Origin of the sequence: Bacteroides sp. AF25-5LB (assembly GCF_003602965.1) — a bacterium.
In the GTDB taxonomy this organism is placed as follows: domain Bacteria; phylum Bacteroidota; class Bacteroidia; order Bacteroidales; family Bacteroidaceae; genus Bacteroides; species Bacteroides uniformis.
The window spans coordinates 288,356-346,026 of sequence record NZ_QTMC01000001.1 but is presented as its reverse complement, the minus strand read 5'-3'; the positions used below and the strand labels follow the sequence as shown (position 1 = coordinate 346,026).

At 47.7% G+C, this 57,671-nt stretch carries 41 protein-coding genes, 2 tRNA genes and 1 pseudogene (2 of these 44 running past the window's edge); 39 read left to right on the top strand and 5 right to left on the bottom strand.

Annotated features, from left to right (window positions below):
* A protein-coding gene (gene mutL / locus DWY57_RS01440; RefSeq protein ID WP_117600777.1) for a DNA mismatch repair endonuclease MutL crosses the window boundary here: on the top strand, nt 1-116 show its 3' portion. Its footprint begins 1,801 nt before the window's first position; 116 of the gene's 1,917 nt are visible here — the last part of the coding sequence; the start codon falls outside the window, past its left edge; its stop codon occupies nt 114-116.
* A 129-nt stretch (nt 117-245) separates the two neighbouring features.
* Nucleotides 246-1,439, top strand: coding sequence for an OmpA family protein (locus tag DWY57_RS01435; protein ID WP_119961231.1), 1,194 nt, complete (start codon nt 246-248; stop codon nt 1,437-1,439).
* Between the two features lie 106 nt (nt 1,440-1,545).
* On the opposite strand, the gene trpS is transcribed toward DWY57_RS01435, so the two are convergent.
* The gene (gene trpS, locus DWY57_RS01430) at nt 1,546-2,640 is read right to left on the bottom strand and encodes a tryptophan--tRNA ligase (RefSeq protein WP_119961230.1); all 1,095 of its coding nucleotides are present in this window, start codon (nt 2,638-2,640) and stop codon (nt 1,546-1,548) included.
* A 74-nt stretch (nt 2,641-2,714) separates the two neighbouring features.
* Complete coding sequence (locus tag DWY57_RS01425; protein WP_117600779.1) at nt 2,715-3,359, bottom strand: HU family DNA-binding protein; 645 nt, start codon at nt 3,357-3,359, stop codon at nt 2,715-2,717.
* 641 nt (nt 3,360-4,000) lie between these two features.
* Between DWY57_RS01425 and carB the strand changes: the two genes are divergently transcribed.
* From carB to tsf, 12 genes are all read left to right on the top strand, one after another.
* Nucleotides 4,001-7,228 carry a carbamoyl-phosphate synthase (glutamine-hydrolyzing) large subunit gene (gene carB / locus DWY57_RS01410; protein ID WP_117600781.1) on the top strand — a complete coding sequence of 1,076 codons (3,228 nt, stop codon included), beginning with the start codon at nt 4,001-4,003 and terminating at the stop codon, nt 7,226-7,228.
* A 128-nt stretch (nt 7,229-7,356) separates the two neighbouring features.
* On the top strand, nt 7,357-7,917 hold the full coding sequence (locus DWY57_RS01405; protein WP_117600782.1) for a sugar O-acetyltransferase: 561 nt from the start codon (nt 7,357-7,359) through the stop codon (nt 7,915-7,917).
* Between the two features lie 130 nt (nt 7,918-8,047).
* Nucleotides 8,048-8,122 (top strand) — tRNA-Val (locus tag DWY57_RS01400).
* A gap of 31 nt (nt 8,123-8,153) precedes the next feature.
* Nucleotides 8,154-8,228 (top strand) — tRNA-Val (locus DWY57_RS01395).
* Nucleotides 8,229-8,386: 158 nt separating this feature from the next.
* Nucleotides 8,387-9,733: an adenylosuccinate lyase gene (gene purB, locus DWY57_RS01390; protein ID WP_117600783.1), complete on the top strand. Its 1,347-nt coding sequence runs from the start codon at nt 8,387-8,389 to the stop codon at nt 9,731-9,733.
* A gap of 136 nt (nt 9,734-9,869) precedes the next feature.
* Complete coding sequence (locus DWY57_RS01385; RefSeq protein WP_117600784.1) at nt 9,870-11,336, top strand: pseudouridine synthase; 1,467 nt, start codon at nt 9,870-9,872, stop codon at nt 11,334-11,336.
* Between the two features lie 27 nt (nt 11,337-11,363).
* On the top strand, nt 11,364-12,767 hold the full coding sequence (asnS, locus tag DWY57_RS01380; protein ID WP_098032870.1) for an asparagine--tRNA ligase: 1,404 nt from the start codon (nt 11,364-11,366) through the stop codon (nt 12,765-12,767).
* A gap of 151 nt (nt 12,768-12,918) precedes the next feature.
* On the top strand, nt 12,919-13,410 hold the full coding sequence (locus DWY57_RS01375; RefSeq protein ID WP_035450126.1) for a DUF4488 domain-containing protein: 492 nt from the start codon (nt 12,919-12,921) through the stop codon (nt 13,408-13,410).
* A 336-nt stretch (nt 13,411-13,746) separates the two neighbouring features.
* On the top strand, nt 13,747-14,208 hold the full coding sequence (gene rplM / locus DWY57_RS01370) for a 50S ribosomal protein L13 (protein WP_117600785.1): 462 nt from the start codon (nt 13,747-13,749) through the stop codon (nt 14,206-14,208).
* Nucleotides 14,209-14,214: 6 nt separating this feature from the next.
* Complete coding sequence (gene rpsI, locus DWY57_RS01365) at nt 14,215-14,601, top strand: 30S ribosomal protein S9 (protein WP_005829603.1); 387 nt, start codon at nt 14,215-14,217, stop codon at nt 14,599-14,601.
* Between the two features lie 172 nt (nt 14,602-14,773).
* The gene (gene rpsB / locus DWY57_RS01360; protein WP_005829604.1) at nt 14,774-15,607 is read left to right on the top strand and encodes a 30S ribosomal protein S2; all 834 of its coding nucleotides are present in this window, start codon (nt 14,774-14,776) and stop codon (nt 15,605-15,607) included.
* Between the two features lie 122 nt (nt 15,608-15,729).
* Nucleotides 15,730-16,722 (top strand): translation elongation factor Ts, encoded by a 993-nt coding sequence (tsf, locus tag DWY57_RS01355; RefSeq protein WP_117600786.1) that lies wholly within the window; start codon nt 15,730-15,732, stop codon nt 16,720-16,722.
* A 112-nt stretch (nt 16,723-16,834) separates the two neighbouring features.
* Here the strand turns inward: tsf and DWY57_RS01350 are convergent, their stop codons facing one another.
* Entirely contained in the window at nt 16,835-17,182 is a 348-nt protein-coding gene (locus DWY57_RS01350; protein ID WP_061411216.1) for a translation initiation factor, read from the bottom strand.
* Between the two features lie 150 nt (nt 17,183-17,332).
* Between DWY57_RS01350 and DWY57_RS01345 the strand changes: the two genes are divergently transcribed.
* From DWY57_RS01345 to DWY57_RS01325, 5 genes are all read left to right on the top strand, one after another.
* On the top strand, nt 17,333-17,989 hold the full coding sequence (locus DWY57_RS01345; protein WP_061411218.1) for a redox-sensing transcriptional repressor Rex: 657 nt from the start codon (nt 17,333-17,335) through the stop codon (nt 17,987-17,989).
* Nucleotides 17,989-18,606 (top strand): fumarylacetoacetate hydrolase family protein, encoded by a 618-nt coding sequence (locus DWY57_RS01340; protein WP_061411220.1) that lies wholly within the window; start codon nt 17,989-17,991, stop codon nt 18,604-18,606. The genes DWY57_RS01345 and DWY57_RS01340 overlap by 1 nt, the downstream gene beginning before the upstream one ends.
* 74 nt (nt 18,607-18,680) lie before the next feature.
* Entirely contained in the window at nt 18,681-19,160 is a 480-nt protein-coding gene (ispF, locus tag DWY57_RS01335; protein WP_005829658.1) for a 2-C-methyl-D-erythritol 2,4-cyclodiphosphate synthase, read from the top strand.
* A 31-nt stretch (nt 19,161-19,191) separates the two neighbouring features.
* Complete coding sequence (locus DWY57_RS01330) at nt 19,192-20,208, top strand: metallophosphoesterase family protein (protein ID WP_098032195.1); 1,017 nt, start codon at nt 19,192-19,194, stop codon at nt 20,206-20,208.
* Between the two features lie 22 nt (nt 20,209-20,230).
* Complete coding sequence (locus tag DWY57_RS01325) at nt 20,231-21,286, top strand: Gfo/Idh/MocA family oxidoreductase (protein ID WP_057097605.1); 1,056 nt, start codon at nt 20,231-20,233, stop codon at nt 21,284-21,286.
* An 11-nt stretch (nt 21,287-21,297) separates the two neighbouring features.
* Here DWY57_RS01325 and DWY57_RS01320 read toward each other — a convergent pair whose 3' ends face one another.
* Together DWY57_RS01320 and DWY57_RS01315 are read right to left on the bottom strand one after the other, a co-directional pair.
* Nucleotides 21,298-22,158, bottom strand: a complete 861-nt coding sequence (locus DWY57_RS01320; RefSeq protein WP_061411225.1) for a hypothetical protein — start codon at nt 22,156-22,158, stop codon at nt 21,298-21,300.
* A 67-nt stretch (nt 22,159-22,225) separates the two neighbouring features.
* Nucleotides 22,226-23,281: a porin gene (locus DWY57_RS01315; protein ID WP_061411227.1), complete on the bottom strand. Its 1,056-nt coding sequence runs from the start codon at nt 23,279-23,281 to the stop codon at nt 22,226-22,228.
* Between the two features lie 285 nt (nt 23,282-23,566).
* Between DWY57_RS01315 and DWY57_RS01310 the strand changes: the two genes are divergently transcribed.
* The 20 genes and pseudogenes from DWY57_RS01310 to trmB form a co-directional block, all read left to right on the top strand.
* Nucleotides 23,567-25,846 (top strand): exo-alpha-sialidase, encoded by a 2,280-nt coding sequence (locus DWY57_RS01310; RefSeq protein WP_227203983.1) that lies wholly within the window; start codon nt 23,567-23,569, stop codon nt 25,844-25,846.
* 509 nt (nt 25,847-26,355) lie between these two features.
* Entirely contained in the window at nt 26,356-28,767 is a 2,412-nt protein-coding gene (locus tag DWY57_RS01305) for a hypothetical protein (RefSeq protein WP_232058988.1), read from the top strand.
* A gap of 524 nt (nt 28,768-29,291) precedes the next feature.
* Nucleotides 29,292-31,133: a carboxypeptidase regulatory-like domain-containing protein gene (locus tag DWY57_RS01300; RefSeq protein ID WP_098032192.1), complete on the top strand. Its 1,842-nt coding sequence runs from the start codon at nt 29,292-29,294 to the stop codon at nt 31,131-31,133.
* Between the two features lie 93 nt (nt 31,134-31,226).
* Nucleotides 31,227-32,681, top strand: coding sequence for a glycoside hydrolase family 76 protein (locus tag DWY57_RS01295; protein WP_098032191.1), 1,455 nt, complete (start codon nt 31,227-31,229; stop codon nt 32,679-32,681).
* A gap of 18 nt (nt 32,682-32,699) precedes the next feature.
* Nucleotides 32,700-35,870, top strand: coding sequence for a TonB-dependent receptor (locus tag DWY57_RS01290; protein WP_098032190.1), 3,171 nt, complete (start codon nt 32,700-32,702; stop codon nt 35,868-35,870).
* 30 nt (nt 35,871-35,900) lie between these two features.
* On the top strand, nt 35,901-37,967 hold the full coding sequence (locus DWY57_RS01285) for a RagB/SusD family nutrient uptake outer membrane protein (protein ID WP_098032189.1): 2,067 nt from the start codon (nt 35,901-35,903) through the stop codon (nt 37,965-37,967).
* 28 nt (nt 37,968-37,995) lie between these two features.
* Nucleotides 37,996-38,811, top strand: coding sequence for a DUF3823 domain-containing protein (locus DWY57_RS01280; RefSeq protein ID WP_098032188.1), 816 nt, complete (start codon nt 37,996-37,998; stop codon nt 38,809-38,811).
* Nucleotides 38,812-38,929: 118 nt separating this feature from the next.
* A pseudogene (locus DWY57_RS01275) lies at nt 38,930-41,110 on the top strand (hypothetical protein).
* 59 nt (nt 41,111-41,169) lie between these two features.
* On the top strand, nt 41,170-43,665 hold the full coding sequence (locus DWY57_RS01270) for a DUF4965 domain-containing protein (RefSeq protein WP_098032186.1): 2,496 nt from the start codon (nt 41,170-41,172) through the stop codon (nt 43,663-43,665).
* A gap of 17 nt (nt 43,666-43,682) precedes the next feature.
* Nucleotides 43,683-45,989, top strand: a complete 2,307-nt coding sequence (locus DWY57_RS01265) for a GH92 family glycosyl hydrolase (protein ID WP_119961229.1) — start codon at nt 43,683-43,685, stop codon at nt 45,987-45,989.
* Nucleotides 45,990-46,118: 129 nt separating this feature from the next.
* On the top strand, nt 46,119-47,123 hold the full coding sequence (locus DWY57_RS01260) for a glycoside hydrolase family 43 protein (RefSeq protein WP_098032184.1): 1,005 nt from the start codon (nt 46,119-46,121) through the stop codon (nt 47,121-47,123).
* Nucleotides 47,124-47,158: 35 nt separating this feature from the next.
* Nucleotides 47,159-48,643 (top strand): glycoside hydrolase family 125 protein, encoded by a 1,485-nt coding sequence (locus tag DWY57_RS01255; protein WP_117713799.1) that lies wholly within the window; start codon nt 47,159-47,161, stop codon nt 48,641-48,643.
* Between the two features lie 68 nt (nt 48,644-48,711).
* Nucleotides 48,712-50,709, top strand: coding sequence for a beta-L-arabinofuranosidase domain-containing protein (locus tag DWY57_RS01250; protein ID WP_229104717.1), 1,998 nt, complete (start codon nt 48,712-48,714; stop codon nt 50,707-50,709).
* 79 nt (nt 50,710-50,788) lie between these two features.
* Nucleotides 50,789-51,877, top strand: coding sequence for an acyltransferase (locus DWY57_RS01245; RefSeq protein WP_098032181.1), 1,089 nt, complete (start codon nt 50,789-50,791; stop codon nt 51,875-51,877).
* 381 nt (nt 51,878-52,258) lie between these two features.
* Nucleotides 52,259-53,326 carry a tRNA 2-thiouridine(34) synthase MnmA gene (mnmA, locus tag DWY57_RS01240; protein WP_098032197.1) on the top strand — a complete coding sequence of 356 codons (1,068 nt, stop codon included), beginning with the start codon at nt 52,259-52,261 and terminating at the stop codon, nt 53,324-53,326.
* 23 nt (nt 53,327-53,349) lie between these two features.
* Nucleotides 53,350-54,723 carry a S8 family serine peptidase gene (locus DWY57_RS01235; RefSeq protein WP_098032180.1) on the top strand — a complete coding sequence of 458 codons (1,374 nt, stop codon included), beginning with the start codon at nt 53,350-53,352 and terminating at the stop codon, nt 54,721-54,723.
* A gap of 111 nt (nt 54,724-54,834) precedes the next feature.
* Nucleotides 54,835-56,085, top strand: coding sequence for an exodeoxyribonuclease VII large subunit (xseA, locus tag DWY57_RS01230; protein WP_119961228.1), 1,251 nt, complete (start codon nt 54,835-54,837; stop codon nt 56,083-56,085).
* Between the two features lies 1 nt (nt 56,086).
* Nucleotides 56,087-56,299: an exodeoxyribonuclease VII small subunit gene (gene xseB / locus DWY57_RS01225; protein WP_117600805.1), complete on the top strand. Its 213-nt coding sequence runs from the start codon at nt 56,087-56,089 to the stop codon at nt 56,297-56,299.
* 53 nt (nt 56,300-56,352) lie between these two features.
* Nucleotides 56,353-57,372 (top strand): branched-chain amino acid aminotransferase, encoded by a 1,020-nt coding sequence (locus DWY57_RS01220; protein WP_016273137.1) that lies wholly within the window; start codon nt 56,353-56,355, stop codon nt 57,370-57,372.
* 155 nt (nt 57,373-57,527) lie between these two features.
* Nucleotides 57,528-57,671: the 5' end (the start) of a tRNA (guanosine(46)-N7)-methyltransferase TrmB gene (gene trmB / locus DWY57_RS01215; RefSeq protein WP_117600806.1), read on the top strand. The gene runs 615 nt beyond the window's last position; the window shows 144 of its 759 coding nt (coding positions 1-144); the start codon lies at nt 57,528-57,530; the stop codon falls past the right edge of the window.

Below are 57,671 nucleotides of genomic sequence, written 5' to 3'. Positions count from 1 at the left end.
TGTCCAATCTCGTGGACAATCTGTTTGCATGCCCATCCCCGAATTATACTCCGGACGGAAAGACGGTGCTGGCGACCATTAAAGAAGACGACATAGAAAAGCTTTTCTCCAAATAAGGAAGAGTGCTTTCTTTGGCATCAAGGCAAAAAAAGTACAAATATTCAGAACCTTTTAGTTCTGTTGGCGTTAATTAGACAGTTTGAATGATAAAGAGTTTAATTAACCACTTAACTATTTTAAGGTATATGAAAAAGATTCTAATGTTACTGGCTTTGGCCGGTGTGTCTTCTGTTGCCATGGCGCAGCAAAAGACTGAAGTTGTGGAAGAATTTGGTGTTATCCAGGTTCAGGATAAATATCAGGTAATCACTAATCCGTTCTGGAGTAATTGGTTTTTCTCTATAGGCGGTGGTGCCGAAGCAACTTTTGGAGATAATGATAAGGCAGGAAGTTTTGGCAAGCGTATCAGTCCGACGCTGAATTTTGCCATCGGCAAATGGTTCACCCCGGGACTGGGAGTACGTCTGCAATATAGCGGCCTTCAGGCAAGAGGATATACGTATGATGCAGGTGCTGACTACGTGAAAGGCACTCAGATGGATGACGGCTACTACAAACAGCGTTTCGACTATATGAATCTGCACGGAGATGTGATGTTCAATCTGAATGCGCTGTTTGGAGGATACAACCAGCACCGCGTATATGAGATCATTCCTTATGTAGGTGCGGGGTTCACTCACAACTACACAAAGCCTCATCGCGAAGCTTTGTCCGTAAACGCAGGTATCATCAATCGCTTCCGTATTTCGAATGCGATAGATATTAACCTGGAGCTGAGCTCAATGGGCGTTGAAGATAAGTTCGATGGCGAAGTTGGCGGCGATCATGGATATGATGGCGTGCTGAGTGCAACGGTGGGGTTGACATACCGTTTCCCCGCCCGTGGATTCCGTCGCCCGATGCCTCAGTTGATTTCTCAGGTAGAGCTGGCTGCCATGCAGGCACAGCTTGCAGAGATGGGAGCTGCCAACCAGCAGCTGCAGAATGCACTGGTTGCCGCACAGAACCAGCCGGTGGCCGAAGTTACGGAAACCGAAGTGATTGTTCCCGATCCGGACATTGCACCGCGTACCGTATTCTTCAAGATTGGCTCTGCAGAAGTTTCTCCGCGTGAAGCAATGAACTTGTCTTATCTGGCAGATCAGATGAAGCAATTCCCGAACGCCACTTACACCGTAAACGGATATGCAGACTCTGCAACCGGTACGCCGGCATTCAACAAAGAGTTGAGTTTGAAGCGTGCACAAGCCGTGGTCGATGTATTGGTAAAACAATACGGAATCCCTGCTGACCGCCTGAAGGTAGATGCCGGTGGTGGTGTCGACAAGTTCGGACAACCGATTCTGAACCGTGTAGTGTTGGTGAAATCAGCCAACTAGGAGACGGGATAAAAGAAATAAGCTACAAGTTACTAGCTACAAAAAAAGAGGGGCATGCGTTACCGTGACGCATGCCCCTTTTCTTATTAACTTATGTGCTCTTCCCTTATTCCCCTCCGAATTTCTTTATTTGTTCTGCAATCAGTTCCGCATCATCAAAGTAGTTTATTTTCATTGCCTTGCGTACATCATCCAAAGTTGCGGCGGCAGTTTCCCTGGCAGTTTCGCAACCTTTCTTCAGCATGTCGTAGATGGCAGGGATGTCTTTTTCAAACTCCTTGCGGCGGTTGCGGATAGGCTCCAGTGTCTCTTGCATAATTTCGTTGAGGAACTTCTTCACTTTCATATCGCCCAGACCGCCACGTTGGTAGTGGGCTTTCAGTTCGTCCAGATTCGGATATTCGGGCAGATAAAGGCCGAAGTGTTCCGGACGGCAGAAAGCATCCAGGTAAGTGAATACGGTGTTGCCTTCCAATTTTCCGGGGTCTTGCACACGCAGGTGGTCGGGGTCGGTATACATGCTCTTCACTTTCTTCTGCACTTCGTCGGCAGAGTCCGAAAGATAGATACAGTTGCCGAGGCTCTTGCTCATCTTGGCTTTGCCGTCCGTTCCCGGCAGGCGCAGGCAGGCTGCATTGTCAGGTAACAGGATTTCCGGTTCCACAAGGGTTTCACCATATATATAGTTGAAACGGCGTACGATTTCACGAGCTTGTTCAATCATCGGTTCCTGGTCTTCGCCCACGGGCACGGTGGTGGCGCGGAAAGCGGTGATGTCCGCTGCCTGGCTGATGGGGTAGGTGAAGAAGCCTACGGGGATGCTTGTCTCGAAGTTACGCATCTGGATTTCGGTCTTTACCGTCGGGTTGCGTTGCAGGCGGCTCACGGTCACCAGGTCCATGTAGTAGAAGGTCAGCTCGCAGAGTTCCGGTATCTGGGATTGGATGAAGATGGTGCTCTTCGTCGGGTCCAGTCCGCAAGCCAGGTAGTCCAGTGCCACCTCGATGACGTTCTGGCGCACCTTTTCTGGATTCTCCATATTGTCCGTCAGCGCTTGTGCGTCGGCGATGAAGACGAAGGTCTTGTCGTACAAGCCGGAGTTTTGCAGTTCCACTCTTCTTCTCAATGAGCCTACATAGTGTCCTATGTGCAGGCGTCCTGTGGGGCGGTCGCCCGTAAGGATGATTTTTTCTTTTGCCATATTATGTATTTTTTAGTTTCTTCATTGTATAAAAGCCATTAGGGCTGGCAAAGATACCTATAATTATCGAAACCTCAAGGGATGACGCTTTCTTTCCTTTTCACGTACACCTTATGGCTTCCGATGCCGCTTGTATCGATTCCGCTGCCGGGAGTGTGGGCCCATTTACGCAGTTCCACAGTGGCGGTGGAGCGGACGAGTCCGGTCAGTTGCCGGTAGATGCTGACAGTAAGGAAGGCGTGTTTGTCCAGATACTGATGCGCCAGAGCCAGACGTTGTTCGGGGGTGTATTTCTTCGACGAGTGTGCGGGTTTCCAGGAGGCACGTTCCAGTTCGCACCAATGGTTGGTTTCTCTAATCAAGGCTTTATCCGTGCGGAAGTTCACGCCACTTACGTAGATGCTCCGTGCGTTTCGCTTCGTGGTGCTTTCTTGGGGCTGTTCGCGTTCCTTGTCGGGGTAGATGGACAGTGCGGGGGTAAATACGCCCAATCCTTCTATCTTCACCGAGCGTCCCATTCCCATTTCGTGGGCCAGGGCTTCGCCCAACTCGCAGATGATTCCTTCGGTTACGCCTTTCGAGAATCCCGAGGTCATGGCGATGTATTCCGCCAGTTCGCGCGTGCTGGTCTGTCCGGTCATCACCATCTTGGGGTAGGTGATCGGTTCGCCCGTGCCTTGCAAGTCGGGCATTTCTTTCATTTGGTAGCGTGTGGTCATTGTTGCGTTCTCCTTTCTTTTCTTTCCTTCGTTGCAAAGTCCTTTTCCCTGCGGAGCAAAGTTCTTTTGGTGGCGGAGAAATCTTAGAATAAAGCCTTTATTCCAAGGAATAGAAATTTTATTTTTAAGAATAAAGGCTTTGTTTGTAGAAACAGAATCCTTGTTCTATTTTTGTATAGGCACAAAGGTAAGTTTCCGTGGCGAGAAAAGCAAGTTTTGGTGGGGAGAATCTTCATATTTATCTGCAAATGCCTTTACTGAGGTATAGTCTTTCTTTTTTATATGGAATCGCATTTTTCGGAAAAAGATTTCGGTTGCGGGTGGCGGTCGTTCTTCTATTATGGAGGATGACGTTTCTTTTATGCAAAAAAACATGCCACAATTTGCTCTTTTCGTAAATAAGTCGTTACTTTGCACAAATTTTAAAGAGACTATGCAATCGCAGGAAATGAGAAGCAAATATAACCTCCGTTCGAATGAATTTCATTCGGGAGCCGTCAGTTTCTCTTTTTTCGAGAAAGATATTTTTAGTTCTTTGGTAATGCGTTAATCCTTTATTGGGTGACGCATTTTTTTTGTGAAATAGCTACAACTCGTAGTTCGTAGCTTGTAACTCGTAACTTAATAGACAACAAGAGAATATGGAAAAGAATTTAAAGAAAGTGCTTGTCTTGGGTTCTGGTGCGCTCAAGATTGGTCAGGCCGGAGAGTTTGACTATTCCGGTTCGCAGGCGCTGAAGGCGTTGCGCGAAGAAGGTATCGGTTCTGTTTTGGTAAACCCGAACATTGCTACTATCCAGACATCGGAAGGTATCGCCGATCAAGTTTATTTCTTGCCGGTAACTCCTTATTTCGTGGAAGAAATCATCAAGAAAGAACGTCCCGACGGCATTTTGCTGGCATTCGGCGGACAGACGGCGCTGAACTGCGGTACGGAACTCTACCAGAACGGAATTCTTCAGAAATATGGCGTGCGCGTGCTGGGTACCTCCGTTGAGGCGATTATGTACACCGAAGACCGTGACCTCTTTGTGAAGAAGCTGGACGAGATTCCGATGAAGACTCCGAAGAGCCACGCTGTGGAGAGCATGGAAGACGCACTGAAGGCAGCCCGCGAGATTGGCTACCCCGTGATGGTGCGCTCGGCTTATGCTCTGGGCGGACTGGGAAGCGGTATTTGTCCGGACGAGGAAGCCTTCATTAAATTGGCCGAAAGCTCTTTCACTTTCTCCAAGCAGATTCTGGTAGAAGAGTCTCTGAAGGGTTGGAAGGAAATTGAATTTGAGGTAATCCGCGATGCCAACGACCACTGCTTCACGGTGGCAAGCATGGAAAACTTCGACCCGCTGGGTATTCATACGGGTGAGTCCATCGTAGTGGCTCCCACTTGCTCATTGACCGACGAGCAGGTGAAAATGTTGCAGGAACTCTCCACCAAATGTATCCGCCACCTGGGCATCGTGGGTGAATGTAACATCCAGTATGCGTTCAACGCCGAGACAAACGACTATCGTGTCATCGAGGTGAACGCACGTCTCTCCCGTTCTTCCGCATTGGCTTCCAAGGCTACCGGTTATCCGCTGGCATTCGTGGCTGCCAAGATTGCTTTGGGCTATACGCTCGACCAGATTGGCGAGATGGGAACTCCCAACTCTGCATATGCCGCTCCGCAGCTGGATTACTTGATTTGCAAGATTCCGCGTTGGGACTTGACGAAGTTCGTAGGTGTCAGCCGCGAAATCGGTTCGAGCATGAAGTCCGTGGGTGAAATTATGTCCATCGGTCGCTCTTTCGAAGAAATCATTCAGAAAGGTCTGCGTATGATTGGTCAGGGAATGCACGGCTTCGTGGGTAATGAAGACGTGGAATTCGAGGACCTGGATTATGAACTGTCGCACCCCACCGACCTGCGTGTCTTTGCTATTGCCGAGGCTTTGGAAAAGGGATATACCATCGACCGTATCTTCGAGCTGACCAAGATTGATCCCTGGTTCTTGGGCAAGCTGAAGAACATCGTAGACTACAAGCAGAAACTTTCTCAATATAATAAGGTAGAAGACATTCCTGCCGATGTGCTGCGCGAAGCAAAAGTGCTTGGCTTCTCCGACTTCCAGATTGCCCGCTTCGTACTGAATCCGCAAGGCAATATGGAGAAGGAAAACCTCGCCGTACGTGCCCGTCGTAAAGAGCTGGGCATCCTGCCTGCCGTGAAGCGCATCAATACGGTGGCTTCCGAACATCCGGAACTGACGAACTACCTCTACATGACGTATGCCGTTCAGGGTTATGATGTGAACTATTATAAGAATGAAAAATCAGTGGTTGTGCTTGGTTCGGGCGCTTACCGCATCGGTTCGTCTGTAGAGTTCGACTGGTGTTCGGTGAACGCCATCCAGACTGCCCGCAAACTGGGCTACAAGTCCATCATGATTAACTATAACCCCGAAACCGTTTCTACGGACTACGACATGTGCGACCGTCTCTACTTCGACGAGCTCTCCTTCGAGCGTGTGCTCGACGTTATCGACTTGGAGCAGCCGCGCGGTGTCATCGTCTCAGTGGGTGGACAGATTCCGAACAACCTGGCTATGAAGCTTCACCGCCAGTCAGTTCCCGTGCTGGGTACTTCACCCATCTCCATCGACCGTGCAGAAAACCGTAACAAGTTCTCCGCTATGCTCGACCAGCTGGGCATCGACCAGCCGGCTTGGCAGGAACTCACCAGCCTGGAAGATGTGAAAGGCTTTGTAGAGAAGGTGGGCTATCCGGTACTGGTGCGTCCGTCTTACGTACTCTCCGGTGCTGCGATGAACGTATGCTACGACGAAGAAGAGCTGGAAAACTTCTTGAAGATGGCTGCCGAAGTATCTAAGGAATATCCGGTTGTTGTATCCCAGTTCTTGCAGAACACCAAGGAAATCGAGTTCGACGCTGTTGCCCAAAACGGTGAAGTGGTGGAATACGCCATCTCCGAGCACGTAGAGTTTGCCGGTGTACACTCCGGTGACGCTACTCTGGTATTCCCGGCACAGAAGATTTACTTTGCAACGGCACGCCGCATTAAAAAAATCAGCCGCCAGATTGCAAAGGAACTCAATATCTCCGGTCCTTTCAACATCCAGTTCCTGGCTCGCAACAACGAGGTGAAGGTTATCGAGTGTAACCTCCGTGCATCGCGCAGCTTCCCGTTCGTATCGAAGGTGCTGAAGCGCAACTTCATCGAGACTGCTACCCGCATCATGCTCGACGCTCCTTATACACAACCGGACAAGTCGGCATTCGACATCGATCGCATCGGTGTAAAGGCAAGCCAGTTCTCCTTCTCCCGTCTGCACAAGGCAGACCCGGTGTTGGGTGTAGACATGTCATCTACCGGTGAGGTGGGCTGCATTGGCGATGATTTCTCCGAAGCGTTGCTGAATGCCATGATTGCTACCGGATTCAGAATCCCTCGTCCCGAGAAGGGCGTGATGTTCTCCTCCGGAGCCATGAAGTCCAAGGTAGATTTGCTGGATGCCAGTCGCATGCTCTTTGCCAAAGGCTATAAGATTTATGCTACGGCAGGTACAGCCGCTTTCCTCAACGCTCACGGCGTGACGACGGAGGCCGTTTACTGGCCGGATGAACGCCCGGATGCGGAAAACAACGTGATGACGATGATTGCCGACCATGCCTTCGACTTGATTGTCAACATCCCGAAGAACCATACGAAACGTGAGCTGACCAATGGCTACAAGATTCGTCGCGGCGCCATCGACCACAATATCCCGTTGATTACCAATGCCCGCCTCGCAAGTGCCTTTATCGAGGCATTCTGCGAAATGAATCTGGAAGGTATCCAGATTAAGAGCTGGCAGGAGTACAAATAATTTGTTTGCTCTGTAAACGATTGCAGGAGCGGAAGGCCGAAAGGTTTTCCGCTCTTTTGTTATACTGGGTTTATTTCCCTATCTTTGTTCGGGGTTGGGTCTCTGTATGAATCAAAAGAAGAAACAATATGAATGAAGTAGAAAAAATGCGTAGCTCCCAGCTGGCGGACATGTCCGCTCCGGAGATACAGGTAAAGTTCGAGCATGCCAAGCGCTTGCTGGCAAAGATGCGTGTGATGAGTACTTACGATGAGGATTACCGGAGCTTGCTGGAGGAACTGGTACCGGGCATTCCCGCCACGTCCGTCATCTGTCCGCCGTTCCATTGCGACCACGGGGATGGTATCCGGTTGGGTGAGCATGTCTTTGTCAATGCCAATTGCACTTTCCTGGACGGGGGATATATCACGATTGGTACCCATACGTTGGTCGGTCCATGCGTACAGATATACACTCCCCATCATCCGATGGATTATATCGAGCGTCGTACGGAAAAGGAATATGCCTATCCGGTGACGATAGGAGAGGATTGCTGGATTGGCGGCGGTGCCATTTTGTGTCCGGGCGTCACCATCGGCGACCGTTGTATCATCGGTGCGGGTAGTGTGGTGACGAAAGATATTCCATCCGATAGCATAGCCGTTGGCAATCCGGCAAAGGTTATCCGGAAAAATGAGGCAAAAAAGTGAACGTACTAAATGCTTGAAAAACAGAGCGTGTCGCTAAATGACTAAAAAAATATCGAAAAATATTATGCAAAAGTTTTGGTAATGTCAAAATAAGCTGTACCTTTGCATCGCTTTTGAAACGGAAGTGTACGGGCGTTTAGCTCAGCTGGTTCAGAGCATCTGCCTTACAAGCAGAGGGTCGGCGGTTCGAATCCGTCAACGCCCACACAAAATCCAAGCACTTTCGTTCATCAAAAGGGCGTTTAGCTCAGCTGGTTCAGAGCATCTGCCTTACAAGCAGAGGGTCGGCGGTTCGAATCCGTCAACGCCCACTGGAAATTTTCATTCGAAGGTGGTCTTGCAAGTGATTGTAAGGCCATTTTTTTTATCCATTAACTTCCTTTTCTTAAAATCTTTATCCTTTATGTCTTGTTACTCAGAAAAAAGCAGTAATTTTGCAGTCCGATAATTATCATCATAAATACGACGTATGAAACTTGATTTACTTACCGCAATCTCTCCGATTGACGGTCGATACAGAGGCAAAACGGATGTTTTGGCTGCCTATTTTTCAGAATTTGCACTGATTAAATACCGTGTACAAGTTGAGATAGAATACTTTATCACGCTGTGTGAGCTGCCTTTGCCGCAACTGAAAGGGGTGGATAAGGGCGTTTTCGAAACCTTGAGAAACATTTACCGTAACTTCTCCGAAGCCGACGCACAACGCATCAAGGATATTGAGAGCGTGACGAACCATGATGTGAAGGCTGTGGAGTATTTCTTGAAAGAAGAGTTTGATAAGTTGGGTGGTATGGAGGACTATAAGGAATTCATCCATTTCGGCTTGACTTCACAAGATATCAATAACACGTCTGTTCCTTTGTCTGTAAAAGAGGCATTGGAGCAGGTGTACTATCCTCAAATAGAGGAACTGATAGCGCAGCTCCGTGCTTATGCGGAAGAGTGGGCCGCTATCCCCATGCTTGCCAAGACACACGGACAACCGGCTTCGCCTACCCGTTTGGGTAAGGAGGTAATGGTGTTTGTCTACCGTCTGGAACGCCAGCTGGCAACGCTGAAGGCTTGTCCGGTGACAGCAAAGTTCGGTGGCGCTACGGGCAATTACAATGCCCATCATGTGGCTTATCCGGAATATGACTGGAAGGCATTTGGCAATAAGTTCGTTTCCGAAAAGCTTGGCTTGGAACGCGAGGAGTATACTACCCAGATATCCAATTACGATAATCTGTCTGCCATCTTTGATGCCATGAAGCGCATTAATACGGTGATGATTGATATGAACCGTGACTTCTGGCAATATATATCTATGGAATATTTCAAGCAGAAGATTAAAGCCGGTGAGGTGGGTTCCAGCGCGATGCCGCACAAGGTGAACCCGATTGACTTTGAAAATGCGGAAGGAAACTTGGGCATGGCGAATGCTATTCTTGAGCACTTGGCGGTGAAACTGCCGGTTTCCCGTTTGCAGCGTGACTTGACAGACTCTACCGTGCTCCGCAATGTGGGTATGCCGTTCGGGCATATCATTATTGCCATACAAAGTTCTTTGAAGGGGTTGCGTAAGTTGCTGTTGAACGAACCGGCCATCTACCGTGACCTGGACAACTGCTGGAGTGTGGTGGCTGAGGCCATCCAGACCATTCTGCGCCGTGAGGCCTATCCGCATCCCTATGAAGCATTGAAAGCGCTGACCCGTACTAATCAGGCCATTACGGAAGCGTCCATCAAGGAATTTATAGAAGGACTGAATGTGAGTGAAGAGATAAAGAAGGAATTGCGGGTGATTACCCCCCATACTTATACGGGAATTTAAGCAACGACAGAAGTGTGCCGGAGGAATTTCAACTTTTTGGTCCGGCAATTGTTATAGAAACATATAAAATTCAAGGTATAATAGAGACAATGAATGGCCGTGAGGCCAAGGTTTAATTTTATTCGAATAAAAAACAATGAGTACAGAAAACGAAACTTGGCGTGATGCTTCTTCCTCAGAGGAGAACTCAGGTGCCGGCCGCGATGGTAACCAATTTAACAAGGAAGGTGGCTACAGCCGTCCGTCTTACAATCGTGATAATGGCGACCGTCCTTATCGCCCCAGATTTAACAGTGAAAACGGCGACCGCCCGCAACGCCTTTATAACAGTGACCGTCCTTATCGCCCGCGCTTTAATCCTGGTGCGGACAATGGTGACCGTCCGCAGCGTCCTCGTTACAATAATGATAATGGCGACCGCCCTTATCGTCCGCGTTATAACAGCGAAGGCGGCGACCGTCCGCAACGTCCTTATGGAAACAATTCGGGGGACCGCCCTTACCGTCCGCGCTACAACAGCGAAGGTGGCGACCGTCCGCAACGCCCTTATAATAGTGACCGTCCGCAGCGCCCGCGTTATGGTAATGAAGGTGGTGACCGTCCGCAACGTCCTTATAACAGTGATCGTTCTTATAATACAGACCGTCCCTATCGTCCGCGCTATAACAGTGAAGATGGCGACCGTCTGCAGCGTCCTCGCTACAATAATGAGGGTGGTGATCGTCCTTATCGTCCACGCTTCAATTCGGGTGGTGGAAGGCCTGGCGGATATGGTAACAGAGATAGCTATAGTCGTCCTGTCCGTCGTTCGGCCGATTATGACCCCAATGCTAAGTACAGCAAGAAGAAACAGATAGAGTATAAGGAGCAGTTTGTGGACCCGAACGAGCCTATCCGTCTGAACAAATTTCTGGCCAATGCCGGTGTTTGTTCCCGTCGCGAGGCTGATGAATTCATCACTGCCGGAGTTGTTTCTGTAAACGGAGAGGTCGTGACGGAATTGGGAACCAAGATTAAACGTGGTGATGAAGTGAAGTTCCACGACCAGACGGTCAGTATCGAACGTAAGATTTACGTCCTGCTGAACAAGCCGAAAGATACAGTGACTACTTCGGATGACCCCCAAGCACGTCGCACGGTGATGGATTTGGTGAAAGGCGCTTGCAATGAACGTATTTATCCGGTAGGTCGTCTGGACCGCAATACTACAGGTGTGTTGCTGCTGACAAATGATGGTGACTTGGCTTCCAAGCTGACGCATCCCAAGTATCTGAAGAAGAAAATATATCATGTGCATTTGGACAAGAATCTGACAAAAGCCGATATGGAGCAAATTGCGGCCGGTATTCAACTGGATGACGGAGAAATCCATGCAGATGCCATTAGCTATACGGATGACGTCAAGAAAGATGATGTCGGCATTGAAATTCACTCCGGTAAGAACCGTATCGTGCGTCGTATCTTCGAATCGCTGGGATACAAAGTGATGAAGCTGGACCGTGTATATTTTGCCGGTTTAACGAAGAAAGGCCTGCGCCGCGGCGAATGGCGTTACCTCACGGAGCAAGAGGTGAACTTCCTGCGCATGGGTTCTTTCGAGTAATATATAATAAGGTATAATAACTGTTTTATGGAAAAGATTAGTAGAACAAAGGTGGTTGACCTGCTGAAGCGTGAAGATTTTGGCGCTATGGTCAACGTGAAGGGCTGGGTTCGTACCCGCAGAGGTAGTAAGCAAGTAAACTTTATCGCGCTGAATGACGGTTCTACAATAAATAATGTGCAGATTGTAGTAGACTTGGGTAACTTCGATGAGGAGATGCTGAAAGAGATAACTACCGGTGCTTGTTTGAGTGTAAACGGGGTGCTGACGGAATCTGTCGGTTCCGGTCAGAAGGCCGAAGTGCAGGCCCGCGAGATCGAAGTGCTGGGAGCTTGCGATAACACGTATCCGTTGCAGAAGAAAGGTCATTCTATGGAGTTTCTCCGTGAGATAGCCCATCTGCGTCCCCGTACCAATACGTTCGGGGCGGTGTTTCGTATTCGTCACAACATGGCGATTGCCATCCATAAGTTCTTTCATGACAGAGGGTTCTTCTATTTTCATACTCCGATCATCACGGCTTCCGACTGCGAAGGCGCAGGCCAGATGTTCCAGGTAACTACAAAGAATCTGTATGACTTGAAGAAGGACGAGAATGGTTCCATTATTTACGATGATGACTTCTTTGGAAAGCAGGCCAGCCTGACGGTTTCCGGACAGTTGGAAGGCGAACTTGCCGCTACTGCATTGGGAGCCATCTATACATTCGGTCCTACGTTCCGTGCCGAGAATTCCAATACTCCCCGCCACTTGGCAGAGTTCTGGATGATTGAGCCGGAAGTGGCGTTCAATGATATTGCGGACAATATGGACCTGGCGGAAGACTTCATCAAGTATTGTGTGCAGTGGGCTTTGGACAACTGTGCCGACGATGTGAAGTTCCTCAATGACATGTTTGATAAGGGATTGATTGAACGTCTGCAAGGTGTCTTGAAAGAAAACTTCGTGCGCCTGCCCTATACGGAAGGTATCAAGATACTAGAAGAGGCTGTTGCCAAAGGACATAAGTTTGAATTCCCGGTGTACTGGGGAGTTGACTTGGCTTCCGAACACGAGCGCTATCTGGTGGAAGACCACTTCAAGCGTCCGGTTATCCTGACTGACTATCCGAAGGAAATCAAAGCGTTCTATATGAAGCAGAACGAAGACGGCAAGACCGTGCGTGCCATGGATGTGCTCTTCCCGAAGATTGGGGAAATCATTGGCGGTTCCGAACGTGAATCGGATTACAACAAGCTGATGACGCGTATTGACGAACTTCACATTCCGATGAAGGATATGTGGTGGTATCTCGATACCCGCAAGTTCGGTACATGTCCCCACTCCGGATTTGGTTTGGGCTTTGAGCGTTTGTTGCTGTTCGTGACGGGCATGACGAATATTCGTGATGTTATACCGTTCCCACGTACGCCGCGTAACGCCGAGTTCTAGGTTTTGGAATATACAAACTGGATAAAATCATCCGCACAAACATTCTGTTGTTTGTGCGGTTTTTTTATATCTAAAAATGTTATAATCTCAAAATAAATCTTTATATTTGTGTCTAACGGAACGACATAACGTTAACCAACATCATACGAATATGAAACGGAACTATTTCTTTACCATGCTGGCAGCGGTGCTGCTTGCGGTAGCGGGAGCCAATGCGCAGGAGAGCGCAGAGTTTAGGCCTGCGGAACTGGCAGGAATTTGGCAGTTATGTCATTATGTGTCTGAAATCCCGGATGTTCCCGGGATATTGAAACCGAGTAACACCTTTAAAGTGCTGAGTGATGACGGCCGTATTGTCAATTTTACAATTATTCCAGGCAAAGATGCCATCATCACTGGATATGGGACTTATCAGCAGCTGACGGATAATTCCTATAAGGAAAGCATTGAGAAAAACATCCATTTGCCCATGTTGGACCATAAAGACAATATACTGGAGTTTGAAATAGGGGACGACGGGGTAATGTACCTGAAGTATTTTATAGCTAAGGACTTGAATGGTAATGAACTGAATACATGGTTCCATGAAACATGGAAGCGGGTGGGCATGCCTGCAAAATTCCCCGAAGACCTTGTCCGTTGATATTTCTTTCTCTTTCCCGTTTCTTTCTCATGCAGCTTTGAAAGCCTTCTATGACGGCATCGACCGATGAAGGCCGCATCATAAAGAGTTGTTCTGCGGAGATTCTTCCCTTTCTCCGCAGGATAACTTTGTCTGTTGTATATCAGCCAAGTGGCTCTCTAAAAAAAAGTGGAAAACTTTTGCCAGTTCTAAGAAAAACCGTACCTTTGCAAGCCGATTATTATCTCGAAAGGATAAGCATTTAATTCATAGCGAGTTAATCTTCCATTGTCCGGGATGACTGGCTTGCGGTGAAGAAAAACATTTTAGTAGTAACATTTTAAAAAACAATTAAGAGTGGATACTTTAAGTTACAAGACCATTTCTGCAAACAAAGCTACAGTGACTAAAGAATGGGTCATTGTTGACGCTACAGACCAGGTATTGGGCCGTCTGGGCGCAAAAGTTGCGAAACTGTTGAGAGGAAAGTATAAACCTAACTTTACCCCTCACGTAGATTGTGGCGATAATGTAATCATTATCAACGCCGACAAAGTAAAATTAACCGGTAACAAGTGGAATGACAAGGTATATCTGTCATATACAGGTTATCCCGGCGGCCAGAGAGAAATCACTCCTGCCCGTTTGCAGGCAAAACCGAACGGTGATGACAAGTTACTGAGAAAAGTAGTAAAGGGTATGTTGCCTAAGAACAAGTTGGGCGCAAAATTGCTGGGCAATATGTATGTATATGCCGGTAGCGAGCACAAACACGATGCTCAGAACCCGAAAATGATTGATATTAACATACTTAAATAAGAGATAATGGAAGTAGTAAATGCATTAGGCAGACGTAAAAGTGCAATTGCACGTATTTTCGTAAGCGAAGGTACCGGAAAGATTACTATTAATAAGAGAGACCTCGCAGAGTACTTTCCATCAAGCATTCTTCAGTATGTAGTTAAACAGCCGTTGAACAAGCTGGGTGTTGCTGAAAAGTACGATATCAAAGTGAACCTCTGCGGTGGTGGTTTCACTGGACAGTCTCAGGCTTTGCGTTTGGCAATTGCCCGCGCACTGGTGAAAATCAATGCTGAGGACAAGGCTGCTCTCCGTTCTGAAGGCTTCATGACTCGTGATCCTCGTTCTGTTGAACGTAAGAAACCGGGACAACCGAAAGCACGTCGTAGATTCCAGTTCAGTAAACGTTAAGAGTTGGAGAACGGTTGGGGCGGACAAGTTGCTTAATTCTCGACTTTCACCTCTCAACTCTCAACTGAAAAAGCGTTTAGTATCTAAACTACCGGGACTCTTCAGATTCAGACTACCCGGCGGTTGGTTTAGAAGAAACAAAAAAGAAAGTAAACGATTAATTTAAAAGAAAATGTCTAGAACAAATTTTGATACATTATTGGAAGCCGGTTGCCACTTCGGTCACTTGAAAAGAAAGTGGAACCCCGCAATGGCTCCTTACATCTTCATGGAGCGCAATGGTATTCATATCATTGACCTCAACAAGACGGTTGCTAAAATTGACGAAGCTGCTGAAGCTTTGAAGCAAATCGCTAAATCAGGAAAGAAAGTCCTGTTTGTTGCTACTAAAAAACAAGCTAAGCAGGTGGTTGCCGATAAGGCTGCATCTGTAAATATGCCTTATGTAATCGAGCGTTGGCCGGGTGGTATGTTGACTAACTTCCCGACTATCCGTAAGGCTGTCAAGAAGATGGCTACCATCGACAAGCTGACAAGCGACGGTACCTATTCAAACCTCTCCAAGAGAGAAATTCTTCAGATTTCACGTCAACGTGCAAAGTTGGACAAGACTTTGGGCTCTATTGCTGACCTGACTCGTCTGCCGTCTGCTCTGTTCGTTATCGATGTAATGAAGGAAAATATCGCAGTTCGTGAAGCTAACCGTTTGGGTATTCCAGTATTCGGTATCGTTGATACAAACTCTGATCCTACGAATATCGATTTCGTAATCCCGGCAAATGATGACGCTACTAAGTCAGTAGAAGTTATTCTTGATGCCTGCTGTGCTGCTATGCAGGAAGGTCTGGAAGAACGTAAGGCCGAAAAGGTAGACATGGAAGCTGCCGGTGAAGCTCCTGCCAACAAAGGCAAGAAGAAAGCTACAAAAGCAAGACTCGACAAGTCCGACGAGGAAGCAATCAATGCCGCTAAGGCTGCTGCTTTCATGAAGGAAGAAGAGGCTTAATCATACTGTTGAGAGTTGAGAATTGAAAGTTGAGAGTTACTTTACGGCAATTCTCAATTCTCTATTCTCAACTCTCAATTACTTTATAAGGATATTATTAACAATTAAAATAAAAAGATATTATGGCTGTAAGTATGGCTGATATAACCAAGCTCCGCAAGATGACCGGTGCTGGTATGATGGATTGCAAGAATGCTTTGACTGAAGCTGAAGGCGATTTCGACAAGGCAATGGAAATTATCCGTAAGAAGGGACAAGCTGTTGCAGCTAAGCGTTCAGATCGCGAGGCTTCTGAAGGCTGTGTGCTGGCTAAGACTACGGGTGACTTTGCCGTTATCATCGCTTTGAAGTGCGAAACTGACTTCGTGGCTCAGAATGCTGATTTCGTGAAACTGACTCAGGACATTCTGGACCTTGCCGTAGCTAACAAGTGCAAGACTCTGGACGAAGTAAAAGCTCTGCCGATGGGCAACGGTACTGTACAGGATGCTGTAACAGACCGTAGCGGTATCACTGGCGAGAAGATGGAGCTGGATGGTTACATGACTGTAGAAGGCGCAAGCACTGTGGTTTATAACCACATGAACAGAAACGGTCTCTGCACTATTGTTGCTTTCAACAAGGCTGTTGAAGAAGGACTGGCTAAGCAGATTGCCATGCAGATTGCTGCCATGAATCCGATTGCGGTAGACGAAGATGGTGTATCTGAAGAAATCAAGCAGAAGGAAATAGATGTTGCTATAGAGAAGACAAAAGCTGAACAGGTACAGAAGGCTGTTGAGGCCGCTTTGAAGAAGGCTGGTATCAACCCGGCTCACGTGGACAGCGAAGACCACATGGAAAGCAACATGGCCAAGGGCTGGATTACTGCTGAAGACGTGGCAAAGGCAAAGGAAATCATTGCTACTGTTTCTGCTGAGAAGGCTGCACATCTGCCTGAACAAATGGTTCAGAATATTGCTAAGGGTCGTCTTGGCAAGTTCTTGAAAGAAGTTTGCTTGCTGAACCAGGAAGACATCATGGATGGCAAGAAGACAGTTAGAGAAGTCTTGAAAGAAGCTGATCCTGAATTGAAGGTTGTTGACTTCAAGCGTTTTACTTTGCGCGCTGAATAATTCCGCTTAGAAACGATTCTATAAAAAGAAGTGGCCGTATATGGAGTTGAATTCCTAAACGGTCACTTTTTTTATGCCTCTACAGTTGCAGTGAGACGGATGATGGTTTGGTTTATCCTACGGGCTTAGTTTGCGTGTATCCTTCAGCTTTCAGCAGGTCAATGACACGCTGTTTGAAGTCGCCCTGCACAATGATTTCTCCATCTTTGGCACTTCCACCCACTCCACATTTACTTTTCAGCAATTTGCCCAGTTCTTTCAGGCCATTGTCGGTGCCCACGAAACCGGTGACAAGAGTGACGACTTTGCCGCCCCGGTTCTTGCGGTCCAGCTGCACGCGCAAGCGTTGTTGTGCAGGGGGGAGGGTAGCTTGCTCCTCATCGTCATTCATCTCATATTTGTAGTCCGGGTTGGTGGAATAGACTATATTCAACCGTTCTTTCCAATCATTATTCTTCATACTTTTTTTTAAAAAACTTCCCAAAAGTACGATATTATGTGGAATTATGCAATTAGAAATTATGTTAAGCTTTTGTTGCATCCGTGTTACTGATTAGAAAAAAAGCACTACTTTTGTCAATCGCAATATTGAGAACTTAAATAAGAAACTATGAGCAGTCCGTTACAGAAAAAAGAAACCATGAAGGTGCCGGAACCTACTTTGCGCCGGCTTCCGTGGTACCTTTCCAATGTAAAGTTGCTGAAACAAAAGGGGGAACGATTCGTATCATCCACCCAGATTTCCAAGGAAATCAATATTGATGCTTCACAGATTGCCAAAGACCTTTCGTATGTTAATATCTCGGGCCGTACGCGTGTGGGATATGAGGTGGACACGCTGATAGCTGTACTGGAGGATTTCCTGGGATTTACCAATATACACAAAGCATTTCTGTTCGGTGTTGGAAGCTTGGGAGGTGCTTTGCTGCGCGACTCGGGTCTGAGCCATTTCGGTTTGGAGATAGTGGCTGCTTTTGATGTGAAGCTTGAATTGGTGGGTACGACATTGAGCGGCATCCCCATCTATCATTCGGATGAGTTCAAGCAGAAGATGCAGGAGTACGATGTCAATATAGGCGTGCTGACGGTACCTATCGAAATAGCCCAGCAGATAACGGATTCCATGGTAGAGGGTGGTATCAAGGCCGTATGGAACTTCACCCCGTTCCGTATCCGCGTTCCCGAGAACATTGTCGTGCAGAACACTTCCCTTTATGCCCATCTGGCCGTGATGTTTAACAGACTAAACTTTAACGAAATCAAGTAATGAAGATTATTGCTGTAGGAATGAACTATGCTCTGCACAACAAAGAGCTGGGACATACACACGAGAATAAGGAACCGGTTATTTTTTTGAAACCCGATTCAGCTATACTGAAAGATGGCAAACCTTTCTTTATCCCCGACTTTTCCAACGAAGTGCATTATGAGGCGGAAGTGGTGGTACGCATCTGCCGTTTGGGCAAGAATATTGCTCCTCGCTTTGCCCATCGCTATTACGATGCGGTGACGGTGGGCATCGACTTCACGGCACGCGACTTGCAACGTAAGTTCCGTGAGGCGGGTAATCCGTGGGAGCTTTGCAAAGGTTTCGACAATTCGGCAGCTATCGGTACCTTTGTTCCTTTGGAACAGGTGGGCGGCAATGTACAGAATCTGGACTTTCGTCTGACGATTGATGATAAGGAGGTTCAACGTGGCCATACAGCGGACATGTTGTTCCGGGTAGATGATATCATTGCCTATGTCAGCCGCTTCATGACCTTGAAAATCGGTGACTTGCTGTTCACGGGAACACCCGCGGGAGTCGCTCCCGTCAGCATCGGACAGCACTTGCAGGGTTATCTTGGGGAAGGGAAAGTACTTGACTTCAATATTCGCTGATTATCTTCGTCTTGTTTTTTCTTGTTACCTCGCTTTTTTTCCGTACTTTCGTGTCAACTTAAAGAAGCAACGATATGAAGATACGTGTAGGTTTTGGCTTTGATGTCCATCAACTGGTGGCAGGGCGCGAACTTTGGCTGGGCGGTATCCGCCTGGAACATGAAAAGGGATTGTTGGGGCACTCGGATGCGGACGTGCTCATCCATACTATCTGTGACGCATTGCTGGGAGCGGCGAATATGCGTGACATCGGCTATCATTTTCCTGATACTGCCGGTGAGTTTAAGAACATAGACAGCAAGATTCTGCTAAAGAAAACAATAGAATTGATAGCTACCAAAGGCTATTCGGTAGGTAACATTGATGCCACCATCTGCGCTGAGCGGCCTAAGTTGAAGGCCTATATTCCCGAAATGCAGCGTACGCTTGCCGCGGTGATGGGAATAGACGAGGATGCCATCTCCATCAAGGCCACCACCACGGAGAAACTCGGCTTTACGGGCAGGGAGGAAGGTATATCCGCCTATGCCACTGTATTGATAGTGAAGGAATAATAATATCAACTCAATTTAATCATCCACTTATATGAAGAAAATCTCCTTGGCCTTTTGTCTGGCACTTTTATCCTCCTTGTTCTGCCCGGCACAAGTATCGCCTTTGCAGTTCAACAAGAACGGAGAGTTTAAAATCGTCCAGTTTACAGACATCCACTTCAAGTATGGCAATCCGGCTTCGGATATTGCTTTGAAGCGTATTGGCGAGGTGCTTGATGCTGAGTGCCCCGATTTAGTAGTCTTTACCGGCGATGTGGTTTATGCCGCACCTGCCGATACAGCCATGCGCAAGGTGCTTTCCTATGCTACGGATCGTAAGATTCCTTTTGTCGTAACCTTTGGCAACCACGACAACGAGCAGGGAAAAACACGTGCTGAGCTTTATGACGTTATCCGTTCCATGCCTTTCAATATCCAGCCCGACCGTGGCGGAGTAGAATCTCCCGACTATGTCCTCACACTGAAATCCTCGGACGGCAAGAAGGATGCAGCCCTGCTTTACTGTCTGGATTCCCATTCCTACTCCAAACTACCCGACGTAAAGGGGTACGACTGGCTCACTTTCGACCAGGTGAACTGGTACCGCCAGCAGAGTGCCACTTATAAAGCAAAGAACGGTGGGCAACCTTTGCCTGCACTAGCATTTTTCCATATTCCTTTGCCGGAATATAACGAAGCCGCTTCCGACGAGAACGCCATACTGATAGGTACCCGCATGGAAAAGGCTTGCGCTCCGGAACTGAATACGGGCATGTTCACTGCCATGAAAGAGGCTGGTGATGTGATGGGTATGTTTGTCGGGCACGATCATGACAACGATTATGCCGTAATGTGGAAAGGTATCCTGCTGGCTTACGGCCGTTTCACCGGTGGTAATACCGAGTACAACCATTTGTCCAACGGTGCACGTGTCATTTTGATGAAGGAAGGTGCCCGTACTTTCACCACCTGGATTCGTCTGAAAGGTGGCGAAATTATTGATAAGACGGTCTACCCCGACAGCTATATGAAGGACGATTGGCGTAAGCGTCCGTTGGTGACGGAATAATGGTGAACTTAAAAAGAACGATATGGACAAGATAAGGACCGGATTAGCCGCTTACGGAATGTCGGGACGTGTTTTCCATGCCCCCTTCATCTCCACTAACCCTCATTTTGAATTGACTGCCGTTACGGAGCGCAGTAAGGAACTCTCCCGGGAGAAGTATCCCGACGCTTGTATTGTGCGGAGTTTTGAGGAACTTATCGAAGTGGAAGAGCTGGATTTGGTTGTCATCAACACGCCGGACAGCACTCATTATGAGTATGCCCGCCGCGCCCTCGAAGCAGGTAAGCATGTGGTTGTGGAGAAGCCTTTCACCACCACCGTGGCAGAAGCTGAGGAACTTGTGGCATTTGCCGCAAGCCGGGGGCTGACCTTGAGCGTTTACCAGAACCGCCGGTGGGACTGCGATTTCCTGACAGTTAAGCAAATACTGTCCAAAGGCTTGCTGGGGCATCTGGTGGAGTTTGAATCCACCTTCCCCCGTTATCGTAATTTTATCAAGCCGAATACTTGGAAGGAAACCGGACAAGATGGGGGCGGCTTGACCTATAACCTGGGTGCCCACGTCATAGACCAGGCTGTGCAGCTGTTCGGTATGCCCGAAGCCGTCTTTGCAGATATTGCCACGTTGCGCAAGGACAGCAAGGTAGACGACTATTTCATCATCCATTTGCTACGTCCCTCAAAGGCGCCCGAAGTGAAGATAACGCTGAAATCCAGCTATCTGATGTGTGCGAGCGAACCCCGTTTCGTCCTCCACGGTAGGGAAGGTTCTTACGTGAAATATGGTTTCGACCCGCAGGAAGCCGCCTTGACCGAGGGCGTATTGCCCGGCACTTCGCACTGGGGCGAGGAGGACAAATCCTCTTGGGGACTGCTTTATACGGAAAAAGACGGTAGAATTGTTTATGAACCCTATCCAAGTCTTCCCGGTGATTATGCAGCTTTTTATGAGAATATCTATCGGCATATCCACCACGGCGAACCTTTGCAGAGCGATGCCCGCGAGGTGGTCGGAGTCATCCGCTTGATTGAGGCAGCCTGGGAAAGCAGCCGTATGCAGCGTGTGGTTCGTATCTGATAGAAAATCTTTTACCCGGTAGGGACGTGTAACTTTACATGTGTCAATCGGGTGTATTTCGTACTTCCTATTATATAGGTACGCGCGATGCGTGCCGATGCTATCTTCATTACTTCTCCCATCTGGTAGGCATGTTCCACGGCGGGCAGCTGGCATGATTTCCGGCTTGCCGTGCGTGCATTCAGCCGGATGCTGACGAAGTTGCCGATGGAGTCTTTCAGTTTCAACACTTGGCGTACATAGAAATAAGGAGTGGTCCCTTTGAGCTGCGTCTTGTAGGGGTTGTCTTCCAGTCGCACGCTGAGTACGGTCAGTGTCAGGTTCTCCACTTTTTCCCCTTCCTTCCCCAGGAAACGTCCGCCGGTGGTTTGGTACGTTTTTCTTCGTTGTATGTCGAGGTGGACTGAATGGTAAATCTTGGCAATCTGTACGAAACGTTCCTGCTTGGGGATGCGTGGCTGGAATTTGAAGGCTATCCACGTAAGATAGGCAGGGTCTATACGGAGAATTTCGTGCAGGAAATGTCCGTGGTATTTGCCTATGGAGATAATGTCGTCCCCTTTGCTCTGCATTCTTTTGGCATTGTACTCCACAAGCAGCAGGCTGCGCGGTGAGTAGAAGCATAGCGTGCTTGCCATCCGCAACGTTTCGTGAATGTCGGTGGAAAGGTCGCAAATGTAGAAGATGGACTGTCTCCCGGGCAGTGGAGAGTAAATCCACAAAGTATATTGGAGATACTCAGGCCGGGGCAGTACGATAAGATAGGCCCCTACTTCCTTATAAGAGGCTCTCCCTTGATTGTATGCATTCAGTTTACTATACAATAAGTCTTGTTCAGTCTGCGGTATACCGGGTATGATTGGATTTGCCATAGCTCGGAATAATTTATTCCAAATATACATTTTTGGAATGAAAGAAACAAGGGGAAGCCAAGAAATATCAGAAGCGTACCATCAATTCCAATACTACTTTGTCTTGTTCCGACTCCTTCGCTATGCTGTTTTTGGCATAGAAGTATTTCTCGTAATTCAACCGGAGGTCTGTGCGGAATGCTTTGCTGAGGCTGAAGGTGATGCCGCCCGTTAGGCGTTGGCGTTTGTAGTCGGTCACCGTCAATCTGCCGGTTTCTTCATCGGCGGTTTTGGCGTCGCTCTGGTCGGTCATCATGTCGTAGCGCAGCAGGAAAGACATTTTGTTGAATACTTTCCGTAACGGCAGATCGTAGTTGATGAAGGTGTTGACAGCGTGTACATCTTTGAAAGCGTTGTCGGAATATTGCTTGTACAAATATTCGCCTTCGATATGGAAACGGCCGGTTTCATAGTAGGCACCGATGTCGTAGGATTGCATACGTACTTCTTCCGGCTGGATGCTCTGCACGCTCAGTGTTAGGTTCAGTCCTTTGGTGAAGAGAAATTGGGCTTTGGCGGAGTAGTTCACTTCCTTGTGCCATTCTTTCTGGTTAGTCAGTCCGGAACCGTTGAAAAGTCCTCCTTCCACAGTGATAGGTACACCGGTAGGCAGGGTATATCCTACTGTGAACCCCACGTCCCGTACATTGCCCACTTGCTTGGCGATGAACGAGCGGTTGGGGAAGTATTGCTGGTGCGGTGAGCGGTGGGCGTCGATGGTGAAGGGGACGCGCATTTGTCCGGCGGTGACTGTCAGTCCTTTTGTCGGGAAAAGCCGGGCGTAGGCATCCAGCATCTTGATTTGACCTTCGTCGGAGAGGTCTATCTCGGCTTTGTAGGCTACGCTGGGCAATACGTTACCCGTCACGCTGACGCGGGCATTGCGTACTTCGAAACGTCCTGCACCCATGGTGGTCTGATATTCGTATTTGGCGCGGATGGTTCCGTGGACTTCCGGCAGGTAGTCTTTGGTTTCCATCTTCTCCTTTTCAATCTTTTTTCCGTCCTCGTTGATGGAGGGCGTTTGGGCAATTGCGGCCAACGGCAGCAGGGCAATCAGTACTGTCAATGCACTTTTTTTCATAATCTGTTGTTGTCGAATGATTTGTCGGCGACAAAGTTCGGACATACGTGTTGTGTTTTTGTGTCATATATGTTGCATTGTTGTTACAAAAACTGTTAGAGAGAAGAACTGTGATAGGTGCCGTTTTAATCTTTTTATGGCTTGATTTAGTTTCTTGTTTTTATTAAAACGTTGGTTGTTAGGATTATATGTGCACTGAGCAAAAGTTTCAGTCTGAAATATCAATGAAATATTCCTATCTTTGAAGAAAATATCAAGAACGTTTGTTTTAGAACTCTGATGCTTATGAAAAGACAGTTGTTTTTAGCAGGAATAAGTTTGATGCTGGGGGGCATGTCAATGCTTGCCCAAGATATATCTCCGGTGAATTCCGTTTCTTACGAATGGAAGAGCGTACCGATAGTGGGAGGAGGCTTTGTGGACGGTATTGTTTTTCACCCAGAAGCTCCCGGTATCCGTTATTGCCGCACCGATATGGGAGGGGCCTATCGGTGGGATGCTGCTTCCTGCCAGTGGACGCCCTTGTTGGACTGGATAAGTCTGGATGAAAGCAATCTGCAGGGAGTGGAGAGCATTGCCATTGACCCGCAGAATCCACAGAACGTGTATATTGCCTGCGGTACGTATACCAGTAGCTCCAATGGGGCCATACTCTGTTCTTATGATGGCGGCAGAACCTTTGCTCGCGTTGATGTGCCTTTTACGATGGGTGGCAACGAGAATGGGCGTGGTAATGGGGAACGGATGATGGTGGACCCGCAGAATGGGAATATCATTTATATGGGAACCCGTTTGCATGGCTTATGGCGCAGTACGGATAAGGGGAGGAGCTGGGCACGGGTAGCGTCTTTCCCGAATGTCTCCGAGAAGCTTAATCCCGTCGACCGTGCCGCATGGGGGAATCGCGGCAGTGGTATTGTCTGTGTTGCCTATGATGCACAAGGCACTCGCGACGAGCGTGGCACCCGTGACATTTATGTGGCAGTGTCATTGATGGGCAGGGAAAATCTGTTTGTGAGTCACGACTATGGTGAAAGTTGGCAGCCGGTCGGGGGACAGCCGATGCAGTATCGCCCCACGCATATGGTCTTGACCGGTGACGGGCAATTGGTTCTGACGTATGGAGATACTCCCGGTCCAAGCCAGATGGGGGATGGAGGTGTGTGGAAATACGATATCCGTAAAGGCAAATGGACAGACATTTCTCCCGTCAGACTGCCAGGTGGCGAAAAGGCAGGATTTGGCTATGCAGCCGTATCTGTAGATTCTCGTAATCCGAAGCATCTGATTGCCAGTACACACAGTCTAGGGGGCAAGCACGGTTATAAAAGTGATGAGATGTTCCGTACGACTGACGGTGGCAAGAGCTGGAAACCGATTTTCAAGACGGGATATGAGTATGATTATTCCAAAGCTCCCTATACAAAGGTAGCGCCCCTACACTGGATGTTCGACATAGAGATAGACCCTACCGACGCTGAACATGCCATGTTTACCACCGGTTTCGGTGGCTGGGAAACTTTTAATCTCTCTGCCGTGGAACGCGAGGAACCGGTGAAATGGAGTATCATGTCTGCCGGTATCGAAGAGACCGTGCCTCTCGAACTTTATGCTCCCGAAAAAGGGGCGCGCCTGATTTCCGGTATCGGTGATTATGGTGGCTTTACGCATTTCGACCTCAATCGACCCGATTCGTTGGGCAGCCATGCCAATCCTCATTTCGGAAATACGAATGGAGTGACAGGCGCTTGGCTGAAGCAGGATTTGGTAGTCAGGGTTGGTACACTGTTTGGCCATCAGCCGGATGCAAAGACTATCTCATATTCAGAAGATGGGGGCAGGCACTGGACTATGTGTGCCACCGTTCCAACAGAGAAGTCTCGTAATGGGCATATCGCCGTGGCAGCAGATGGCTCTTCTTGGATTTGGATACCCGACCGCTCGAAGGCTTATCTGACCCGTGATAAGGGGGCTTCTTGGCAAGTTTGCCGTGGTTTGCCTAAGAATATCCGCGTCATAGCAGATAAGGTGAACCCCAAACGTTTTTATGCTGTAGATGCTGTGGCCGAAATATTGTATAGCAGCGAGGATGGTGGGGCGACTTTTCATGCCGACACATTGAATTTAACGGTTAAACGGTCCCAACGCGGTAATGCCGGTGCCGCTGTACGAAGAGGAGATCTGCGTGGAGGGCAAGACCGTATCTATGCTACTCCCGGTCGTGAAAAAGATTTGTGGATTGCAGCTTATGATGGTTTGTACCACTCTGTCACTTCAGAAAAATTTGATTTCCGTGTTTTGGATAAGGTACGTACCATCTATGCTTTTGGCTTCGGCAAGGCAAAGCCGGGTAATGATTATCCTGCCATCTATCTGATAGGCGTAATCAACGGGCAATATGGTTTCTTCCGTTCTGACGATGCGGCTAACTCTTGGGTACGTATCAACGATGATGCCCATCAATATGGCTTGGTATTGCATATCTGCGGTGACATGCAGGAATATGGACGGGTTTATATAGGGACACATGGCCGGGGAATTGTGACGGGAGTACCCGCGTCATAGCTTTTCTTCATGCAGTTCATGTAATCTCCTTTGTGCCTACTTTTCATCAAGTCCGTACATCTGCAGCCTTTATGGGCACTGAGATGATACGGACTTTTAGTTTCTTATATTGTCATTATGTACTGTAGGTTACTGCCGTCATTTCGGTATTTGCAGTCATTACCTCCATAATCTCTTCTCTTACGAATATTGTCTTTTCATTTAGTATAAATTTAGTCAACATCCGTTTGGAAAGTCTTGTGACTGTATGATATATTACTTTTTCAAAGAAAATATTTTTCGTTCGTTTATATTTTAATATATTTGCATTCCAATCTTCCCATCATTTGTTAATAAATGTTGGCTAGTGTTTGATGATGGTATTGCATAACCTTAAATGAAACCTAATGGTACACTTGTATAGATATATCATTTTTATAATTGGCCTTTGCACTACCCAACTGGTTTCCGCATACGGATTAAGATTTCGTGGCGCGGTCAGTCCTATTGATCAAAGAACATCCTATGATGTGTTTGCTCATAGTTATCCTTCTTTCAGAGACTATTTTGACTTGGAGTTCAATATAGCTTTGTATTCTACCGAGAGCGTCGGTTATATCTTGCGTGTTAAGGGGAAGGATGAAGGACAGATTTTCAATCTTTTTTTTGATTTTCGTGGTGATGATATCTTGTTCCGTTTGAATCAAGAGGGGAAGTGTGTGTTGATAGCCTTGCCTGTCAATAAGGCTGGAGCGATGAAATCCCATTGGTTTAGGGTGAAGATAGCCTTTAACTTGAAGCAGGATGAGATTACTCTCAAGATTCATGATCAGGAAAAAGTATGCAAGGGTGTAGCACTTGCCGATGAGTTCAGCCCGAAAATAGTGTTCGGTAAGAGCGACCACATTATTGACGTTCCAGAGATAGCTATTGATAAGTTGGTTGTGCACGCTGACCACACTTACACGTTTCCTTTGGATGAGGCGGAAGGAGAATCGGTTTTTGACCGGGAAGGGATTCTTTACGGTAAAGTGGAAAATCCGGTGTGGCTGATTAATGAGGCCTTTCACTGGAAGCGGGAGGGCGGTTTTGCGTCGGCTTCAGAAGCAGGTTCTTGTTATAATATTGGTAGAAATGAGATTTATTATTTCAATCGTGATTCGTTGTTTGTCTACAATATGGAGACGGGAAATATTTCTGCCAAGGCTTTTACCGAACGGTGTCCTGTGAAGTTGTTTCTTGCCGGTAGTTTCTTTGACAGTGCCAGTGAAAGGTTATATGTCTACGAGGTATATACAGAGAATGGGGATGCGGAGCCTATGATAGCAAGTCTAGACTTGAATACATTGGGCTGGAGAGTAGAGAGTTACAGTCGGCTCAGCATGCAGTTGCATCATCATTGTTCCTATTATGATGCAGTCCGCAAGCGTTACACCATCTTCGGTGGTTTCGGCAATATGTATTACAGTAATAAATTCTATATATTCGATCCGGAAGAAGCGCGTTGGGATACACTTGGTTCTCTATCCGGTGATTTTCTTTGTCCCCGTTATTTCTCTTCGGCCGGTTATTTGGACAGTAACCATTCTGTCTATATTTTTGGCGGTATGGGCAATGAGTCGGGTGACCAGGTAATAGGCCGCCGTTATTTTCACGATCTTTATAAGGTGGATTTGCAAGAGATGCATGTGCAGAAACTTTGGGATATTTCGGAAGGACAGCCCAATGTGGTGCCGGTGCAGGATATGCTGATACAGAATGATTCTTGTTTTTATGTCTTGCGTTATCCCGAGAGTGTGTCTAACTCGTTTTTGCATCTCTACCGTTTTCTTATAAAAGATGGCAGCTGTCAGATATTGGGTGATTCCATTCCCATTTACTCTGATAAAATCACGACAAATGCTCGTCTTTATTATAACGAGCGTTTAAGCAGGCTTTTTGTGACGGTGCAGGAAACACGTGATGACGTATCTTCCAAATTTTCTGTTTATTCGTTACTCTTTCCACCGGTTTCTCTTGAAAAATATATTGCGAATAACAGTGGAGGAAGTGTTTCACGTGTATGGCTAGTGCTGGCGGTCGCGGTTGTAGTTGGTGGAGGCGTATGGATAGTGTACAAGTGGCGCCGAAACTCCGGTAAGGGCGAGGCCGGCAAAGCTGTGAGACAAGACAAGGAACAGCTTCTTGATGCTTCTGATACCACTAAGATGGAGAGGCAGGCAGTAGATGCGGGAACTGCCAACTCCATGTATTTATTCGGTGATTTTTCCGTTTTCGACCGGAGTGGTCGCAACATCTCTTATATGTTTTCCTTGCGTATCAAACAAATATTCTGTCTCATTTTGCGTTATAGCGATGCCGACGGAATTTCTTCCAAACAACTGAGTGACTTGATATGGCCCGACAAGCCAAAAGATAAAGTGAAAAACTCGCGTGGAGTAGCCATCAATCATTTGCGCAAGATTCTGAAAGAACTGGATGGCATAGAACTGGTTTATGAGAAAGGATGTTTTCGTTTCACGCTGTCTTCTGTCTTTTATTGTGATTATCTGCGTTTTATGGCGATAGTTGCTGAAAACCGGGTAGAGAATTGCCGGCAAGAGTTCCTGCATATTGTAGGGCGTGGCAAGTTTGTCGGCTTTATGGACGATCCGTTGTTCGACGGTTTTAAGCAAGATGTGGAGTGCCGCCTGGAAGTGCTTGTTTTACAGTTGATGAAAGAGGCTTTTGAGGCTCAGGATTATTCGGAAGCTGTGAGTTTGGCTGAAGCGGAATTCAATATTGATCCGGTGAACGAAACAGCCTTGTCTTGTTGCATCAAGTCACTTTTCATGCTTAAGCATGAAAATGCTGCTATTGGTACTTATCAAAGATTTGTGGCAGAATACAAAAAACATACGGGGGAAGACTACCCTACTCCTTTCAGCCTTTATTGGAATTAGCTTTCCCGGTATGCTGCATCCGGTATTTTTTGTCTTTGCTTTTTCTTTTATTTTTCTGTCTGCTTTCCTGAAGTTCTTGTTGTTGTTCTTATATGCAATTGAAAAGTATTTATAAAATATTTTTAAGTTTAGGCACATATGTAGGCTATCTCAGTCGTATACTGAGATAGCCCATTATTTCTCCTCTGATAATTAGGCTCCCAAAATCGATGAATTCAATATGGTAAATGAAGACAAATGGGCTGTTGAAAATAAAGATTTAGTAGGACTTATACGATAATTGTTTTATTCGCGGCACTACTTTTGTGGCTTAAAGTGTTAGGCGAAGTCTGTACTTTCTTTTATGGGTTAAAATGATCTGGATTAATGTTTTTTTTATGCCATTATACCCAAATTAACCCTAAAATTAACCCATGTGGAATCAATTTTGCAAATAAGGGGGCGGTTTGCAACACCCTGAGGCTGATGTGGGCGATTGGCATCGGCTCCTTTGTTATATTAACTTCTAATTAATAATTTAAGCTATGAAACAGTTGAAAAAGCTGAAAGTTTTTGGACTGATGGCCATGCTTATAAGTATGGTCATCATGGCGAGCTCTTGTTCGGACGATGATACGGGCGGAAGGGCTTTATCTTATGGAAAGGTGACGGGTGTCGTCACGGATGATTTATCTTCCCCTCTTGAAGGGGTCACAGTTTTAGTCGATGGTTCCGGTATAACGGCTGCACCGGACGGTCCTCAGACCACGACAAATTCGCAGGGTGTATATACACTCGAAAATATTTCAATAGGTACACATATAATTACATTTACGAAAGCCGATTACCAGACGGTAAGTGTTACCGTTGTGGCAGGAAAATTCAATGAAGAACAAGTGGCTGAAGTTAGCCCTAAAATGGAGTATGCAGCCGCAAAAATCAAAGGAAAAGTAGTTGATGCAGGAAAGGGAAATACTCCGTTGGAAGGAGTGACGGTCAGCATCAGTTCCACACAGACTGCCACCACCGGAAGCGATGGTACATTTGAAATTGGTAATTTGCCATTGGCAGACTACACCGTTACTTTTACCAAAGCAGGCTATGCTTCCATTGCGAAGAAGGTAGCTATAGCTGACTTTGTGGATGGCATTGCCACTATAGAGGTTCGCATGGGTGGGACAGAAATATTGCGCGGACTAACTCTTGATGATTTGAAAGCTGCAGAAAAATGGTATTATAACGAATACCGTGGCGGACGAAACGCTGAAAGCTATCCCCACTGGGATTGGGCTTGCAACTACATGTGTACGATGGACTTCCGTGGCGACTGGGAAGAGCAGAACGAAGGAACCACTCTCCGCATTCGTAACAATGAAGAGGACCGCAAGAATCCTGCTGACTTGGAGATATTCGATTCCTTTGTATTCGGAAGCAAGCTGATTACAGAAGATAACTACATGATGACCCTCCAGATCCGTACGCACAGTGCCGACGAAGCTGCTCCGGTATATTATGGCGTGCAGGTGGTAGACCTGACTGCTACCGATCCGAAGGCTGAGATGGTGGGTGATGTCAGAACCTATGCCTCGGAAAATTACATTTCTGTTCCAGTAGACTTGAGCAAATACATCGGTAAGGAAGTAATCATTGCCATCGGTACATTCCGTGCCCAGACTGGTGATTACTGGAAGCAGTTGGTATTGCGCCGCATCGCTTTTGCTAAAGAAGCCGTTGAAGGATGGGGCTGGTTGCCCGGAACATCGGTCGAAGAGTTGGATGGTTGGGAGATGACCCGGGAAATGGTACGCTCTACCATGCCGCAAATGAAGTCGAAGTTCACTGGCTTGAGTCCGGTTGAGGGAAATCGCGATAACTATGTGGACGCCTATCGTGCATGGCGCGAGGTGGACCATATTTGTGCCGAGTGGTCGTATATGCCGCTCAGTAAAGATCCTGAGGTATTCCCTTCCGAAGGCTATCTGATAAAGACACGTAGTGGAAACAACGTAAGTACCACCGTTCCCGAATCTTATTTCTATGCCAAATTCTCCATTGCGTCTGGGTGTGATAGGATGACATTGAAGACTCGCAACTTCAGTGGAACGAATGCTACCTTCTTCAAGGTGACAGCTATCCGTATGGACGGAACTGTCGTACACTTGGCACCTGCATCCCATACGGCTCAGTTTGCTGAGGCTGCTGCCGACGGTTGCTGGAAATTTATCCATCAGGCCGGAGGAAAGGGGGATCCGGAGGCATATGCCGATTTTGTCTATGATTTGTCTCAGTTCAACGGAGAAGATGTAATGTTGACTATTGGTGTCTTTAAGGGAGAAGAGAACGGCGACGAGAACAAACTGGTGCTGCGTGACATCACAATGGAGTGACAAACTGCTGATATTTAATTTTTTTTGTTTTTCCCTCTTTATCTCCTTTTGCATCTTGTGAGGGGAGAGACGGGGACTGAAGAAACTAATTGTATGAATATAATGAAAAATTTATTTACTTTATTGACTTTGCTCTTATTGACGTTAGTGGCTTGCAGTAATGACTCTGCTGTTGATGAAAAGCCGGACAACGGAGGTACGTATGTTCCAGGTAATCTGCCGGTGCAGAATGTGGCACGTGCCATAGAGCTGATTGACAATGCTGTAGAGTGCTATTTTACGGGTACGGGCATGGCTATGTCACGTTATTATAACCCTTATACCGGAAACCGTTCCAGTGAGTTGGGCAGTGTGTGGATGTACACTAGCTCCATTGAGGCCGTGAATGCTGCGATGAAAGCCATGAAGACCGGGAAGACAAAGGGAGAGACGGCTCTTTATGACTCTCACTTTAACCGCTACAAGGAACTTTTAGCTCAACTTTATGACAATCTGGAGTTTTATGCAGGTACTTTTACGCTGACCTCTTATACGCAGACCAAACAGTGGACGGTATACGGCGTAAACCGCGGCAACGGCAAGGGAGCTGCACAAGTGGAAGGTACCCTCAATGTTTACGATGACCAGATGTGGCTGGTGCGTGAACTGTTGGAATCCTATCATATTACTGGTGAACAGCGCTATCTGGAAAAGGCAGAATACCTGACAGAATACGTGCTTGACGGTTGGGACTGCACCCTTGATGAGCAAGGTAGTCCATTGGGAGGCATCACATGGGGACCGGGGTATATCACCAAGCACTCTTGCAGTAATGGCCCTATTGTCAGTCCTCTGGTGTGGCTGCACGAAATTTACAAAGGAAAACCTGACGAAGTGACCTATGGCTACGTGGCTGCCGACAACAGTCGCAAGCTACGCACTGAGAAGAAATCTGACTATTACTTGAATTTTGCCAAAGCTGTTTACGATTGGCAGAAGAAATATTTGCTGAGACCAGACGGGGTGTACGACGATATGATGGGTGGTTATGATTCACCGGACATAAAATATGTTACCATTGATGGTGAACACTACCGGACTGGTTCCAAACTGCGTGATCGTGTAGGTCCGGCCATCACTTACAATAGTGGTACGATGCTTTCCGGTGCTGCCGACCTTTTCAGAGTTACAAGCGATGCGACTTATCAGACGGACTTGGCGGAATTGACCGATAATAGTTTTGCTTACTTTGCCAAACCTGAAGCTGCCAAACCGGGCTGTTATACATTTGATGTCAGCGGATTCTGCAACTGGTTCAACGGTGTACTGATGCGTGGGTATGTGGATGCTTATTCAACCCACACTGCTGCCGCAAGCTGTATCGAGGCATTCCAGAATAATCTGGATTATGCCTACGAAAACTATCAATACAAACATATGCTTCCCACCAATCTGCTGGTGGGGTGGTACAAAGCTGAAAAGAACAAGAACAACGTGGAAGGAATGTTCACTTTTGCTTTTGCCGCCGAATATGCAGTGTTGGCGAATTATGAATGGAGCAAGAAATAATTTTAAAATTAATGGACTATGAAGAATTTTAGCAAGATGCGACAAGGATTATCCTACATGGTAATGGCATTCCTTCTGATGCTGATTCCGGCAGGTGTTTTCGCACAAAACTCTATTTCCGTTTCAGGAATAGTTATGGATGACACCAATGAACCTGTCATTGGCGCTGCCGTTATGGTGAAGGGCACCACTATAGGTGTCATTACCGACATTGACGGACGTTACACCATCAGTACTCCTGCAGATGGTATTCTCAGTTTCTCTTATGTGGGATTGAAGGACAAGGAAGAGAAAGTGAACGGACGTACCACTATCAACATCATTATGCAGACTGACTCCAAGATGATAGACGAAGTAGTGGTGATAGGTTACGGAACACAACGCCGCGGATCGGTGACGGGTGCCGTTTCTGCCGTCAAAGGGCAGGATATGATAAAGACCAAGAACGAAAATCCGCAGAATATGCTGACAGGACGTATTCCTGGTTTGCGCGTATGGCAGAAGAGTTCTGAGCCCGGAACTTTCAATAACAGTTTCGATATTCGAGGTATGGGATCTCCATTGATTATCATCGATGGAATTCCTCGGAGTACGGAAGAATTCCAGCGTTTGAATGCAATGGATATCGATGATATTTCTGTGTTGAAAGATGCTTCTGCCGCTATTTACGGTGTACGTGCAGCCAATGGTGTAGTGTTGGTGACCACCAAAAAAGGAGGAGCTGGAAAAACGGAATTCTCTTACAATGGTTCCTACACTTTCCAACAACCTTCACGTATGCCTGAACTGTGTGATCCTTATGAATCTATGACGCTGTTCAACGAAATGTCGATGAATAACATCAATGGCGGTTCATGGGTCTTCAGCGAAGAGAGCTTTGAAGCATTCCGTAACGGTACGCGCCGTACGACGGACTGGAATGACTTGATTATCTCTAATGTGGCTCCACAGACACAACACGACATCAGCATTTCCGGTGGCAACGAGAAGACGAAGTTCTATATCAGTATGGGCTACTTTTACCAGGAAGGTATCTTCCGTTCGGGAGACTTGAATTATAATAAGTTCAACCTGCGTTCCAACATTTCAACTGAAGTTGCTAAAGGTATAAAATTCGAACTTGGTGTAAGTGGCATCTCCGACGAACGCAATACGCCTTACAGTAGCGCACAGGATATCATTCGTAACTATTGGCGCCAAGGTGTACTTTATCCTGCATACGCTGATCCTGAAGGGACGATGTTGAACTACAACGGTTTGGACATGGAACAGAATACTGTGGCTATGATGACGGCCGATATTTCCGGTTACAAGAAGTACAAGCAGAAATATTTCCAGTCTTCGGCTACTTTGACGGTAGATTTCAGTGAATACACACCGGTATTGAAGGGATTGACTGCCAAAGCTATGTTCAGTTACGATTATCGTGCTGACAACAACGAGGCTTTCCGCAAAGAGTACTACCAGTATGCTTATGACGAGCAGACCGGTACCTACAATCAGAAGGTTTATAACGAAAGTTCGCCCAGCAACATGCGTCGCGAGTTCTATGACAAATCACAGATGTTGGGACAATTCACAGTGAACTACGACCGCACTTTTAACGATGTCCACCATGTGGGTGGTGTTGTCGGTTGGGAGGTACAGAAGCGCAACGGTGACAACTTCTACGCTGTCCGCGACCTGGCATTCTCTATGCCTTACCTGCTGGCTGGTGTGACTGAAGGACAGATCGGCGCCATGCAGACTGGTAATAATGATTTGTATGAACAAGCTAACGAAGCTTTGATAGGTCGTGTCAACTATTCGTTTGCCGACCGATACCTGCTGGAAGCACAGTTTCGTTACGACGGTTCCAGCAAGTTTGCCAAGGGGCATCAATGGGGTTTCTTCCCTTCAGTATCGGCTGGGTGGAGAGTATCCGAAGAACCTTTCTTCAAAAGCATAGATGCTTTGAAGTTTGTCAATCAGCTGAAGCTGCGTGCCAGCTACGGTGTGCTGGGTGATGATGGTGACTTGAATTATGACTGGGCTATGGGGTACACTTATCCTGCAACCAGCGGTAACATGTCTAATGGCGACTATAACGGTTATTCACCGGGCTATATCTTCGGTGGCAAATTCATCAGTGCAGCAAGCCCGATGGCATTACCTAATGAGAACATCACTTGGTTCAAGTCGAAGACATTCGACGTGGGTTTCGATTTTGAAGCTTGGAACGGTCTGCTGGGTGTTTCGTTCGACTATTTTAATCGTCTGCGTACTGGCCGTTTCGCTCGCCGTACCGGTGATTTGCCTACGGTGGTAGGTGCTTCTGCTCCGCGCGAAAATTTGGACAGTGACCGCCAATTCGGTATGGAATTGGAATTGACCCACCGCAACAAGATTGGACAAGTGGCCTATAATCTGAAAGGTATTGCTACCGTTACCCGTCAGAAATACCTGACTGCTTCGGAAAAAGGTCCTTGGGCCAATTCCTACGATCGTTGGCGTAATGACAACTTGACGAACCGTTATCAGGGAGTACAGTTCGGTTATACTTCTGCCGGACGCTACACCAGCTGGAATGATATTTGGAGCTATCCTGGCTACAAGGAACGTGACATTCTGCCGGGTGACTACAAATATGAAGACTGGAATGGTGACGGTGAGATTAACGGTCAGGACGAACATCCGTTTGCCTTTGACCAGACTCCATGGTTGCAGTTCAGTTTAAATGCCGGCTTGCAATGGAAGAACTTAGATTTCAACATGCTGTTGCAAGGCTCTGCGCTGGGTTCTATGGAGTACAAAGAGCCTTTGCATGAAATTTGGGGTAAGAACGGTGGCGGTGCATTGACACAGTTTCTTGATCGCTGGCATCCCGTAGACCCGAAGGCCGATCCCTATGACCCTTCTACTGTCTGGACTTCCGGTCACTACGCCTACACAGGTCGTTGGGCGAAAAACAATTCAGCTTTCAATCGTGTAAGCACCGCTTACCTTCGTCTGAAGAGTATCGAGCTGGGTTATACATTCCCGAAATTGAAACAGATTCCCAATGCCAGTCTGCGTATTTATGCCAATGCTTACAACCTGCTGACATTTACGGGTGTGAAATTTGTAGACCCTGAGCATCCCGATGATGATTTGGGACGCATGTATCCGTTGAACAAGACCTATACATTGGGAGTTTCCCTTTCTTTCTAATTAATGATATAAACCTAAAAAATAATAAATATGAGACATAAACTGATATCCGCGATGTTGTGCATGACTCTTGCCACTTCATGTGTCGATATGGATATTGCTCCCAAAAATATCGTGACTTCCGAGTCGTTGCTTTCCAATGAGTCTGGTATGGACATCTATATGGCACGTTTGTATAGCAATATGCCATGGGAAGACTTTAAATACCTCTCACAATGGGGGGTGAACTTTAATGGTTGGTTGAATGCCATGGGTATTGACGGTACTGGTGAAGCCATGAACAGGGACGGTATTTGCTGTGCGTTTACCGGTGAAGACAATGCTTACTGGGGCAAGGCTTTTGAATTGTTGCGCGATGCCAACTTCCTGCTTGAGAACCTGCCGAAATATCAGAGTTCCTATGCAGAAATTACTTACAACCACTATTTGGGCGAAGCCTATTATGTGCGTGCCACAGTTTTCTATGCCATGGCCCGTCGTTTTGGAGGTATCCCTTTGGTGACAAAAGTCATCCAGTATCCTGGAGACGGAAATTTGGAGGTTCCCCGTGCCAGTGAGGAAGAAACATGGAACCAGGTTTTGGCAGATTATGACAAGGCCATTGAATTGATGATGTCTAGTAGCCCCAAGAGTGGTTACAGTAATAAGTATGTAGCATTGGCTTTCAAGTCAGAAGCAATGCTCTATGCCGGTAGTGTAGCTAAGTATAATGAAACGGTAACTGGACGTTTGACCGGTTTGGGTACCAAGACGGGAGTACGCGTGATCGGATTCGATGAGGACCGCTGGCAAGAGGCTTCCAAGAAGTATTTCACTGAAGCCTACAAAGCCGCTTCCGAGGTGATTAAAAGCGGTGTATACTCACTTTACAAGAAGAAATGGGCCGCTAATGATCCGGAAGCACAATATCAAAATATGGTGGATATGTTCTCCGATCTTAGCAATAATCCTGAGAACATCTATGTGAAGGAGTACGTTTACCCCACCAGTACTCATGCTTACGATTCTTACAACTTACCGCTCACCTTTAAGGCTCCGCTGAACTGTGGTGTTTGCCCGACAGCCGACTTTGTTGAGTTGTTTGATGGTTTCGACCGTTATCCCGACGGTACCTTGAAGGTGACGACAGGCAATTCTTGTACCGAAGGTAATTACGTTATGTATGATAGTCCCATGGACTATTACAAGAATGCTGAACCTAGATTGCGTGCTTACGTCATCTTCCCTGGTGATGTGTTTAAGGGTAAGGAAATTGAAATTTATGCCGGTGTTTATACGGGGGCCGCGCCTGTCAAACCGCTTCTTAGTGACTATTCGTATGGTGCTGCCACTACCAAGTACAATCATCTGAGTGCTTATAAAGAGAAGCCCAAAACGCTTTATCTCAGTCCGAAACCTGAAGATCAGCAGGAAATTGTAACCCTGCCTGATGGCTCTACGATGAAGGCTGCTGGCCAGAACGGTCCTTTCTATGAAGATGGTGGAAGTGCTATGACCGGTCTGCTGGCACGTAAATGGTTGAACCCTGATCCTGCATTTGTTCCTCGGGAAGGCAATAGTGCACAACCTTTTATTTTGATGCGTTATGCCGAAGTGCTGCTGAATGCAGCCGAGGCTGCTGTGGAACTTTCGTTAGCGGGCGTCTCTTCTCCTGATGGTACAGATATGTTGAGTGTGGCAACGAAAGCCATCAATGATATTCGTGAGCGTGCCGGTGCCCGGTTGTTGACTGCCTCGTTGACTGGTACAACAGACAGCCGTGATATCGTCCGCAAGGAACGTCGCAAGGAGTTGGCCTTCGAACATAAGACCAAATGGGACTTGCGTCGCTGGCGTGTGAATCACTATGAAGGTCGCGATGGATTCTGGGGTGAGCAACGCAATAAGGACCGTTTCAGCAACACGACTCGTTATCGTTTCCGTGGTATCTATCCGTTCTATTCGACGGCGACCGGCAAGTGGTTCTTTGATGTTTGTTTCAACTATACGACTGCCGGTGACAAGGACTTCGGTTACACTCCGGTGGACTATTATTTCTCGATTCCGGGTGGTGAGGTTTCTAAGAGTCCTGTGATTGACCAGCAGCCTAATCGATAAAACTCAATAATTAAAAAACTTAAAACGTATGAAAAAGACAATATTTTATAGCTTATTCAGCGCCTTGTTCATGTTAACCTCATGCAGCATGTTCGAAATAGACAACTATGAGGAACCGGCAGAAACAATTTGGGGCGAAGTGGTAGATGAAGCAACTGGTAAGCGTGTATTGACCGACCAGGGCAGTGAGGGTATCCGTGTCCGTCTGACCGAATTGAGTTGGGGTGACAATGTGCAACATAATCCCGATTTTTACTGTATGATGGACGGTACATTCCAGAACACGAAGCTCTTCAAAGGTGAGTATAATGTCCGTATCGACGGCCCGTTCATTCCATTAGTGCGTGAAAATACAGACGGTACCTTGCTCCATGATGGTTCCGTCAATACTGAAATCAGTGGTACGACGAAAGTGAAATTTGAAGTACAGCCCTTTCTGAACGTTGAGTTTGTAGGTGATCCGCAGGTGAGCAATGGGGTCATCAAGGCACAAGTACGCGTGACACGCGGTGTGTCGGATGAAGTTTTCCGTGAAAAAATCCAGCCGATGGGCAATTGGAAAGACGAATACTTGAATGTAACTGACATCCAGTTCTTCGTCAGCTACTCAAACACAGTAGGCTACCGGGCACGCGACGAGCGTTGGTCGAGCAGCATCAGCTATGAAGGTAAGAGTTTCGAAGATTTACTGGGTAAGGAAGTTATTGTCCAGTCTAACGGCAGTATACCTTCGGGCCGCAAAGTGTTTGTACGCGCTGCCGCACGTATTAACTACGACACACCTGTAGGTAGCGGCACACGCCGTTGGAACTACAGTGAGCCGGTAGAAGTACTTATTCCGTAGCTTGATGGCATACAGCCGAGGCTTTGCTGCTATAGTGCCAAAGCCTCGGCTGTTGAGCAATCTTTTGCCATTATAGTGGTAAGGACAATGATTAATACCATAAAAACAAGAAACCAATATGAAGCAAAAACATTTTTTGATAAGTTTGACTGTCTTGGCAATAGGCATCTCTGTAGATGCTCAGACCAAGAACAATGTTAAAACCACTTTTCAAACCTCACGCGAGTGGAAGCCTTCTATAGACAATAGGGCCGATGCGGTGATGGTGTATGGAGTAGGGGGAAATCCTTCGGATAAATCACGCAAACTATCTTTTGAGGAACGGGTGAAGTCCTGGAAAGAGCGTGGATATATCATACACTTTATGACCGGTATTGCTTGGGGTGAATATCAGGACTATTTTACCGGACAATGGGACGGGAAATGGCATTTGGATGAGGGACAAGTCACACAGACTGGAGATACGATATGGCACGGTCACATGGTGCCCTATATCGTACCGTCGGAGAATTTTTTAAGTTATCTGAAAGAGAGACATGTGAAGAGGGTAATCGACGCCGGTGTGGATGCCATCTTCATGGAAGAGCCTGAATTTTGGGCAAGAGCCGGTTACAGTGATTCTTTTAAGGAGGAATGGAAAAAATACTATGGCTTCGAGTGGAGACCGCAACACGAGTCTCCGGAAAATACTTACTTGTCGAGCAAACTCAAGTATTACTTGTACTATCGTGCACTGAATGAAGTTTTCACCTTTGCCAAAGAATATGGTAAAAGCAAAGGGATGGACGTGAAGTGCTACGTTCCCACCCACTCGCTGGTGAACTATTCGCAATGGCAGATTGTCAGTCCAGAAGCAAGCCTTGCCTCACTTCCTTGTGTGGACGGTTACATTGCTCAGGTGTGGACCGGAACTTCGCGTGAGCCGAATTTCTTTGACGGTCGCAAACGTGAGCGTGTGTTCGAGACTGCCTATCTGGAGTATGGCTCTATGGAGTCAATGACTGCTCCTACTGGTCGCAAGATGTTCTTTCTGACCGACCCTATCGAAGACTGGCCGCGTGACTGGGCAGATTATAAGAAAAACTATCAGGCTACCTTTACTGCACAATTACTCTATCCCAATATAGCCGATTACGAAGTGATGCCTTGGCCGGAACGTATCTACGAAGGACTATATCGGACAAGTGCCAATAGCGACAAGAAAGAACGTATTCCCCGTTTCTATTCCACACAGATGCAGGTGATGATTAATGCCTTGAACCGTATGCCTCTGACTGATAAAGAACTGACCGGAAGCAAAGGATTCAGCGTACTGATGGCAAACTCCTTGATGTTCCAGCGTTTCCCTACGCACAACGGATATGAAGACCCACAATTGGCGAATTTCTACGGTCAGGCGTTGCCTTTGCTCAAACGAGGGGTACCCGTCAAGACCGTCCACATTGAGAACCTCGGCTATAAGGAAGCGCTGGCTGACACAAAAGTGTTGTTGATGACTTATGCGAACATGAAACCGCTTGAGCCTGAAGCGCACAGCCACATAGCCGATTGGGTGAAGAAAGGGGGAGTATTGATTTATAGTGGAACGGACAACGACCCTTTCCAGAATGTAAGGGAATGGTGGAATACCAACGGGCATAACTATGCTACCCCTTCCGCACATCTTTTTGAGCAGATGGGGCTTCCTGCCTGGCCGAATTAGGGAGAATATAGTTACGGTAAGGGAACTGTATGTGTTATTCGTACCGATCCTAAAGATTATGTCCTGCATGAGGGTGGTGACAAATATTTTTTGTATCTTGCGGCCCGGATGTACGAGCAGAACGCGAAAGCGGGAAAGCTGGAGTTCAAAAACAACTTCTATCTGCAAAGGGGAGATTACGACTTGGCTGCTGTGCTTGAAGAGAGTGTGAGCGACGAGCCGTTTACTGTGGAAGGATGTTTGATTGACCTTTTTGATCCCAAATTACCGATATACACTTCCAAGCGGATAAATCCGGGTGAGCAAGCCTTGTTGCTGAATGTAGAACGTGTAGCCGGTAAGAAGAAGCCTCAAGTGCTGGCTTCGGCAAGTCGCGAAGAACAGGAAGAACGCGGAAAAGGCTGGTATTCCTATGTGGCGAAAAGTCCTGCCGAGACTTCAAACGTATCGCGGGTACTGTTGCCGAGTTGTCCTAAGAGTGTGACAGTCGATGGCAAAGAAGTATTCGATACCAAGCGTTGGCATGCAGCAAGTCATACCTATTTGATAGAGTTTGAGAATAATCCTGACGGAGTGTCGGTGAAGTTTTGCTGGTAATCTCAGACCTTTTATTTTTTAGCATTTAACAACATAAACAATTATATTATATAAACGATATGAGAAAAAAGCTTTTATACCCCTTGTTGGCATCATGCCTTTTTGCGTGCAGTGACAAGGATACGTCTTATGAAGTCGTCAAGAATGACTTGAGAGCTCCAGCCTACCCGCTTGTTACCATCGACCCTTATGCCAGTGCATGGTCCATGAGCGATAACCTTTATGACAGCCCCGTTCGCCATTGGACGGGTAAGGATTTCCCTCTGATTGGCGTGGTGAAGGTAGACGGTGTTTCCTACCGTTTTATGGGGACTGAAGAATTGGAGATGAATGCAATCGTGCCCACCTCTCAGCAAGGGGAGTGGACTGGACGGTATATCACAGACAAGCCCGCTGGCGACTGGACATCTGCCGATTACAATGATTCCGGATGGAAGTCGGACCGTGGTGCCTTTGGTACCAAAGAAAATGAGCCTACAGCCAAGACCCAATGGGGAACCCGCAATATCTGGGTGCGCCGTACGGTAAATATCGACCGCGATTTGACCGGCATACCTGTCTATCTGGAATTCTCCAATGATGATGATGCCGTATTCTATATCAACGGAGTGAAGATACACAGTACGGGAACCACATGCAATAAGAACAAGGTCGTGAAACTTTCCGATGAGGCTTTGGCTGCTTTGAAACAAGGAGACAACATCATTGCCGCCGAGTGTATCAATCCGGTCGGCAACGGTCTGCTCGACTTCGGCCTGCAGATTCCGAAACATCAGGAAACCGTGTTTGGCAACACAGCTGTGCAGACCTCTGCTGACGTGCAGCCCATGCAGACACACTACGCTTTTACCTGTGGTGATGTCGACTTGAAAGTCACTTTCACGGCACCTCTTTTCATGGAAGACCTGAAGCTGTTGAGCCGCCCCGTGAATTACCTTACTTACAGTGTTGCTGCCCGTGATGGCAAGGAACACGATGTGGAGGTGTACTTTGAGGCCTCGCCGCGCTGGGCGCTCGACCAGCCTTACCAGCAATCTGCAAGCGAGGGATATGAAGCTGACGGGCTGCTTTACTTGAAGAGCGGAAGCAAAGAGCAGAATATCCTGGCTAAGCAGGGCGATGACCTTCGCATTGACTGGGGATATTTCTATATGGTTTCCGGTAAAGAAAACACAGCATACAGCATCGGCAACAGTACCGAACTGCGCAAGAACTTCGTGAACGGCACCTTTAATTCAGCTTCGCTTGCGGGTGAGGACAGCAACGGGAATATGGCCTTGGTGCGTGACTATGGTAAAGTGAGGAAGGTTACCGACAAGATAATGCTGGGATATGACGACATCTATTCCATCCAATACTTCGGTACAAACTTGCGTTCTTACTGGAACTCGAGAGGCGACCGTACCATCGAGTCGGAAATGCTGGCCGCCTACAATGAGTATGACGAGTTGCTGGCACGCTGCTATGCCTTCGATAAAAAGTTAATGGAGGATGCTTCTGCCGTAGGCGGCAAGGAATATGCCGAACTCTGCGCGTTGGCCTACCGTCAGTCCATTGCCGCCCACAAGCTGGTGGAAGCTCCCAACGGTGACCTTTTGTGGCTGTCGAAGGAAAACAACAGTAACGGCTGTATCAATACGGTGGACCTGACCTACCCCTCGGCTCCCCTCTATCTGATCTATAATCCTGAACTGGAGAAAGGCATGATGAACGGTATCTTCCATTATAGTGAAAGCGGCAAATGGACCAAGCCCTTCGCCGCCCATGATTTGGGTACCTATCCTCTTGCCAACGGACAGGTTTACGGAGGCGATATGCCGGTTGAGGAGAGTGGAAACATGCTGATTCTTACGGCTGCCATTGCTGCCGTAGAAGGCAATGCCGACTATGCTGCCAAACATTGGGAAGTGCTCACCACCTGGACCGACTATCTGGTGGAAAAGGGACTCGATCCTGAGAACCAGCTCTGTACCGACGACTTCGCCGGACACTTTGCCCATAACACGAATCTTTCCATCAAGGCAATTTTAGGGGTGGCCTCTTATGGCCGGTTGGCCGAAATGCTCGGCAAGAAGGATGTTGCCGAAAGCTATACAACGAAGGCCCGTCAGATGGCGGCTGAGTGGGAACGTATGGCCAACGACGGCGACCATTATCGTCTGACCTTTGACAAGCCGGGTACCTGGAGCCAGAAGTACAACCTTGTCTGGGATAAATTGCTCGGACTGAACATCTTTGACACAAAAATTGCAGAAATGGAGATACCTTATTATCTGACGAAGCAGAATATTTATGGTTTGCCTCTGGACAGTCGTGAGACTTATACCAAGACCGACTGGATCATGTGGACTGCTACAATGGCTCCTGACCTGGCCACTTTCCGTGAATTCATCGTTCCTCTGCATAAGTTCATGAACGAAACGATAGACCGCGTGCCTATGTCCGACTGGGTGTTTACCGACAAGCCCAATTGGCGTGGCTTCAAGGCCCGCTCGGTAGTAGGCGGATATTACATGAAAATGCTTGAAGGCAAGCTGATTGGAAATAAACAATGACAAAATCTATTAAACGAATGAAAAGACTTTTTGCATGGGGAACCGCCCTCCTTCTTGTAGGCGGTATGCAGGCGGCCTTACTGCCGGTTGACGAGCCGATTACTCCTGTTGATTACGTCAGCACCTTGGTTGGCACGCAATCCAAGCATGCCCTTTCTACGGGCAACACTTATCCTGCTGTGGCAATGCCTTGGGGTATGAATTTCTGGACATCACAGACCGGTACTATGGGGGATGGATGGGCTTATACTTATGATGCCGACAAGATTCGCGGATTCAAGCAGACACACCAGCCCAGTCCGTGGATTAACGATTACGGACAGTTTGCCATTATGCCTATCACCGGAAAGGTGGCTTTCGACCAGGACGAGCGTGCCAGTTGGTTTTCTCATAAAGCCGAGACCGCCACTCCTTATTATTATAAAGTCTATCTTGCCGACCATGATGTGACGGCGGAGTTTGCTCCTACCGAGCGTGCCGCTGCCTTCCGTTTCACTTTCCCTGAAACGGAGGAAGCCTATGTGGTGGTCGATGCCATGGACAACGGTTCTTTTGTGAAAATCATTCCGGCTGAAAAGAAAATCATAGGCTACACCACCAAGAACAGTGGTGGTGTGCCAAGCAATTTCAAGAACTACTTTGTATTGCAGTTCGATAAGCCTTTTACTTATACTGCTGCCGTGAAGGACGGAAAGATTGCCCCCCGTACCACCGAGGCAAGTGCCAATCATGCCGGTGGCATCATCGGTTTTCATACCCTCCGTGGCGAGCAGGTGAATGTACGTGTGGCTTCCTCGTTCATCAGTCACGAGCAGGCCGAGTTGAACTTGAAGGAACTGGGTGACCGGACGCTTGAAGAGGTGGCGAAAGCCGGGCGTGACGAATGGAACCGGGTACTGGGCCGCATTGAAGTGCAGGATACCGACCTCGACCGTCTGCGTACTTTCTACTCTTGTTTCTACCGTTCTGTGCTTTTCCCGCGCAGTTTCTACGAGATAGATGCGCAAGGTCAGGTAATGCACTACAGCCCCTATAATGGTGAGGTGCTGCCCGGCTATATGTTTACCGACACCGGTTTTTGGGACACTTTCCGTTGTCTCTTCCCCTTTCTCAACCTGATGTATCCATCCATGAATGCCAAGATGCAGGAAGGATTGGCCAACACTTACAAGGAGAGCGGTTTCCTGCCCGAATGGGCCAGTCCGGGACACCGTGGTTGCATGGTGGGCAACAATTCCGCCTCTGTGGTGGCGGATGCCTGGCTGAAAGGTCTGCGTGGCTACGACATCGAGACATTATGGAATGCTGTGAAGAGCGGTACGGAGAATGTGCATCCCGAGGTTTCCTCTACCGGACGCCTGGGACATGAGTATTACAACAAGCTGGGTTATGTGCCCTATAATGTGGGTATCAACGAAAATGTAGCCCGTACGCTGGAGTATGCTTATGATGATTGGTGCATCTACCAGTTGGGACTTTCGCTCGGCAAGTCGAAGAAAGAACTGGCTCCTTTTGCCAAACGCGCGCTGAACTACCGGAATCTTTTCGACCCTGCCCATAAGTTGATGCGCGGCAAGAATGAAGACGGTACGTTCCAATCGCCTTTCAACCCCTTGAAGTGGGGTGACGCCTTCACCGAAGGAAACAGTTGGCATTATTCGTGGTCGGTTTTCCACGATCCGCAAGGACTCATTGACCTGATGGGTGGCAAGGACTCCTTCAACCAGATGATGGATTCCGTGTTTGTGTTGCCGCCTGTGTTCGACGAAAGTTATTATGGCAGTGTCATCCACGAAATTCGGGAGATGCAGATCATGAACATGGGCAACTACGCTCACGGCAACCAGCCCATACAGCACATGATTTACCTCTATAACTATTCCTCCCAGCCGTGGAAGGCGCAGTACTGGCTGCGTGAGGTTATGGAGCGTATGTACAGTGCCAATCCCGACGGCTATTGCGGTGATGAGGACAACGGCCAGACATCTGCTTGGTACGTGTTTTCAGCTTTGGGATTCTATCCCGTCTGTCCGGGTACAGATCAGTATGTGCTGGGTGCTCCTCTTTTCCGTTCTGTGCGTCTGCACTTGGAAAATGGCAAGACTGTGACGATTGAAGCTCCTGAGAATAGTCGTGCCAACCGCTACGTGCAGAAACTTACAGTGGATGGCGTTGACTATACACGCAACTTTCTGACACACGAGCAACTGACGAACGGCTCCTCGCTGCGCTTCACTATGGACAATGTGCCCAACAAACTGCGTGGGACAGGAGAGGAGGATGCTCCTTACTCCTTCTCGAAAACGCTTAAAAAGAAGAAGTGACCTCAAAGCCAAAACCATAGCAATTAATGATGAGGGTGTGCCGAATGTCTGACGGAGTGATAGCTGAAAAACGTTTTGACACACCCTCTCTCTCTTACGATAAATCACTGTTTGAAAACCCTATTTACCATGAAACTTAAGAAACTTACTATTTACTGCTTGGCATTGTTTTGCTCCTCTTCTTCTGTTTATGCGCAATCTGGTGAAGAAGTTCAAAAGAAACGTAGCGGCAATCCGATTTTTCCCGGTTGGTATGCCGACCCTGAGGGAGTAGTGCTGGACGGGAAGTTCTGGATTTATCCTACATATTCCGCTCCTTATGATGAACAGACTTTTATGGATGCCTATTCTTCGCCCGACTTGGTGCATTGGACCAAACATCCACGCGTGCTTTCAAAGGAAAATATCCCATGGTTGCGCCGTGCTTTGTGGGCGCCGGCTGTTATCGAGGCCAATGACCGCTATTATCTTTTCTTCGGAGGGAACGATATACAGAACAACTCTGAGATTGGCGGTATCGGTGTGGCTGTGGCAGACAATCCGGCAGGTCCTTTCAAAGATGTGCTGGGCAAGCCCCTGATTGATAAAATTGTGAATGGCGCACAGCCCATCGACCAGTTTGTGTTCCGTGATGACGATGGCACTTACTATATGTACTATGGCGGATGGGGGCATTGCAACATCGTGAAACTGTCTTCCGATTTACTTAGTGTCGTTCCTTTTGATGATGGCACAGTCTATAAAGAAGTGACTCCTCAGGACTATGTGGAAGGTCCTTTCATGTTGAAACGTAACGGAAAGTATTACTTCATGTGGTCGGAAGGCGGTTGGGGAAGTCCCGACTACCGTGTGGCCTATGCCATTGCCGACTCTCCTTTCGGGCCGTTCCATCGCGAGGGAATCATTCTTCAGCAGGATGCCGATGTGGCTACCGGTGCCGGACATCATTCAGTGGTGCGTGGAAAAGGTAAGGACGAATGGTACATCATTTACCACCGTCGCCCGTTGGGAGAAACGGCAGCAAACAGCCGTGCCACCTGCATTGACCGGATGTACTTTGACAAAAAAGGAAAGATAAAGCCGGTGCGCATGACTTTCGAGGGAGTGAAAGCTACCACCCCTCCACTTGACTAATAGCAATTTTCAATTCAAATTTATATAGAAGAAATATGAGTCTTAATTCCAAAAAGATTTGTTTCAGCCTTGTCCTGGCTGCGGCTGCCGGGATGGTTCAGGCTGTCAATAGTAGCTGCCTTCTTGCCGATGCGGGCTTTGTAGCCGTGCAGGATAATACGGTATCTGCCGGTAACTATACCTCTAACCGTCCTAAAGAGAAACAACGACTTTTCCGTTCCACTGCCGTGGAGAAAGAGATTGTCCGTGTACAGATGCTTTTGAAGAACCGCAAGCTTTCCTGGATGTTTGCCAACTGTTTTCCAAATACGCTGGATACTACTGTGCACTTCCGCAAGGGCAGCGATGGAAAGCCTGATACTTTTGTATATACGGGTGACATCCATGCTATGTGGTTGCGTGACTCAGGGGCGCAAGTATGGCCATATGTGCAGCTTGCCAATAACGACCCGAAACTGAAAGAGATGCTGGCCGGTGTTATTCTACGCCAGTTCAAATGTATCAATATCGACCCATATGCGAATGCTTACAACGATGGTGCGCTGCCCGATGGGCATTGGATGAGTGACCTTACTGACATGAAGCCCGAACTGCATGAACGTAAATGGGAAATCGACTCGCTTTGTTATCCTTTACGGTTGGCTTATCACTACTGGCAGGTGACGGGTGACACTTCGGTTTTCGGTGCTGAATGGCTGGAAGCCATCCGCAATATTTATACTACTTTTTGTCAGCAGCAGCGCAAAGAGGGTGCCGGTCCCTACAAATTTCAACGCAAGACGGAGCGTGCGCTCGATACGCTGAACAATGATGGTCTGGGTGCTCCTGTCCGTCCGGTGGGACTTATCGTGTCCTGCTTCCGCCCGTCGGACGATGCCACAACGCTTCAGTTCCTTGTGCCTTCCAACTTCTTTGCTGTCACTTCCTTGCGTAAGGCTGCCGAGATTCTGGAAACAGTGAACAAGGAGACTGCTTTGGCTGCCGATTGCCGTGCCTTGGCCGATGAGGTGGAAATGGCTTTGAAACGCTATGCAACCTACAATCATCCTGAATTTGGTACCATTTATGCTTTCGAGGTTGATGGTTTCGGTAATCATTTGCTGATGGACGATGCCAATGTGCCTAGCTTGCTTGCCATGCCCTATCTGGGAGATGTAGACGTCAATGACCCTATTTATCAGAATACCCGCCGTTTTGTGTGGAGCGACAGCAATCCTTATTTCTTCTGCGGCAAAGCCGGTGAAGGTATCGGCGGACCGCATATCGGCTATGACATGGTGTGGCCTATGAGCATTATGATGAAAGCTTTCACAAGCCGGGATGATGCCGAAATCAAAACTTGCATCAAGATGCTGATGGATACGGATGCCGGTACGGGCTTCATGCACGAGTCGTTCCATAAGGATGATGCAACTAACTTCACCCGCCCTTGGTTTGCTTGGCAGAACACCCTTTTCGGTGAGTTGATATTGAAGTTGGTTAATGAAGGGAAGGTGGATTTATTGAATAGCATTGATTAAGATATAACATGAAGAACTTATATACATGGGTGGCTGCCTTCCTTTTCGTGGCATTGGCAATTTCGGTTATGGCTTGTACTTCTGCCTCTTCTGCTGGTACGGTGACGGTGGTTGACCGGCCGGATATACATGCTGTCAATACTAATTATATGGGTTACCGTGCCCCGCTTCGTCCATTGAACTTTATAAAATTGCCAGTAGGCAACATCCGTCCCGAGGGGTGGGTAAGGAAATTTCTGGAGTTGCAGCGCGACGGCCTGACCGGACATTTAGGGGAAATCAGTGCTTGGTTGGAAAAGGATGACAACGCTTGGCTTACGACCGGTGGGGACCATGGTTGGGAGGAAGTTCCCTATTGGCTCAAAGGGTATAGCAGTTTGGCATATATTCTGAATGATCCGAAGATGATAGAAGAAACCAAATACTGGATCGAAGGCGTATTTGCCAGTCGCCAGCCGGACGGTTATTTCGGCCCGGTCAACGAACGCAATGGAAAACGCGAACTTTGGGCACAGATGATTATGCTCTGGTGCCTGCAATCTTATTACGAGTATTCTCAAGACCAGCGTGTCATAGACCTGATGACAAACTACTTTAGATGGCAGATGACGGTTCCCGACGACCGACTTCTGGAAGACTTTTGGGAGAATAGTCGTGGAGGCGATAATATCATTAGCATTTACTGGCTTTACAGTCATACGGGAGATGCTTTTTTGCTCGAATTGGCCGAAAAGATTCATCGCAATACTGCGGACTGGACTCAGTCGACCTCTTTGCCCAACTGGCACAACGTAAACATTGCCCAATGTTTCCGTGAGCCTGCTACTTATTATATGCAGACCGGTGATTCTGCCATGCTGAAAGCCTCTTATAATGTCCATCGACTGATTCGTCGTACTTTCGGGCAAGTGCCCGGTGGCATGTTCGGGGCAGATGAGAATGCCCGTTTGGGATATATCGACCCCCGCCAAGGGGTGGAAACCTGCGGGCTGGTTGAGCAGATGGCTTCTGATGAAATTATGCTTCGCATAACGGGCGATCCCTTATGGGCCGAGCATTGCGAAGAAGTTGCATTTAACTCTTATCCGGTTGCCGTGATGCCGGATTTTAAAGCGTTGCGCTACATCACTTGCCCGAACCATGTCGTCAGTGATTCCAAGAATCATCATCCGGGCATTGACAACCGCGGACCGTTTCTTTCGATGAATCCTTTCAGCAGTCGTTGCTGTCAGCACAATCATGCACAAGGCTGGCCCTACTTTGCCGAGCATCTGGTTTTGGCAACTCCCGACAATGGAGTGGCAACGGCTCTTTATGCAGCTTGCAAAGCTGTGGTGAAAGTAGCTGATGGAAAGGAAATCACTTTGCACGAAGAGACGAATTATCCTTTTGAGGAAGACATCCGTTTTTCTGTCTCTACCGAGGGAAAAGTCGTCTTCCCGTTCTATTTCCGAATCCCTTCATGGACTCAAAAGGCGAAAGTGTGCGTGAATGGTGAGGAAGTGGATGCGGTTCCCGTGGCAGGGAAGTATCTCTGCATCCATCGCGAGTGGTCGGATGGTGACTGTGTGGAATTGACGTTTCCGATGTCTTTGTCCATGCGCACCTGGCAGGTCAATAAAAACAGCGTAAGTGTGGATTACGGTCCTCTCACGCTCTCTCTTAAGATTGCTGAGAAATATGTGGAGAAGGACAGCCGCGAAACGGCCATCGGTGATTCTAAATGGCAAAAAGATGCTGACCCTCAAAAATGGCCCACTACTGAGATATATTCCGGCAGCGCGTGGAATTATTCGCTGGTGTTGGACAAGACAGAACCCTTGAAACACTTCGAGGTAATCCGTAAATCATGGCCGGCCGACGACTACCCTTTTACGGTGGCCAATGTACCTTTGGAGGTGAAGGCTGTCGGCCGATTGGTTCCCGAATGGGAAATAGATGAAACCGGGTTGTGTGGCGTGTTGCCCGAAGAGGATGCAGCGAGAGGCGACAAAGAAGAAATCACACTCATCCCTATGGGAGCTGCGCGGTTAAGGATATCTGCGTTCCCGAATACAAGAGAATAAATTGATGAATGATGCGGACAGTAGTGAAGTGCTGACATCTTTAACTCCTGACTTGCATAAATAGAAAACTTAAAATAAAATGAAACGTATTGCTTTTTTGGATTACGTGCGCGTGTTTGCGTGCTTCTTGGTCATGTTGGTTCATGCCAGTGAGAATTTTTATGGAGCTGCCGGCTCTACAGATATGGTAGGACCGCAGTCTTTCCTTCAGAATGAGGGCGATAGGTTGTGGGTATCAGTTTATGATGGTTTCTCTCGTATGTCTGTGCCTCTGTTCATGATTGTTTCGGCTTATCTGCTTGCACCGATGAAGAAAGGACAAAGCTGTTGGCAGTTTTACCGCAAACGTTTCCTGCGCATCATGCCGCCGTTCGTCTTTTTCATGGTACTATATAGCACGTTGCCCATGTTGTGGGGACAGATAGACGGCGAACAATCTCTGAACGACCTTTCACGTATCTGGCTGAACTTTCCTGCGCTTGCCGGGCACTTCTGGTTTATGTATCCGTTGATAAGTCTTTATCTGTTCATTCCGGTCATTTCACCGTGGCTGGAGAAGGTTTCGGCCAAAGAAGAACGTTTCTTCATCGGATTGTTTCTGATTTCTACTTGTATACCTTTCCTCAACCGTTGGTTTGGTGAAGTATGGGGACAGTGTTTCTGGAACGAATATCACATGTTATGGTATTTTTCGGGTTATTTAGGCTATCTTGTGCTGGCACATTATATCCGCGTGCATCTTACTTGGGGGCGCTCCTTGCGTCTGCGGGTCGGTTTCTTGCTTATGCTGGTCGGCGCGGCGGCTACCATATGGTCGTTCTATGTCCAGGCTGTTCCAGGAGTGGTTCATTCTACACCGGTCATTGAGGTGGGATGGGCTTTCTGTACCCTTAATTGCGTGGCGTTGACGGCAGGCACATTTTTGTTGTTCGGCTGTATCAGCATTCCGCAGCCTCCGCGCATCATTGCCGAAATGTCTAAACTCAGCTACGGCATGTTTCTTATGCACATTTTCTGGCTTGGCTTGTGGGTGTCGGTGTTTAAGTCTACATTGGGATTGCCCACTGTGGCTGCCATTCCGGTTATAGCGGTATGTACGTTTATCAGTTGTTTCGTGGCAACCAAGCTCATCTCGTTGATACCGGGCAGTAAATGGATTATCGGGTAAAAACCTTGTATTCGCTTTCCCGTTGAAGGCTCGGGAGCTGTCAATTGCCTGCTGCTAACCTCACTGTAGTAGGGGCGTAGCGTCACTGCAAAATGGTTGCATTCTTTTTGCACTGATTATCTGCTGATTCATAAATGGTTATGCTAAGAGGAAAGGAGGTGTAATCAAAGACAGATGCGTAATTGATAAGAAAACGCCGGAACACCTATGAGGTGCGGTAGTGCGAAGGAAAGAGGTCTTACCGGAAAAGCCGATGAATAGGAAGGTTGAGGAAGAAGGTGAAGGCTGTGGAGGATGAAAATACTCTCTCTTTAGCTGAAAAGCTGTGTATTCTGCTTGAAAACGTGTACTTTTGCAGATTATATGAATGAATGGCAGAATATGAACAAATCCGAAAAGCGAGTATTAGTGGGAATGAGCGGAGGTATAGACAGTACCGCCACTTGCCTGATGTTGAGGGAACAGGGCTATGAGATAGTCGGCCTCACCATGTGGGTGTGGGGAGACGAACCGGTGGAAGCCCGCAACCTTGCCGACAGTATGGGAATTGAACACCATGTGGCAGATGAGCGTGAGGCTTTCCGGCAGATTATTGTTCAGAACTTTATCGATGAATATCGTCGGGGGCGTACTCCCAATCCTTGTGTGATGTGTAATCCGTTATTCAAGTTCCGTATCCTGACGGAGTGGGCGGACAGGTTGGGGTGTGCGTTCATTGCTACCGGGCACTACACCCGTCTGGAGGAACGGAACGGGAAGGTTTACATTGTTGCCGGGGATGATGATAAGAAAGACCAGTCCTATTTCCTCTGGCGACTGGGGCAGGAGGTGTTGAAGCGATGCATCTTCCCGTTGGGAGCATTCACCAAGATGCAGGTTCGCGAGTATCTTCGTGATAAAGGATATACGCTCAAGGCGGAAGAAGGGGAAAGCATGGAAGTCTGTTTCATCAAGGGAGACTACCGCGACTTCTTGCGCGAGCATTCCTCGGAGATAGACAGTGAAGTGGGGCCGGGATGGTTTGTCAATTCGGAAGGCGTCAAACTGGGGGAGCACAAAGGATTTCCTTACTACACTATCGGACAGAGGAAAGGCCTGGAGATAGCTTTGGGCAAACCTGCCTATGTGCTGAAAATTAATCCGCAGAAGAATACCGTGATGCTGGGCGATGCGGAACAATTGAAGGCCGGATATATGCTGGCCGAAGAGGAGAATCTGACGGATGAAGACGAATTCTTTGGATCGGAAGAACTCACCGTGCGCATCCGTTATCGCAGCAAACCTATTCCTTGCACCGTGAAGCGCCTGGAGGACGGGCGTCTGCTGGTGCACTTCTTGTCGGAGGCTTCTGCCATTGCTCCAGGACAGTCTGCCGTGTTCTATGTCGGCCGGCGTGTGGTTGGAGGCTCATTCATCGCTTCCCAACGGGGCATCGGGATGTTTCTTTAATTTTTAATTTATAATTTCTAATTGTGAAAAGACTTGTACTTCTTTCAGCCTTTGTCCTGTTTGCGGCGGGAGCATCGGCACAACAAGATACTTTGAAGTATCGTATCAGCCTGAAGGATAAGGCTGCCACCACGTATTCGCTGGAACATCCGGAAGCGTTCCTTTCTGAAAAGGCGATTGAGCGTCGCCGGAAGCAGAATCTTCCGATAGACTCGACAGACCTTCCGGTATGCCGTAAGTATGTGGATGAGATTCGCAGGCAAGGCGCGAAGATTGTCGTTACCGGCAAATGGGAGAATTTTGTTACAGTGTCCTGCAACGACTCTGCATTGATAGAGCGTATTGCCGCCCTGCCTTTTGTTCGGAAGACGGAAAAGGTCTGGATAGCTCCCGGAGGTGACGGGCCGTTCATGGCGACAGAGCGCGACTCTCTGATAAACCGCCCGAGCGTGCATCCCGACAGCATTTATGGATTGGCTGTCGACCAGATACGGCTGAGCAATGGCGATAAGCTGCACGAAGAAGGCTTCAAGGGACAAGGAATGACGATTGCCGTTATCGACGCGGGTTTCCACAATGCCGACAAGATAACCGCCATGCAGAATATCCGCATCCTGGGTACGAAGGATTTTGTGAATCCCCAATCGGATATATTTGCCGAAAGCAGCCACGGCATGGCGGTGCTCTCGTGCATCGCCATGAATCGCCCCGGTGTCATGACCGGTACAGCTCCCGAAGCTTCTTTCTGGTTGCTGCGTAGCGAAGACGAATACTCCGAGCATCTGGTAGAGCAGGACTACTGGGCTGCTGCTGTGGAATATGCCGATAGCGTGGGAGTGGATGTGCTTAATACTTCATTGGGATATTACGCTTTCGATGATAAATCCAAGAATTATAAGCTCCGCAATCTGGATGGGCACTATGCGCTGATGTCACGTCAGGCATCGCGCATAGCCGATAAGGGCATGGTATTGGTATGCAGTGCCGGAAATTCGGGCACCGGTTCTTGGAAGAAGATTACGCCTCCGGGCGATGCCGAAAATGTGCTGACGGTGGGTGCTGTCGACAAGGAAGCTGTTCTGGCTCCTTTCTCGTCTGTAGGGAATACGGCAGACCATCGGATAAAGCCGGATGTTGTAGCCGTCGGGCTGGGTGCCGACGTTATACGTACGGACGGCAACCAGGGAAGGGCGAACGGTACCTCTTTTGCCTCACCCATTATGTGCGGTATGGTGGCTTGCTTGTGGCAGGCTTGTCCCGAACTTACGGCAAAAGAAGTGATAGAGTTGGTGCGCCGTTCCGGTGACCGTACGGATTATCCTGATAATATCTATGGCTATGGCGTGCCCGATATGTGGAAGGCGTATCAGGATTATCAGTCCGAAAGAAACAAATAACGAGAATTTCTGTTGGCTTGCCAATAGTGTATTGTCACTTTATCACGAATAAAGTACCGCTTTATTACGGATAAAATTTTATAAAGTTATAACTGGTTGAATGATAGCTGTATGGAAGCCTTGTCTTTACAAGAGTTGAATGCCCTTGTGCGCCGTAGTCTGGAGCAGTGTCTCCCCGATGAGTTTTGGGTGCAGGCAGAGTTGAGCGATGTGCGTACCAACAGTACAGGGCATTGCTATCTGGAATTTGTGCAGAAAGATCCCCGTAGCAATAGTCTGGTAGCTAAGGCGAGAGGCACCATCTGGGCAAATGTGTTTCGGTTGCTGAAGCCCTATTTTGAGGAGGCTACGGGGCAGGCATTTGTTTCGGGCATCAAAGTGCTGGTTCAGGTCACTGTCAGTTTCCACGAACTTTATGGATATAGTTTGACAGTGCAGGACATAGATCCCACCTATACGTTGGGCGATATGGCGCGTCGCCGCAGGGAAATATTGAGGCAGCTTGAGGAGGAGGGAGTCCTCACTCTTAATAAAGAACTGGATATACCCCGCCTGCCGCAACGTATTGCCGTCATATCTTCACCGACGGCGGCGGGCTATGGTGACTTCTGTCATCAGCTGGAAAACAATTCCCGGGGGTTCTACTTTTATACGGAGCTGTTTCCTGCCTTGATGCAGGGTGACCGTGTAGAGGAGTCTGTCCTTTCTGCTCTCGACCGGGTGAATGCACGCTTGTCCGAGTTTGATGTGGTTGCCATTATTCGCGGTGGAGGCGCCACGTCCGACTTGTCCGGTTTCGATACCTATCTGCTTGCTGCTGCTTGTGCACAGTTTCCGTTACCTATCATAACGGGTATCGGTCACGAGCGGGACGACACGGTGCTGGATTCTGTGGCACATACCCGTGTAAAGACCCCTACGGCCGCCGCCGAGTTCTTGATAGACCTCATGAACAATGCCGCCGATGAACTGGAAATGCTTGTTTCCCGCTTGCATGAGGGGGTCAGGAATCTGTTGCAGCAGGAACAGCGCAAGTTGTCTGTTTGCAAGAACCGGATTCCTTCTGCTTCATACCGTTGCATATTCGATGCAAAAATAGCTTTACTGACTGCGCGGAAAGATGTAGTGCAAGCTGTCACTTCCTATTTGTCCCGCCATCGCCACCGTCTGGAATTGTTGCAGCAGCGCTTGGTGGATGTTTCACCGGAAAAGCTGCTTGCCCGCGGTTACAGCATCACGTTGAAAGACGGGAAGGTTGTGAAAAATGTCGGCTTGCTGAATGAAGGAGATGAAATCACCACCCTGCTCCAAAAAGGAGAAGTAACCTCAATCGTAAATCGTAAACCGTCAAATCGTAAATAATATGGTGTCCAAGAAAAAAGAAACCTACTCCGAAGCCATGGCACGTTTGGAGAAAATTGTCAGCCAGATAGACAACAATGAACTGGAGATAGATGTGCTTGCTGAAAAAATAAAGGAAGCAAATGGAATTATAGCATTTTGCAGCGATAAATTGACCAAAGCTGATAAGGAAATTGAAAAATTACTGTCGGAGAAGCGGGAATCTGAAGAATAAAAGCTATTTTTGTTGCAAAATGTACGTAATAGAAGTAACTAATACTTTGAGATATGAAAGAACTTGATTGGGCTAATCTGCCGTTCGGATACATGAAGACAGATTACAATGTGAGAATTTACTATCGTAACGAACAATGGGGCGAACTGGAAGTTTGCAGTGAGGAAACCATTCCTATGCATATGGCTGCCACTTGTTTGCACTACGGTCAGGAAGCGTTTGAGGGTTTGAAGGCTTTCCGTGGCAAAGACGGTAAAGTGCGTATCTTCCGTTTGGAAGAGAATGCAGCCCGCCTGCAATCCACTTGCCGTGGCATCTTGATGCCGGAACTTTCTACAGAGCGTTTCAAAGAAGCTATTCTGAAGGTGGTGAAGCTGAACGAGCGTTTCATTCCGCCTTATGAATCGGGTGCTTCTCTGTATATCCGTCCGTTGCTGGTGGGTACCGGTGCACAAGTAGGCGTACATCCTGCCAGCGAATATCTGTTTGTGGTGTTCGTGACCCCGGTAGGTCCTTACTTTAAGGGTGGATTCTCAACCAATCCGTATGTCATTATCCGCGAATTCGACCGTGCTGCTCCATTGGGTACCGGTACTTATAAAGTAGGTGGTAACTATGCAGCCAGTTTGCGTGCCAACAAGAAAGCGCACGATTTGGGTTATGCCTGCGAGTTCTATCTGGATGCCAAGGAAAAGAAATACATGGACGAATGTGGTGCTGCCAACTTCTTTGGTATCAAGGACAATACGTATATCACTCCGAAATCTACTTCCATCTTGCCCTCCATCACCAACAAGAGCCTGATGCAGCTGGCAGAGGATATGGGTATGAAGGTAGAGCGTCGTCCGGTTCCTGAAGAAGAATTGCTGACTTTCGAGGAAGCGGGTGCCTGCGGTACAGCTGCCGTTATCAGCCCCATCGAACGTATTGACGACGTAGAGAACGGCAAGTCATACGTTATTTCCAAAGATGGAAAACCGGGACCGGTATGTACGAAGCTTTACAACAAGCTGCGTGCCATCCAGTATGGTGACGAGCCAGATACTCATGGTTGGGTAACGATCGTTGAATAATACGGTAATGTCTATCGTATAAGACTTGCCGGGACTTTGTTTTTATACTTTTAGGCACGGATTGCGCGGAAAACACGGATAGATTTAAGAGAAACCGTGAAAATCCGTGCAATCCGTGCTTAAAATAATATGTTTTATGTTTCAATACTTCTTAAATGGGAAAAAACAAGTTAGAGAAGTTTGCCGATATGGCGAGTTATCCGCATGTTTTCGAGTATCCGTATTCCGCGGTAGATAATGTGCCGTTTGACATGAAAGGAAATTGGCACGGGCAGTTTTTCAAAAATGACCATCCTATT

What these genes read in the sequence shown, in the direction of transcription:
- xseA (WP_119961228.1), top strand. Translation starts at nt 54,835, where the DNA reads ATGGAAGCCTTGTCTTTACAAGAGTTGAATGCCCTTGTGCGCCGTAGT.
- xseB (WP_117600805.1), top strand. Translation starts at nt 56,087, where the DNA reads ATGGTGTCCAAGAAAAAAGAAACCTACTCCGAAGCCATGGCACGTTTG.
- DWY57_RS01435 (WP_119961231.1), top strand. Translation starts at nt 246, where the DNA reads ATGAAAAAGATTCTAATGTTACTGGCTTTGGCCGGTGTGTCTTCTGTT.
- DWY57_RS01385 (WP_117600784.1), top strand. Translation starts at nt 9,870, where the DNA reads ATGAGTACAGAAAACGAAACTTGGCGTGATGCTTCTTCCTCAGAGGAG.
- DWY57_RS01375 (WP_035450126.1), top strand. Translation starts at nt 12,919, where the DNA reads ATGAAACGGAACTATTTCTTTACCATGCTGGCAGCGGTGCTGCTTGCG.
- DWY57_RS01280 (WP_098032188.1), top strand. Translation starts at nt 37,996, where the DNA reads ATGAAAAAGACAATATTTTATAGCTTATTCAGCGCCTTGTTCATGTTA.
- DWY57_RS01285 (WP_098032189.1), top strand. Translation starts at nt 35,901, where the DNA reads ATGAGACATAAACTGATATCCGCGATGTTGTGCATGACTCTTGCCACT.
- DWY57_RS01270 (WP_098032186.1), top strand. Translation starts at nt 41,170, where the DNA reads ATGAGAAAAAAGCTTTTATACCCCTTGTTGGCATCATGCCTTTTTGCG.
- ispF (WP_005829658.1), top strand. Translation starts at nt 18,681, where the DNA reads ATGAAGATACGTGTAGGTTTTGGCTTTGATGTCCATCAACTGGTGGCA.
- DWY57_RS01220 (WP_016273137.1), top strand. Translation starts at nt 56,353, where the DNA reads ATGAAAGAACTTGATTGGGCTAATCTGCCGTTCGGATACATGAAGACA.
- DWY57_RS01350 (WP_061411216.1), bottom strand. Translation starts at nt 17,182, where the DNA reads ATGAAGAATAATGATTGGAAAGAACGGTTGAATATAGTCTATTCCACC.
- DWY57_RS01255 (WP_117713799.1), top strand. Translation starts at nt 47,159, where the DNA reads ATGAGTCTTAATTCCAAAAAGATTTGTTTCAGCCTTGTCCTGGCTGCG.
- carB (WP_117600781.1), top strand. Translation starts at nt 4,001, where the DNA reads ATGGAAAAGAATTTAAAGAAAGTGCTTGTCTTGGGTTCTGGTGCGCTC.
- trpS (WP_119961230.1), bottom strand. Translation starts at nt 2,640, where the DNA reads ATGGCAAAAGAAAAAATCATCCTTACGGGCGACCGCCCCACAGGACGC.
- rpsB (WP_005829604.1), top strand. Translation starts at nt 14,774, where the DNA reads ATGTCTAGAACAAATTTTGATACATTATTGGAAGCCGGTTGCCACTTC.
- DWY57_RS01330 (WP_098032195.1), top strand. Translation starts at nt 19,192, where the DNA reads ATGAAGAAAATCTCCTTGGCCTTTTGTCTGGCACTTTTATCCTCCTTG.
- tsf (WP_117600786.1), top strand. Translation starts at nt 15,730, where the DNA reads ATGGCTGTAAGTATGGCTGATATAACCAAGCTCCGCAAGATGACCGGT.
- DWY57_RS01325 (WP_057097605.1), top strand. Translation starts at nt 20,231, where the DNA reads ATGGACAAGATAAGGACCGGATTAGCCGCTTACGGAATGTCGGGACGT.
- DWY57_RS01345 (WP_061411218.1), top strand. Translation starts at nt 17,333, where the DNA reads ATGAGCAGTCCGTTACAGAAAAAAGAAACCATGAAGGTGCCGGAACCT.
- DWY57_RS01315 (WP_061411227.1), bottom strand. Translation starts at nt 23,281, where the DNA reads ATGAAAAAAAGTGCATTGACAGTACTGATTGCCCTGCTGCCGTTGGCC.
- asnS (WP_098032870.1), top strand. Translation starts at nt 11,364, where the DNA reads ATGGAAAAGATTAGTAGAACAAAGGTGGTTGACCTGCTGAAGCGTGAA.
- DWY57_RS01405 (WP_117600782.1), top strand. Translation starts at nt 7,357, where the DNA reads ATGAATGAAGTAGAAAAAATGCGTAGCTCCCAGCTGGCGGACATGTCC.
- DWY57_RS01290 (WP_098032190.1), top strand. Translation starts at nt 32,700, where the DNA reads ATGAAGAATTTTAGCAAGATGCGACAAGGATTATCCTACATGGTAATG.
- DWY57_RS01340 (WP_061411220.1), top strand. Translation starts at nt 17,989, where the DNA reads ATGAAGATTATTGCTGTAGGAATGAACTATGCTCTGCACAACAAAGAG.
- DWY57_RS01310 (WP_227203983.1), top strand. Translation starts at nt 23,567, where the DNA reads ATGAAAAGACAGTTGTTTTTAGCAGGAATAAGTTTGATGCTGGGGGGC.
- DWY57_RS01245 (WP_098032181.1), top strand. Translation starts at nt 50,789, where the DNA reads ATGAAACGTATTGCTTTTTTGGATTACGTGCGCGTGTTTGCGTGCTTC.
- DWY57_RS01250 (WP_229104717.1), top strand. Translation starts at nt 48,712, where the DNA reads ATGGCTTGTACTTCTGCCTCTTCTGCTGGTACGGTGACGGTGGTTGAC.
- DWY57_RS01265 (WP_119961229.1), top strand. Translation starts at nt 43,683, where the DNA reads ATGAAAAGACTTTTTGCATGGGGAACCGCCCTCCTTCTTGTAGGCGGT.
- rpsI (WP_005829603.1), top strand. Translation starts at nt 14,215, where the DNA reads ATGGAAGTAGTAAATGCATTAGGCAGACGTAAAAGTGCAATTGCACGT.
- mnmA (WP_098032197.1), top strand. Translation starts at nt 52,259, where the DNA reads ATGAACAAATCCGAAAAGCGAGTATTAGTGGGAATGAGCGGAGGTATA.
- DWY57_RS01295 (WP_098032191.1), top strand. Translation starts at nt 31,227, where the DNA reads ATGAATATAATGAAAAATTTATTTACTTTATTGACTTTGCTCTTATTG.
- DWY57_RS01320 (WP_061411225.1), bottom strand. Translation starts at nt 22,158, where the DNA reads ATGGCAAATCCAATCATACCCGGTATACCGCAGACTGAACAAGACTTA.
- DWY57_RS01425 (WP_117600779.1), bottom strand. Translation starts at nt 3,359, where the DNA reads ATGACCACACGCTACCAAATGAAAGAAATGCCCGACTTGCAAGGCACG.
- DWY57_RS01260 (WP_098032184.1), top strand. Translation starts at nt 46,119, where the DNA reads ATGAAACTTAAGAAACTTACTATTTACTGCTTGGCATTGTTTTGCTCC.
- DWY57_RS01300 (WP_098032192.1), top strand. Translation starts at nt 29,292, where the DNA reads ATGAAACAGTTGAAAAAGCTGAAAGTTTTTGGACTGATGGCCATGCTT.
- purB (WP_117600783.1), top strand. Translation starts at nt 8,387, where the DNA reads ATGAAACTTGATTTACTTACCGCAATCTCTCCGATTGACGGTCGATAC.